The following is a 49,633-nucleotide window of genomic DNA, read 5'->3' as shown; positions in this document are numbered from 1 at the left end:
AACGTGAGGCACCAGGAAACAGTCAGCGAGGAGGGAGCCGCAGTTGCTAGAATACCCTCATGCCCCGTTCCCAATTCACTCTCGGCCGACTGATGATAGGCGTCACGGTACTGTGCGCGACGCTGGGATTGATGGCGAAGTTTCCCGAATCGGCGGCCGACGCGATGTGGGGTGTGGTGCTGCGTTTGCCGGCAATCGCTATCGCCCTTTGGGCGATGGTCGTTTCGCACAACCGAGGGCGGACACTCAAGATTCTGGCCGTCGGCTTTGCGGCGGGACTGGTGCTGATGCCGCTGGAGATCTTCTTCTTTGAAGGAGGGCCTCCCGGTTTCTGGCAATCCTTCAGCTTCAACATCTTTCACTATACCTTGCCCGCCACACTCGCCATGGGCGTGGCGGCGGCGGTGGATAGCTGGCTGGAATCGAAGAGGCGCAGGCCGCCGAATGAAGGTTGACCATCACTCGCGCACGCGCGTGGCGGTCCGGCTGTTAGAATAACCCTATGCCTGCTCCACGATTCACACTGCGACGACTGCTAATTGGAGTCACGCTGTTCTGCGTGGTGATGGGGTTGGCGGCTATATTCCCCTATCAAGCACTGATTGTGGGGTGGATACTGTTGCCGTTGCTGCCTGCATTGGCCATTGCCGGGTGGGCTCTGGCGGTGTCGAATAAACGCTGGAGGACCCTGGTGATTCTTACTCCCAGCGTGCTATTCAGTTTCTTGCTGGTATTTCCCGCACTCGGTCACGGGGGCGACTTAGCGCATCTGATTGGCGACTGCATGTTACCGACTGCATTTCTGATGTGGTTGGCTGCCCTGGTGGATAGCGCGTACCGCAACCCCAACCGCTGGCCACCGGGGTAAAATCGAGTGGACTTCGCGGACCGCGAGGCGGTCCGGTTGTGGGGAACGCTCGTTTGCGGAGCAAACGGACACCGTTACTCACCGCGGAGTTGGGTGCTGGAGACGTCGTTACGGAACGTCGATTCGGAGATCGACGAGCTGATGTCGACCAGGCTTTTGGGCAGGCGGAGCGTTTCGAGCGTGCAGTAGGCACCCTCCAGTTCGCGGCCGAAGACCAGGAAGCTGGAGCCCAATTCGGTGAGTTCGGCGATGGCGGCGTCGCGTGCTTTGATGCTGCCGCCGTAGTACTTGGCCTGGCCGATCCGCATGATGGTGTCGGCACCGCAGATGAAAGGCGTTTCGGGATAGAGGCGCGCCTTCTCGACGAACGTGGCGGCGCGGGTGAGCACCAGTGGCTTCTCTTCGAACTGCAGCGCGCGCGACTCGATCTCCACGTAGTCCAGTGGCGGCTTGTCGACGTTGGCGATCGACAGTTCGTACAGCACGTGGCAGTCGAGCACTTGCTCGGCGATGGCGGCCATCTCCACGTGGCCAGCGTGCAGCGGGTTGAACGCGCCGGGGAACAGGGCGATCGAATCGGTGGCGCCGCGGCAGTTCATCTCCACGACCGATTGCTCGCCGGTCAGCAGCGTTCGCCAAGAAGGCAGCGCCTCGATACGGCGACGAACCACTTTCTCGTCTTCTGCCAGTTGTAGTTCGAAGGTGGGTTCGATCCCTGCTGCTTCGGCCGCGGCGTACAGTACCAACTCGGCGGCCAATTGCTCCTCTTCTTCGCGGGTGCGTTTGCCCTTATTCAGTTCCAGCGTCAGCGCGCAGGTGGTGCTGATGGTCTGGAAAGCGACGTGCACCCGATGGGGACCTTTCTTGGGGCGATCGGAAGCCAACGATGCTGTGGCCGACACGCCGGCCAATGGACCTTCCGAGGTGCTGAGTTGCCGGGCCCACATGTAGGCCGCCATGGCCATGGCACGGGCCGTTCGCTCGCTGCAGGATTGCTCCGGTTGGGCGCCGATCCACTTGGCCAGCGCTTGCGGGCTGTACGGCACCTGGGCGTCGAGCACCGAGCGCGAGCCACCGGGCACGGACAGTAGGTCGCCAATGGCGGAGGCCCCGCCGCCGGTAACGGCCAGGACGAACTGTACTTCGGCGGCGTGGATCGCCTCGATGCGTGAGCGGATCTGGGGATTCATGCGGTCGTACGAAAGAAGCTGGTTGGGCGGCACCCTGCTGGGTGTCCGCGAGGTGTTTTTGCAGCACCCGACTTGCAGAATCTACACCTGCTGCAGGGGGCTGCGCCGGTTTTTGCTTGCGTTTTCGCCGGGAACTGGCAATTGTAACGATTGGGAGGGCCGCTGGCTGCGGAGGGGCATGGTTGGCACGCTGGTTGCGGTTTGCTCCTCCGCAAGGGTACCACGTTCTGTGTCCCGCACTTGTCACGATTCTCTTCCCAACAAGATTGGACGAACTTCCATGGCTGAAGTCGTCGAGGTAAATGACCTCCGCTCGCTAAGTCGCTACCGCCTGATGTGGGATTCGTTGCTGGCGGATACTCCCAACGCCACGTTTCTGCACACGTTCGATTGGCTGGAAAACTACTGGCGACACTTCGGTAGCGGAAAGCGGCTGAGAGTGCTGGTGGTGCGAGCGGCCGGGCAGGGCATTGGTATTCTGCCCCTCTGTGTGGTGCGACGTCGGCATCGGCTTGGCTCGCTGCGAGTGCTCACGTACCCACTCGACGACTGGGGCTCTTTCTACGGCCCAATCGGCCCCAGCCCTACTGCCACACTGCTTACCGCGCTTCGCCATGTTGCTTCCAGTCCGCGCGACTGGGATCAGTTGGAACTGCCATGGATTGCCCATGACAGTCGCGATCATGGGCGCACGTTCAATGCGCTCCGACAGGTTGGATTGCCGCCACGAGTGATGCCACAGGGCATGACCTCGTTGATCGACTGCGCGGCGTTGGGCAATTGGGAAAGCTACCAGGCCAATCTATCGCGGAAGCGGCGGCACGAGTTGCGGCGAGTGAGTCGGAGAGTTACCGATTGGGGCGAAGCCGAGTTCGTGCGTCACCGCCCCGAGCCGCGTCGCGATGGTGATGGTGACCCTGCTTGGGAACTGTACGACCAATGCGAGGAAGTAGCCCGCCAGAGTTGGCAAAATACGTCGGCGACCGGTAATACGCTCTCGCACCCTAAACTGGTGAGCTTCTTCCGCGACACCCACGCGGCCGCCAGTCGGTTGGGTATGGTCGACTTGGCGGTACTTCGACTTTCGGGTCGCCCCGTGGCGTTCTGGTACGGCTATCGCTGCGAAGGCCGCGTAATGGGCCTACGCATGGGCTACTGCGCCGACGCACCCGTGAGCGGCGTGGGCACAGCACTGATGTCGCGGCTGGTTGAAGATAGTTTCCGCCGTGGCGATCAGTCGTTCGACCTGGGACCCGGCAACGAATGCTACAAGAGCCGGCTGCGCACGTCGGTAGTCAATCGCCACCGGGTGACGCATACGCCCGCCACGGCGATAGGTCCGCAACTGATCCGCGCGAGCGGATGGCTTCGGCAGCGGACGGCCAGCACCGTAAGACTAGCGGTTGGCGGCTAAGCAGAGACTAGCGAGCCTGTGGAACGCTCTCGATCTCGGCCTTCGCTTCTTCCATCGCCTGAGCTTCTTTGGACAGCTTAAACTCGGGACCTGGGGCGAAGTACTGCACGTCGTCCTGCAGGTACCAGGGGCTAGGCAGCACCTGCCCCGAGTACACGCCCTGGCAACCGGTGAGAGCCATCGAGGCGAGGATCACCGCACCGCACGCGGCTTGCGAGAGTTTCTGGTTCATTCTTGAGACCGTTGGCTTGTTCATGGCAATTTCGGTTCGGCAATTGATAGTGAGCGAAGAACCGGCGGCAAATGGACGAGTGGGTCGCGCACTGGCGAACCGTTACTACCGTTATCGTCCGCGCAACCGTCAGGGTTTAGCTGAAGCGGGGAAAACTTTGCCCGGGAGCGGCCGGATCCGACTTTTCCGCCGGAATCTGGCCAAATGCCTGTTAAGCTGGGATAAATCGCCTGGATTGGAAGCGAATGGTAGAATACGTTTATTCGCGCCGATTCGCTCCCCCAACCCCGCTCCACCATGTTGAACCTCTTTTCCGAAGGTCCCGTTCGCCGCCATTGGGTGCTAGCAAGTGCCGTCACGACATTGCTGCTAGCCGGCGGCGGCTGGCCGGCCCAAGAAGCGTCGGCTCAGGACCGGACCGATCCGGGGCAGTCCTATTTCGCCACGATCGAGCAGCTTTATCGCGCCGATCATCGTGACGCGCTGCGGGGATTTCGGGGTGAGTTGCGAGGAGGCATTCGTGTAGGCCTGGCTCGCTGGGTCGATTCGATTTGCTATCGCGCCATGCTTGGCGAGACCTACTACCAGATGGGGTACCCGCGTGAAGCGCTGGCCGAGTTCGATGCGGCGTGCGAGTTATTCCTGACCTATCCCCGCTGGCTACTTTCGGTTCGCTTCCAGAATCCTCGGGTGGACAGCAACGTCCAACGTCGCATTGCTCCCTGGGGTACATCCACCCGGCGACCAACCTACGGCATATTCAGCGACACCATGCTCGTCACTCAGGGCGAGTTCCTTACCGAAAATCGGGTCCGCCAGGGAGGCGCTCTGCAGTCGCCGCAGTTCTGGCGGCTAAATGTGATTGAAGTGATGCGCGCCACCGCACTGTCGATCCGCCGACGCAACGAGATCCTGGGACCGCTGGGCAAGTACGACCGAACCAGCAAGGACCTGGTGGATGCTCTGGCGCGGGGCGGCAACACCGCTCGAAATCACTGGTCGAACGCCTGGACCGGGATCCTCCTGGGACTGGCACAGCAAGGGGTCGGCGAGTCGCAGCAGGCCCTGGCCAACCTCTCCCGAAGCACGCTGGTGGATGGTCGGTTCGATCACCCGCTAACAGGCGTTGCACTGTTGGCGCAAGCGCAGGTGGCTATGGAGTCGGGCAACGCCAAGGCGGCATTAGGACTGGCCACCGAAGCCAGCTACGCCGGCTACGCTTACGACGACTACGATGTGCTGGCGTCTTCATTCGAAATGATCCATCGGGCTTGGATGGCCGGTGGCAACACCGGAGCCATGCCCGCCCTCGCCACGGCGGCAAACTGGGCCGACCGAAAGAATCTCGACTACCTGGCGGCCATCTGCCTAACGGCCAGCGCCGAGGAATTGGTCTCTGCTGGCGATGCCAACGGGGCCACCAACATGCTGCGCGGCATCTCGGCCCGCCGACGCGACCTGCGAACCTGCCGCATTGCGTCGGAGCGTCGATACGTCGAGGCCTTTATCGCCTACCTCGAAGGCAACATCGCTCAGGGCGATAAGGCGACGGCCGAGGCCGTTGCACTGGAAGCCACCCACTCACTCCGCCACCACCAGATTGTCCTGACCAACGAGCGCATCGATAGCGGCCAAGTCTCATCGCGCGTCGCGGTCGACCTGTACGCCCTGCTGTTGCGAGACCCGGCGAGCAAGGATTGGGCCAGCGATCCGTTGGAAGTGCTCGTCAATTTGTCCACTTCCTATGAGGGTCCGCTCCGCCGTTGGCTGCTGTCTGCGCTGAGTCGCGATGAGATCTTGCCGGCCATCGATATTGCCGACATTACCAAGCGTCGTCGATTCTGGTCCGCCCAACCCGTCGGCGGTCGGCTGTTGGCAATTCGCAATCTACTGGAGGCTGATCCCGCCCAACTGCCCCCAGATGCTTCGGTTGAACATCGCAATTTGATGTTGCGAGTCCCCGAATACAAACAACTGCTGGACGAGGCCGCCGATCTCCACAAACAACTGGAAGCCGAACCGCTGGCCGATGGCGAAGGCCGGGTACCGCAGGAACGCTACGGCCAGCTAAAACGGCTGGCGAAGAATGCCGAACAGCGTGAAACCCTGGTTCGCCAATTGGTGCTACGTCGCGATCCCACCGCACTGCTGCTGCCACCCGCGGTGCTTGCCAAGGACCTGCAGCAGCAGCTCAAGCAGGGGCAGGCGGTGATCGTGTTTCACCAGTCGGCCAATTCCTTCTTCGCCTTCATTCTCACCCAACAGGCGTACCACCATTGGCAGTTGCCCGAAGCTGGTCCGCTGGCGGAGAAGACGGTCGAGATGCTGAGGACCATGGGGCACTTTACCCAGAATCGCGAGTTGGATGCCAGCAATCTGGCAATCGACGGTTGGGCCCCCATGGCGAAGCAGTTTGGCGACATGCTGTTCGCCGAGTCGCGGCTTGACCTGGCCAGTACCACCGAACTGATCATCGTACCCGATGGCATCTTGTGGCACGCCCCCATTGAACCGTTGATGCCGAGTACCGGCGGAAACAAGGACATGATCATCGACCGGACGCCCGTCCGTTATGTGCCGACACTCGGCTGGGCGGCGCCCGATCGCATCCGCCCTCGGCCCATTCGCACGACGTTGATTGCAGCGTCATCCGGCACGGGCGCTGGTGGCTATCTGCCGCAACAGGCGCTTGAGGAACTCGCCGCCACGGCAACCGGTTCGGCGGTTATCGACACTCCTGTGGCGGTCGGCTCGTCGCTGATAGCGGGGCTGGCCGAGCAGGCAATTGTGCTAGCAGACGCCACCCTCGATCCCACCGAGCCCTACAACTTCACACCGGTCCCGTTAGACCGATCCTCGAGCCAAAGCGCGTTGAGCCACTGGCTTACCTTGCCGCTGCCCGATTGCCAGCGACTGTTGCTCGGGGGCGTGCATACGGCTGCCGAGACGGGACTCAAATCGCGAGGGCGCGGGCGCAACGACGCGGTAAATGCCGGGCCTGAGATGTTCCAGGCACACTGCGCGCTGCTGGCAAGCGGGGCAAAGACTGTGTTGATGAGTCGCTGGCAGACCAGTGGCAAGACGCACCGCGACTTATTGCGGGAGATGACGCTCGAGCTGCCCCATACCGCGGCCGACCAGGCATGGCGACGCAGCGTGGCCCTCGCCCGCCGCACCGATTTGGACGCCGCCCAGGAGCCACGTTACCGCCGTGGAGACGAAGGCGCCGAGCCGCTTCCGGCCGAGCATCCGTTCTTTTGGAGCGGATACATACTGGTCGACACGGGGTTTGATCCAACGCCTCCAGACGAGGCCGACGCCAAAGCTCCCTAGACGATATAGATATCGTTTCAGCCAACGCCGAGTCACGGCGTATTTGGTTGTCGGAGTTTGCAAAAGAGCGTCCGTTTCTTTTCGCTTTCTGGCACGGTGTGCACACTCGCCGTGCGATACCGCGCGGCAATACTCCATGTGCATGTGCGGAATGGTCGTAAACCTGCTTGTTTTGGACGTTTAATATTCCACTGGGTTGTGGCACGCGTCTTGCTCCGATACGCTGCAAAAACTTTCCCGGACTGCGCTCCACCGCGCGTCCCCAGGCGGGTGGAAAGGCCCGGGAGGTTCTCGAGTTCTGAATGTCGGTTGAAGAGCCGTAGGGACCAGCAAACCTCAACTCAGCAGGAAACTGAATACCATGAGCTACAAAGAAGTAGGGGGCGGGGACGTCCAAAATGAAAAATTGCGTGAGTGGGTCATGGAGATCGCTGAGCTCACCACACCCGATTACATTCACTGGTGCGACGGTTCGCAGGAAGAGTACGATACGCTCTGCAAGCAGATGGTCGACAGTGGAATGGCCATCAAGCTGAACGAAGAGAAGCGACCCAATAGCTTCCTGTTCCGCAGCGATCCGGCCGACGTTGCTCGCGTCGAAGATCGCACGTTCATCTGTTCGCGCAGTCCGGACGATGCGGGTCCGACCAACAACTGGGAAGACCCCGACAAGATGCGGAAGAAGCTCTCCGGCCTGTTCCAAGGCTGCATGAAGGGTCGTCCGCTCTACGTCATCCCGTTCAGCATGGGCCCCATCGGTTCGCCAATCGCTCACATTGGTGTGGAACTGACGGACTCGCCCTACGTGGTGGTCAACATGCGGATCATGACCCGCATGGGCCAAGCCGTCGCGAACCTGCTGAACAAGAATGAAGAGATGGACTTCATTCCCTGCGTTCACTCCGTTGGCGCTCCGCTCGAACCGGGCCAAGAAGATTCCAAGTGGCCCTGCAACGCTGACAACAAGTATATCGTTCACTACCCAGAGTCTCGCGAAATCTGGTCCTACGGTAGTGGCTACGGTGGTAACGCCCTGTTGGGCAAGAAGTGCTTCGCACTGCGGATTGCCTCCTGCATGGCTCGCGACGAAGGCTGGATGGCCGAGCACATGCTGATCCTGGGCGTCGAATCGCCCGAAGGCGAAAAGACCTACGTAGCGGCCGCCTTCCCAAGTGCCTGCGGCAAGACCAACTTTGCCATGCTGATTCCTCCAAAGCCCTTGGAAGACGCTGGTTGGAAAGTCTGGACCGTGGGCGACGACATTGCCTGGATCAAACCGGGTGAAGATGGCCGTCTGCATGCCATCAACCCCGAGTATGGTTACTTCGGCGTCGCACCTGGCACCTCGTTCGATTCGAATCCGAACGCGATGATCTCTTGTGCGAAGAACAGCATCTTCACCAACTGCGCGTTGACCGAAGACGGCGACGTGTGGTGGGAAGATATGACCGATGAACCACCGGCCAAGTTGACCGACTGGAAGGGCAATCCCTGGACGCCGGACTCCGACACGCCGTCGTCGCACCCCAACGCCCGGTTCACGGCCCCCGCTGGGCAGTGCCCGACAATCGACCCCGCCTGGGAAGACCCTGCCGGTGTGCCGATCGGAGCCTTTGTGTTCGGTGGTCGCCGGATGTCGCTGGTGCCGCTGATCTTCCAAGGCATCAACTGGACGCATGGCGTGTACATCGGTGCCACGATGGGTTCGGAGAAAACTGCCGCCGCCGCTGGCGGGCTGGGTGAACTTCGCAACGATCCTTTCGCGATGCTGCCGTTCTGTGGTTATCACATGGGCGACTACTTCCGTCACTGGATCAAGATGGGTCGCAGCCTGACGGAAACTCCGAGAATCTTCCACGTCAACTGGTTCCGTAAGGACGAAAACGGCAAGTTCATGTGGCCGGGCTTCGGCGAGAACATGAGAATCCTTCGCTGGATTGTCGATCGCGTCCGCGGCCGTGCGGTTGGTAAGGAAACTCCGCTGGGTTGGGTGCCTCACTATGAGGACATCGACTGGACTGGTCTAGATTTCCCGAAGGAAAAGTGGGACTACCTGATGGAAGTCGACCGCGAAGGTTGGCGGCAAGCCACGTTGAACCACGAGAAGCTGTTCATCGATCTGCACGACCGCCTGCCAAAGGAAATGGTCTTCGAACGTCAGCTGCTCCTGTCTCGACTGTAAAATCTCCCTAGGAAGGATTCGCTAAGGTCTGCTGAATGGATTGAAATCAGAGAGTCCCCCCTCCTCTGACCATTGACCTTGCCTACAGGGCAGGGCGAGCTAGCTCGTCCTGCCCTTTCTGTTTTTCTGCGGTCGTCTTCTACTGGCTCAACCCGGCATCAGCGTCCATCGAAGCCGCATTGGCGAGCGGCTCTTGGCCATTTCGCCCGTGCTGTTGTACTGCTGAGCGGGCACCGTGTAACCGAGTGCATCAAGCTCCAGGCGGTCCGCGTCGAAGCACCATGGCTCCACTCTCACCCGCCAATCGCCTTGGTCTGGTGGCTCGCTATCCGGAGTCACTGTCACTGGAGTCGCTTTCAGATTGCCGGTGTCGAGCTTCATGGCGTCGCAGCGCTGATCACCCAGGCTGGCCGGACAATAGCAGCACAACCACAAGCTCAACCAGTCGAACAGCCTTAACCACTCCAGGCACTCCTCGGCTAGATCGGCAGTGTGCACCGGCCGATTGAGCGAACGCCACTCGGCCAGCCATTCGTCGCGCCAGACATCGACTTCGGCCAGCCATTGCTCGCTAAGTTCGCAGTGGGCCTCGTGCGATTCACGCAGAAGATGGGCAAAATGCCCCGCCACCACCCAGCCGGCCAACGGTCCCAGTCTATAGGCTCGAAGCACCGAGTCGCGCCACAATGGCAGTGCCTGCGAGCGATGAATCTCCATGAACGACCATGGCCGGCCATGCTCCGAATCCAGGGGTGGGCTTGCTTCCCAAGAGGCCCAGCCGTCGTCGTGATGCAGGATGGCCGACAACAGTTCTTGGCGGACCTCCTGCAGGTGTGGGTTCTGGTCGTTGGGCCCGCATACGACGCTGTCCAGCGAGCCCCCCCATGCTTCGGCCAGCTCAAAACTCACCCGCGCATGCTCCACCTGCGAAAGCAAAAGCCACTTGTCGGGAAGATCGATAAGGGGAATGTTTCGACGAATCAATGTGGCTCGCCCCGGGGTGCAGTCCGTGTTGGATGGTTATCGGCCGGTGTTGGATGTGTCGACTGCTCGCTCGCCTCCGTGACGAGTCCAGTCGCTCCAACTGCCGTGGTAGTTAGCCACCGGTTTGCCGCTTGCAAGCTCCATGGCAAACGCCATGACGGCTGCCCGGCCGCCCGAGTGGCAATAGGTGACTGTACGCGTGGCGGGGTCGAACTCGACGCGATCCAACAGCGTTTGCAGCTGCTTCTTCGGCCGTAGCTTGCCGGTTTCGGCGACGATCAACTCCTGCCAGTTGAGATGCGTGGCCGAGGGAATGTACCCCGCGGTGTTCTCTTCGTCGCTACGCGTGTCCACTACACAAGTCTCTCCGCCTGCACCAAGAATCTGCTGCATATCCTGGTAGGTGGCCAACCGATCGGGGTTGGGCCTGGCCGTGAACTCCGTGGGCGAATCGGGAACTGTGGTCGGGCTGCTGACCGTCTCACCACCGGCCGATTTCCAGGCCGCGAGGCCGCCGTTCAGCACCCGTACATCTTCGACGCCCCAGTACTTGAGAATCCACCAGATGCGTGCCGCTGAAGGGCTGAAGGCTTCGTCGTACACGACCACCGTGCTTCCATCTTCCAGAGTGACTAACGCTTTGGCGATTCGCTCCGACCACGCCTGGCCATCGGTTCCGTCGCCGAAAGCTGCTTTCCACTTCCCCGCATCGATGTGCCGAGCCCCGGGGAGGTGCTCCTTCTCGAAGCCCTCTTCCGAGCGAACATCGAGCAAGATCACATTCTCCTCACCGATCGCCTTCCGGCCCGCGAAATGCTCCACCAGCGTTGCCGGTTCCAGCAACATCTCTGGCTGGGACTCGGTCGCCTTGTCGGCGATTGCGAGATTCGAGGCGCAGAGAAGTACTGCAAAAAATGCCAGTCGCATGGATCACTCCGTTGTGCAGGGGGCTCAATTAAGCTCGGCGAAAAGCTCCGCGACCGGCAACACAGAGCCCAGTACGACGTCTTCGCCGGTGAGTTCAAGATCTTCGGTCAGTACGCGGATGTCATCGAGCAAACGATACACGGCAACCGTTCGACCCTTCGGGCCAACCACCCACACGGCTCAAGGCCAGCCAGCGCCGGGCTTCGGTGGTGCTCCTGCCCACATTCTACCACACGAGTGTCCAAAAACAAAAAAACAGCCGGCGCCCCCGTGGGGCACCGGCTGTCCTGTTTTGCACTTGGTTGTTCGACTAAACAGCAGCGTAGAAGCTGGTGAACTTGTCGATCGAAACCGGCTTGATCTTGTCGGCCCAACCAGCTTGACCGAAGGCGGTCATGCGGGCGATGCAGACTTGCTTCATCGCTTCGCGGGCCGGCTTCAGGTAGTCACGCGGATCGAACTTCTCAGGCGTCTCGGCGAACACCTTGCGGATGGCGCCGGTGATGGCCATACGGTTGTCGGTATCGACGTTCACCTTACGCACACCGTGCTTGATGCCCTTCTGAATCTCTTCGACAGGCACACCGTAGGTCTGCTTCATGGCACCACCGTACTTGTTGATGATGTCCTGCAGTTCTTGCGGAACGCTGCTCGAACCGTGCATCACCAGATGGCAATTGGGCAGACGCTTGTGGATCTCTTCGATGCGATCCATGGCCAGCACTTCGCCGGTGGGCTTCTTGGTGAACTTGTAAGCACCGTGGCTGGTGCCGATGGCCACGGCCAGGGCGTCGACGCCGGTCTCGGCGACAAACCGCTCGGCTTCGTCCGGATCGGTCAGCAGTTGATCGCGCGACAGAGCTTCGGTAGCTCCGTGGCCATCTTCCTGCTCACCACCACCGGTCTCGAGCGAACCCAGGCAGCCCAGTTCACCCTCGACGCTCACGCCTTGCTTGTGGGCGGCTTCGGTGACTTCCTTGGTGACTTTGACGTTGTAGTCGTAATCGGCGGGCGTGCTTCCATCTTCCTTCAAGCTGCCATCCATCATCACGCTGGTGAAGCCGTTGTCGATCGCGCTTTGGCACGTATCGGGGCTATTACCGTGATCTTGGTGCATCACGATAGGGATGTTCGGATACAGTTCGGCAGCGGCCAGCATCAGATGCTTCAGGTAAGCATCCTGCGAGTACTTGCGGGCACCGCGCGAAGCTTGCACGATTACCGGCGAGTTGGTCTCTTCGGCCGCTTCCATGATGGCCTGAATCTGTTCCATGTTGTTCACATTAAACGCGGCCAGGCCGTAGTCATTCTCGGCGGCATGGTCCAGCAACAAACGCATTGGTACAAGTGGCATGATAGGGCTCCTCATGTGAGGTAGGTTAGACATTAGCCTGCAGGAGTACGCATTGTAGCGCGCGGATCAGACACGGGGGAGGGTCCAAAGCCATGTCAGAGCGCGCGCACATGGGCCAAAACGCACATACTGGCCGGCTATTTCCAGGGCCAGGCGTCGTTCTCGTCAGCGGCCAGAACGGCCGTGTGAGGCAGTTGCGATAGACGCAGAAGCAGGTATTTCTGCTCGGGAGATTCGTCCGACAGCGTATGGTGTAGCAGCGATCCCAGCCGGTGCTTGCTGCCCGGCAGGCTGGTGACCACCAGCATCTCGCCGGGCGATAGATCCACGGTGGTTTTCAGTTCGGCAAAAACTTCCACCTCCCGACGCAGCTGCGCCACGACCATGCCCGGCCCGGGGTTTACGTACTTCATCTGCGGCTGGCCATGGTGCAGTTCGGGCAGCAGCTCCAGGCTCACCTGGCCGCCGGTCGGCTGGCCGATTTCTACGGCGTACATTCCCTGGGCATCGGAGAATGCCTTGCCAACCAGGCCCGACGCGCCTCCCCGCAACAGGGTGAAAGTCGGCACCACCTCGCCAGCCTGCAATTCGAGCCGTTTGCCGGGCCGCAGTTGTTTCAACCGCCGAGTGACTTGGGCCGGTTTGGCCGACAGCATGCCCGACTGTTCCTCGGCGGTGTCGAGATCCACACCGCTGGGATTCAGCAGCTCCACGAGCTCCGCGCACGGCGTACCACTCACCACGCCTGCCCGTAGCCCTTCATTGGCCAGCCGGCAACGCAGCTCCACCGGAATGCGATCCTCCTGCACCGACTTCCACAAACGCGAGCCGAACTCCATGTCGTCCAGCGTGGTTCGCGCCCAGTAGATGTCGAGCGTCACGGCGTCGGGCGAGGCTTCGGCCGCCTTGAGCAGCGAGTCGCTCGTCAGATTGCCGGTGTCGCCAATCGATTGACAACCTGCGCCGCTGGACAACAGCAACAGCAACACTGTGATCGAGGCTAAGTGCGAACTAGCCAACCGTACGATTCCCAATTCAGATAAGTGATTCGTCAAGCGAGTCTTTCTGCCATGGCGATATCGCAGCCAGTTTCGCGTTGTCGCGAAGCAGGGCGATTGCCGCGGCCAAAGGTTTGGCTTGACCTGTTGAAAAGACAATTCGCTACGCACATTAGGAAGCTCGCCGCCGCCGGTCAACACCAGACTTGCTAGCACGCTTCCTTCGTTGGCCCCCTGGCTGCCACCAGCTTCGGCACCGGGTAGCGTTCGCCGTACACCTGCCCGAAATGTTTCACCAAGTCGCGAAAGTTGTACCGCAGGAAGGCGTACAACTCGGTCGGCGGCTCGCTAGCCAACCACTCGCCGGCCAGCCTCGACGCCGTGCGGTCGAACTCCCGTTGCGACGGCCCGTGCACGTAGCATCGCCCCTCGTGTCGCCTCAGATCGCCGTCAAACTTCTCACTGATGTGCCACAGTTCGTGCACGATGGTCGTGAGCTTCTCGCCCAGCGAGTGATCCAAGAATCGCGGCAGATAGAAGTTCAGCAGGTACAAATACTCCCGGCCGCTAGGGTCGAAAATCGACTGGCATGTGTATCGCCGCCCCCGCACCAGGCTGTCCCGTGCTCCGTTCTCGAACCGCAGTGGTGTCAGCGATGCTTGCAGACCGTGCGGCACCCGCTTTCGGGCCTGACAAAACCCCACCGCCACACGACTCATATCGATGTGCGACAGCAACTCCACCCGGCGAGTCATATCCTCGCACACGGCACGAATTGCATGCGTGAAGTGAAGTCCAGCCGAAGGTTTGCCTGTTCGAGCCATCGATACCGAGCACCGCGTGGGAGAGAGTCATTTGGGGGGGTAACGTTATGGCCGAATTTGGATCGTAACACCAGAGCAAACGCATTCGATGAAAGGTCGGAAAAAAGGGAACATCCAGTGGGCCGGCTCGTCCTCGGATCCGCAGGACCATTGGTCGGTGCCGAGTTCAGTCTACTGCTGGCGTCGAATGCGGTTGACCGGAGATTCTTGAGGGTTTTGGGACACCAATACGACGTACGATTTTAGGCACCAAAACTCCAGCCGATTTGGCGCCTCCCAATTTCCTAACCTGCTGCAAGCAAACGAGTTACAAAATCCGCCATCACGAAAACCCCAAGGGTTTTGTCCCCCCACGCACGCCAAAACGACCAAAACCCCTTCAATAACGACGATGGGGGGAATTCGCTCTGCCATTCAGCGCTGGCGGCCAGCCAGGGCGATCTCCAGCACGAGGCTCTCACCAACAGCTTATCGATTCGAACCCCCGGCCACCGAGTTACCCAACAGCCGACGCGCATGGATTGCCACGCAACCCCATTAGACCACTCCAAACGGCCGTTTCAACAGCGAGTTTCATACACGCGAAAGTTCTCGCGTTGCCGCGAAAACGTAGAAGTCAGTAGACCATAGCGGCACTCCGCTGGTTACTGCGATCTCCATCCGAGTTGGATTTCGAGTGGCTTCCAGTGCTTCAACCACCGCGTCGATTTCGATGGAGTTGGTTTCCTCTTGCTGAAATACAACTTGCTCGTCTTTGAGGATGGTTCGTTGGATCGCTTGCTGGGCGCGCAGCTTCTCCTTGGTTCGATCGCCAGCCTTCCAGTAGTTTTGAAATCGGACCACGTCGTTTACGTCCGACGCCGGCGACTCAACATGCTTAGCTGCACGCCACAACCTGTACTCCAGTTCCATGGAGAGCACCGTGGCCGCCGCCCCACCCGCGTGTGGGGCGGCGGCAAAAGTCGCGAAGCATCGTCTAACAGCTCGCCAGCCCTATCACACCGTCTGCTGGGCGTGCTTGCCTTCGGCAAATTCTTCGATCGCCTTGCTGCAGAAGGCGGGGAGATCGTCAGGATTGCGACTGGTCACGAGCCCTTCGTCGCAGACGCATTCTTGGTCGACCCACTCGGCACCGGCGTTTCTCAGGTCGGTTTTCACGCTCGGCCAGCTGGTCACTTTGCGACCTTCGACTACGTTCGCTTCGACCAGCATCCAGGGGCCGTGGCAGATTGCGGCGACCGGTTTGTGCTGCTTGAAAAAGTCGCGGACAAAGTCAACGGCCGTTTCGTTCACGCGGAGCGCATCGGGATTGAACACACCACCGGGGAGCACCAGGCCATCGAACTGTTCAGCGCTGACATCATCAACAACGGCGTCGACGTCGAACTTGTCACCCTGTTTCTCGTGGTGGACGCCCTGGATCTGGCCCGATTCGAGCGATACCAACGTGACCTTGGCGCCGGCCGCTTTGATTTGCTCCCACGGCTGGGTGAGTTCAACTTGTTCGACGCCATCGGTGGCGAGAAAGGCGATGGACTTGCCTTGGAGGGATGGGGTGGCCATAGGGTTTTCTCCTTGTCGATGTGCTGAGGGTTTGCGAATCGCGCGCGGCGCGACTGGGTCCATAAGTAAGACAGCAGAACCGAGCAATCGACGTGCCGAGTCGAGAAAGCCTTCTGTCCAGGTCGCATCGTCGCTCGAACTGCGCGGTGGGCATACAGGTTGGCTGCCAACGAATCAGCGACGGGCGCTCCATCGGCCAATCTTTATGTATCCGTGAGGTTGCCCCTCGAGGAGTTGGATCACCAGGAATTCGCAGCGCAGGGCTTGGAACCGAGGTAGGTTCCGAGCTTCTCGAATCTGCCGAGATGAGCTGCGCCTCGGGGTCTTCCGCCGATGCTTGAAGTCGGGGCGTGGCTACACTTACGCGTGGCTGGCCAATCGGTGATTCAGAGCTTAACGAAACAACTCGTACTGTCGGTGGGAGCTGGTCAGTGCACGCCTGGTGTGTGCAAAACGACCAAGTCTGTGATAAGGGAAACAAGAAACCCTGCTTGTCCAAGCACCTACGAAAGGCTTAGCGATTCTTTGTCAGTAGATTCAAGGTTCGAGTCCTCAAGACTTGGGACGCTTGCGGAGCCGTGAGAGAGGCATCGAAAACATGCGTGCCCGGCGCTACCTCCTCAATCCAGCAATGCTGGCCTTCCGAGCGGAGTTCTATGGGCTTCCCGTTGTGCGTGACATGCACAGGTGGCTTGCCTGCCAGCAGTGGCAGGCCGACTCGGGCAGTCGAATTGCCTGGTACGGCTACTTTCAACTTGTAGCCATCGCCGGATGCAGAATAACTGACTTCGATGGCGCCGCGGATGCTGGGCACTTTCGCGGAAAACGATTCCAACGAACCGGGGCGCGGCTGCACGACGAACTTGCGGAAGCCAGGCTCAACCGGTCGCACACCTACCAAGTATCTTGGTATCAGATTGGCGGGCGCCGCTCCCCATGCGTGATTCCAATCGAGATTGGGTTTGTACTCTCGGTCCCATGCCTCGAGCGTGATGGTAGAACCGGCCCGAATCATGTTGTACCAACTGCGTTTCTTCTTGGAGCACAGTAAACTCAACGCCTGCTCGGACTGATCATTCGTGTAGAGCCCTTCCAAAAGGTACTGAGCGGGGTACACGCTGCAGCGCATGCCTTGCGCTTCGAGGAATGCGACGACGGAGTCGACCCGATCGACAGGCACCAGGTCGAATGCCAGAGGGAATAAGTTGGCATGAAGCGAGCAATGTTGGCTGCCTAATCCATCAACATAGAGACCTCGCTCCTCGTCCCAGAATTGCCGATTAAACTCAAGTTTAAGGGACTCCGCCTTCCGCTCGAAGAGCTCGCTATCCTCCGACTTGCCGAGCACTTCTGCAATGCTGGACATGCGAATCAAGGTCGCATAGTGAAAGGCGTTCACCACCGTATTAACGTCGCACATGTCGTAATGGTCTCGCTCACCAGCAGGCCAGTCGACGATATCGCGAAACCCTTCTTCCGAAGTATCCAACAAACCATCTGGCCGCTCAGCGAATAACAGCAATTTCTCACGGCGAAGCAGGTTGTAATGGTGCTGCATCGACTCGGAGTTCCCCGTGTACAAAAAGTCTTCCCAAGCCATGAGGATCGAATGCTGTTTCCATTCGGTTGGCCAAGTCGGGTGGTGCAGCAGGTATTCATGCGAGTGACGCGCCAATGCATACTCGCTATCGACATTGTAATGGCACAACTGATTGATGTAGGCGTCCGCCTCGTAGGGGATGCGTTCCCGATCCCCATCGATATAGACGCCACAGAATGTCGTCGCACGGATGGAGTACTTGCAGAGCTGCCAGATGGCATTCAACGTGTCGTCGGAGGAATCGAAGGAAGAAGCCGATTCGTCAAAAGGATAGTCGAAGCGGACGCGATCGAGGTGTGTCGACTCGAGCGGCGTCGGTAGTCCGGATACTTCGGCATAACGAAACGGGGCCACGACGCCGACGGATTCGGGAAGTCGGATCGCGCTGCCACTGGTGTTGCGATCGTCTAGCGGGGGACGGATGGTGAACTCGGTGGTCCCCTTGGGCACCTGCACCTTGACCAGGTAGGAACGAATCGATCCGCCCGGGTGGTGGTCGATGTGGCCATTCTTCAGCTTCTCGCCAAAACGCACGCTGAGGGTGTGGGACTCGCGAGTAGTTGTCGGAAATCGCAACTTCAGAAAACCAAAGGCCGACCGGCCAAAGTCGGCCAGGTACTCGCCCGCCTCCAACTCAACGACACGAGTGGGCGACTCCGCCGAAGCTTCAACTTCATAACGCGAAGTGGCAAGAGGACTGGGCTCATCAGCCATCTTAAACGCTTGCGGGTCTGACCAGGCGGATGGCTCGCCTTGAGAATTCCAGGACTGCACGCGCCACTCATAGCGACCACCGGCGGCAAGGGGGGACCCGCCGTATTTGATGTTGATTGATTGGTCGCTTGCGACACGGCCCGAATCCCAAAGTAACGTCTGAGGATCCTGTTCGGGCAAGTCAGTCCTCTGCAGCTTTATTCGATAGGCCGATTGAGCGTAGGCGTTGAAACCCGCTCCGCATCGCCAGGCAAACTCGGGTTCCGGATCGTAAATCACGGTGCGCTCCGGCGACCTCAAGAACTCGCAAGACAATCCTGAAGGAGCCGGCGGAGTCGAGGCATTGGCGGGCGATTCTTCGGCTAACCCCGGATTGGCGACTGAAAGTGCCAGTGCCAACGAGATCGGGGCGAAGTATGTCGAAAATCTCATGCTGAACCTATCACCTTCAGTGCACCGCCAAGATCAATTCCTTCATCGATACAATGCTGCAGTCTACTCGCCAGTAACCACAGAAATCGATCTCTGGTTCAAACTCGCCGATTGGCGGATGCCCAGCATACCGAAGAAAATGGCCAGCAACCCAGCGGAAGGCTCTGGAATGCCCGCGACTTGCCCCGGTTGTCCACCGAGTTGTTGCCCGAAATGCGATCTCCACAGCTGATAGTCGAGTGCATCGACGTGCAAGTCGCCGTTACCGTCGGCAACCAATCCGGCTCCGGATGCCCCCAAAGAGTTTCGCCATACAGTGTAGTCGGCGAGGTTGACCGTACCGTCTCCGTTGTAGTCGCCCGACAAGCCTACGACGACCTCTGCAATACCTTCGGTTAGGATGCGGGAGTTGTCCCAGATCAGACCAGGCTGCAATTCAGGAAGCGAAAGCGACTCGAAAACGCCAGTTAACACGTTGAAGTCGAACAGGTCGAACGTGTCGCCAGCCGAAAGCGGCGAGGCATCCTCCGTAAGTTGGATCTCGACAGCGCCTTCGGCGATAAAACTGCCGGCTACGGATACCCGTTCATAACTGCCAGGATTCGTGATATCCAATTGGAGGGTAGCGCCGGAGCTGAGATGAAGGTCGCCTTCCACTAATAGGGCTTCGGGGTCGGCCGGTGCATCGCCGCTGCGTAGCAGACGAAAAAAGTCGACGTCGCCTATGACGTCGCTTTGTGAGACAGCAAACCCTACAGCGCCAATGCTCTCGTTCAACAGGCTTACCGGACCTGCGACTGTGGTGTACTCCAGGTCCGTTGGCAGCTTGGCAAGAAACTCTGCTTGATAGTTACCCGCTCCACCGGTGGTGTCGAGCAGGATCCGCATCTGCATGTCGCCACCGTTGGTGTTGAGTGTCGGCCAGGAAGTGGCCGACACGGTTCCGCTGGAGTCATCGCCGAGCAGCGTTTGATTGGCACCCGAAAAATTGTCACCGCGAAACAACATCCACGCCTTGCCAGTGGTGGGGTCGCCGATGAAGCGATTTCCATTGTCGGCGCCGCCATCCATGAGTCCTTCGAGGAAGCCGACGGCGAACCAGTCGGAATCGCCGGTCACGTTCTGAAAATTTGCATCCAAGGTGTATTCATAGCCATCTTCTACCGTCAATGGCAGGGTGGCAGATGAGCCGCCCGAGATGCTGATGCCCTCGGCGTTGCTCATGATACTTGCATGTGCAGACCATACTTGGCCGCTCGAAACGGTGTCGGGCGGAGCTCCATTGAGTGGGGTTGATCCTGGCCCACCGAAGCGTTCCTCGTAGATCACTCCATTGTTGGTTGCCGAATAGGGAATGACTCGAAGCAGGGCTCCTCCATCGACACTGAGACTACCTTGGACGACAGCACCCGTTTCGAGCACGGCGCCCGACTGCACCCTGGTGTCTCCAGCACCGGTCACGGTATCGACTATCAGGGTGCCGGCTTCCACTACGGTGGGGCCGGAGTACGTGTTGGTGCCCGACAGACGCAGCGTACCTGTGCCTTGCTTGGTCAGACCTCCCGGACCCGAGACGGGACGATCAACCGTCGTCATGGCGCCTTCGGCAATGTTGACCGTCGTGGCATTGGTGCCCAAAGTCACGGTGTCTGCTAACGTGACGTTCAGGCCCGAGTCAATTTGCAACGCGCCGCTGCCACCGCCGTCCGCGGAGAGGTCGAACCTCTGCTGATAGACGCCGCTGCTGGTAAGCCGCAGTTGTCCTCCTTCGTCAACACGGACGCGGGCCGATGCCGACCCTACACCGTCGGTACTTTCAGACAGGGCTGTCGCTCCCGAAGCTATGGATATGATGCCATCGAAAGAGCCATTGTCTTGGAGACGCGTGGTACTGCTGGCTACTTCGATGCGTCCCTGGCCGCTCACACGCTGTAGATTGGCACTTTGATACACGCGAATCAAGCCATCGTTGATAATCGCCGTTGGACTGGTGGGAAAGACATTGCCGGATGAAGTGGGCGTGCCAACTTCCAACGTTCCAGTGGGCCAGACCTCGAAGCTGCTGGCCATGCTCGTGGCGTCGGTTGCATCCATGACTACTGTTCCCCCGTCAGCAGCGATGATGGTGCTGACCATATCATTGGCGTTTCCCGTGATCGTCAGCGTGGCGTTCGAAACGCGGGTCGGCCCGGCGTAGGAGTTACCCGAGGTTGCCAGGGTGAGCGAACCACCCCCCACGACCGAGAGACTGCCAGACTGCAGGCTACCGGAACCGAGAAACGAGAACGATTGCGTGGAGTCGATTACGACTTTCCCCGCGTCGATGCCACCCGAGAGCTGGACGTCCGTTGCCGCGGTGGAATCGTCGAATGTGACGTTGTCGAATTCCTCAAAAGTGCTAGCCGCCCCAAGATCGCTGAAGTTCACCGCCGAGGTGTCCCAGGTCGTACTCTCGGAGCCTGTCCATTTGAGAACTCGCCCCATGGCCGCGGCTGCATCCCACTCGAGAATAGACATGGGGCTGCCCCCGTTGCTGCTACTGCCGTCGATCGTTTGCAGGAGAATATGCAGTTGTCGATCCGTATTCCAACGGTCTCGATCGATCGTCGGTTCGTAGTACCCCAGATTGTCGGTTGTTAGTTGAATAAACTCCCAGTCGTCGCGCGACTCGGCCTGCGAATAGGCCAAGGTGACGCCTCCTCCATTGTCGTTGTCTTTGTAGACAACATACGCACGATTATAGTCGTCGAACACAATCTGCGGCCGGCCCATATGGTTGGCGCCGAGCTGCGATTCGGGAACGGGCGTATTGGGATCAGAACGGCGATGCGTCAGTTGCGAGGTGAACCAGTCGTCGCCATCGTTGCCGACGAACATGTACTGGCGGCGATGATCAGGCGTGTCGGCATAAGCCAGAGGGGCCCACCAGGTTGCTATCGCAGGGCGATCATTGGCATCGATAGCCTGTGTGCCAGTGTTAATTAGGCTGGAACCCTCGGGGATATCAACAACGATCTGGGAATTCAGCTCATCGATGACGGTCGGGTAGGGTACAGTGCCAGCGACATCTTTGTACCAAGTGACACCGTCATCGGGCGAGTAGGCATAGAAGAGATTGTGGTTGGTTTGGAATCCTGAATGGCCGGTTGGCGACGAACTGTTGTACCGGTAGGTCCAACTGGCGTGGAGCCCACCCTGCGAGTCATACGTCATGTTGTGGGGGTACGCGTTGTACGTCAGCCCCGACGAATCGGTGTTGGCGATCCAGTCCTCATTGGACCACGACCATGTTGTGCTGGAAGTGTCGTAATGCGTGATTCGATAGGTGCCATTGCCTGACCCGCCGGTTCGATAGTTGAAGAGCAAGTCGTCGGTGCCAGGGATGCGGAGGAAGTTTGGATAAGTGGTTGCGGCTTCGTTCGCACCGGTCATCGTGTTGATAGCCGAACCATTGCCCACGGTGTCGCCCACAAATTCCAAAGCCTGCCCGCCCGTCACGGGTGTAGTGGATCGCGAATAGAGCAGCGGATTATTGTGCGTGCCCCATGCCAGATGCAGGTACCCCTCGCCATCGATTCCCAGCACCGGAACATTGTGGGCGTCGTTGATGTTGTACGATGTGAATTCGGTGGTTCGAATGTCCCAGTCGTTGGTGGGCGCCGTCAGGTCGCGGCGGGCGACCAGGAGCTTGCCATCTTCGCGATAGAAAGTGGTGAACTGATAGTTGCCGGCGCTGACGACGGACTCGTTCTTGAACGGTGTCGAGTTGATGGATACTCGGTCGCGACCTAGTTCGTTCGTGCCGGGGTCGTTGTCGGTGATCGGGACCACCTGAAGGAAGCTCAAGGGATCGACTTGGCCGTACGATGGGAGGCTAGAGATCACCGCGACAACCGCCAGCATACACGCATACGCTGCGAATCGTGAAGGACGAACGTTCATGGATGCCTGCTGGTCATTAGATGCGAATTCAGGTGGTGCGAGTGGTGGAGGTCTAGTCAGAACTTATCCACAAAAGGCCCCGATTGCTTGCTGTCGGCCCACGTGAGTTCAATCTTCAGATCGTCGGTAGGCCCGTCGATGGTCACCCATAAATCGGAGCTGACTTTGTTGGCGTATTTCTTTGGGGCATGCCAGCGATTGGATCGCTCGTTAATCGATTCCACGGCCGAAACCGTGGCGAGGTGCGTTCCGATCGGAGCCCCATCGGAAAGTTCGAAGCACGACATGGTGAACGAGCCATCGGGCTGAATTCTCCCCATCGCAGCGCGGTGGTCCTTGGCGAGGATACGCACTTGGCCGATGGTGAGCGGTTGGCCATCGATGGTTACGGTACCCGATACCGGTACGATGCCTTCGTGCTTGTCGCCGCATCCCAGGCAAACGCTGAGAGCCATCAACCACAGGGCGACAAGAGCGTAAGAGTGTGAACGAAACATGATGCGATATTGGCGGTTGGTAACAAGCAGGCTAGCGCGGGCCAGGAGAAGTCGGCACGGTTTCGATATAGTCGTCGGCATTCGATTGCCGTGTAGACATTTGTCGATATACATCCTCTGAAACATCCTCCGTTAGATAACTGACGCTACCGTCGCCCATGCCGAAATTGGCCCCGCCCGGGTGGCGGCTGTTGAATCCACAGTGCGTGCGGGTGCCAGAGTTTTGAATCGATTCTCCGAGCTCCGGAATGGTGTTGAGCGGATTGACCGTGGTCCGCATGGACGAATTGCATCGGTTGCCGTTGGTCCAGATATTGCTTGCCAAGAGATCGCCGCTACCATCCTCGGCGAGCCGTCCATGTCCATCGATGGTCTCTCCAAAGAACATGGTGTTGGAGGTGCCATCGGTGATTTCTCGAAGCTTGATGTGGCGGACGTAGAAGAACACGCCGCTGTTGTTGTACTTCAGATCGTAAGCTCGGCCTTTCGTGTCCGTGCGATCGTCAAACAAAGGGTCTGGCCCATTGGGCGGTCCCACGTCGCCTGCCACGCCAGCGTAGCTGCCGGTTGCTGCCCGCACCTGGGTACCGGCTGCCTGGTGCGAGTAGTCGGCATACTCCTTCAATTCCCCATCGCTGGGGCACTTCAACTCCGGCAGGGACGTACCCACCGCCGCGATGATGTTAGGATCCGACAACCAACCGTTCCATTGGCCGGCATCCCAGATCGTCTTGTTCTCAATATCCAGTCGGTCAAACAAGGCCTGTTGTTCCATGTAGGGGAGCAACTGAACGAACACGCTGGCACCCTGCGTCTTCAGGTTGACTCCAGAGATATTGCCCGACTGAGGCAATTTGTCGCAGGGATCCAGGTAGCCGTCGCACCCAATCCTGGCAGCCGGCAGCTCGCCGTAGGAGCTTTCGTAGTTGAGCGCAGCCAATGAAAGTTGCTTCAAATGGTTGGTGCATTGCATACGGCGGGCGGCTTCGCGGGCGGCCTGCACCGCCGGGAGCAGTAGCGCCACCAGGATGCCTATGATAGCGATCACCACCAGGAGTTCGACAAGCGTAAACCCCGTAGGTCGCGAGCGTTTGTTAGCGAAGCTACACCACATGCCGATACTCCTTATCTTCCACTTTTTTGAAATTGCCGCTTGGGGAAGCAGAGGCGCTTAGCCCCAAGCGGTGATGATACTTTCATGACTTCGAAACGATGGTATTACCCCCAACGGCTCCGCAGCCTTCCGGCCAGCCCTAACATCCCCAACAGCCCGCATAAGGCGACAGAGCTTGGTTCTGGGATGAGGCTGATTGACAGATTGTCGATTCTGGATGGCCCATTGCGTTGCTCAAACTCCAGGTTGATGCCGCCCTCGGCCACTAGATCATTCCAGGCAAAGCCGCCCAGGTTGGAGACCACCTGCACGTCGTCTACCCAGGCGTTCACTGTCAGCGCGTCTCCGTCACTCACGCCGTCGTAGGCGACGTCGACGCGAACTCGACCCGTTCCAGTTCTTGTATATGGGATGCTCACTTCGTCGAGGGTCAGACTGCCGTTGTCGAAGACTTGTACGCCATCGGAGTTCTTTCGGAATAGAATGCCAACATCCGTGGCGCCGTTGTTAACCAGGATGCCAGGCTCACCCGAGGTGATGCCAATACTGCCAAAATTGAAAGCAGTCCAATCGGTGGTCTCATCCCAATTCACATTCCATTCAACACGAAGCAGTGAGCCGCCGGCCAAGTCGCCGGAAAAATCATATCGTCCTGCAGCGGTACCGGGGCCGGTTTGCTCATGGAATCGTATCCGCCCTTCACTTGTTTGCGGCCAACTTGCTTGATTGTCCGTGATACCGAAGAGGGCACGCGACGCCCTGAGTTCGATAGCACCAGCCAGGCTGCCGCTCTGGGACGAATCTTGGTCGATCGCATCATAGTTATCGGTGTCGGCGTGCGTAAACTCATCCATAAACAGTAACGAGGCTGAGGCGTGGCCGCCGATGGCTACCGCGCCAACGACTGCGATCAAGGTGCTCATTATCAAGTGATGCATTAGTCATACCTCCCAGGAACCAAAGTAAGTAAATCATGATCTATTGCGGGCTCGGCCAATCCGTGGAATGCTGCCCTATTCCACGGTGGCCGAGCCTCGAAGCTTTCTCCGCTAGCTGGTTTTCCGATACACCATCGCTCCGCCTGCCAATACTAGAGCTAGAAGCAGTATCGAACTGGGCTCGGGCACGGTTTGCTGAGCGTTGCTGCCTGCAGCGGCTGCGGCGCCACTGCCAAAATTGGACTTCCACACGGCATAGTCGCCGGCGTCGACCCCGTTGAGTCCATCGCCGTTGCCCATCAGAGCCGATTCGTCTGCTGCTCCGAGGTTGTTGCGCCAGACGGTGTAGTCAGCGATATCCACAATGCCGTCGCCGTTGAAGTCGCCCTGGAGTCCAAAGGACAGCACCAGGTCGGTCATGTCGACAATTGCAGCACGGAACCCTGCTGGTAAGACGTAATCCACGCCCGCATCTGTGATACCTTCGGCGGCTGATAGAAGTGTGTACTGCGTCCCCGCCGCAGGCGTGAAGCTGCCGAGTTGAGTAACGTCGATGGTACCATCCAGCGTTGCTGATCCGGTCACGTCGACAAAGTCCTGTCCAATTAAGGCAATGTCGAACTCCAACGACGAGTCGGACCCCATGGTCAGGTCGCCATCGACGGTGAGCGTCTGCCCAAGCAGTCTCACGTTCGCAGGCTCTGTGCCGGTAAGCGAGAACGACTCTACGGTGCCGGTGATGGCCTCCGTGCTGGCATTCACGACTCCCACGGAGGTAATTGCTTCGTCAAGCAGTACTTCCGTATCGCGGATCGTTTGGAAGCCGCTACCGGTGTCGGCTTCCATCGTTGCAGTCCAGTTGCCAGCACCTCCGGTCGTGTCGAGCGAGATGCGAATAGCAACGTCGCCACCACCGACATTTTCGCTGGTTAGCCATGCCGCTTGAGAGACGAGGCCGCTGTTTCCCGCAACGCTTGTGTCGCCAAGGAAGGTTTGGTTGCCGTCGGTGTTGCCCCGGTACAGTGCCCAGGCCAACCCTTCCACGTCGCCTGCGATGAAGCGGGCCGCATCGGAACTGGCATCGGACTGACCATTGGCGAAGCCCACGCCGAACCAGTTGCCGTTGCCCACGATGTTGGAGATGGAGGTCTCCAGGACATAGGTCGACCCACTCACGGGCTGAAAGGCCAGCGTGGCCGACGCGCCAGCATTGGGACCGGTGACACTGTCGCCGTCGTCCTCAAAAACTGGTGCTGCGACCCAGCGATTTCCGTCATACGACGTGTCGGGTGTGGAACCGTTGAGCGGTGCCCCAGCGCCGCTGAAGTCGTCGGAAAAGAACGTGCGGGCGCCACCCAAGGCCACGCCTGCGCCGCCGATCGATAGGGTGCCGTTGACCACCATATCACCGGTCGTGGCGTTATCGATCTCCAGGGTCGCACCGCTGGATACCGTGGTAGTGCCAGCGTAGGCATTACCGGAGTTCTGCAATTGGACGGTTCCTGATTCGATGGCCACGGGACCAAAGCCGGTCATCCCGCCGGAGCCGGTGACCGTGTAGGTTGATCCGGCGCCGCCGTTGAAGGTGACATTGCCAGGGGCGACGTTGCCGTTGACCGTGACGGTTTTGTTTGCCACATTGCCAAAGGTTACGTTGTCCAGTTGGCTAAATTGCGGGCCGCCTGTGCCCGACCAGTTATTGCTCGTCTGTACGTCCCAGGCTCCATTGGCAGGGCCATTCCAACTGAGATTGGCGGACGACCCGTTAACGTTGAGCACCACGCTGGTACCCGTGTTTGCTACGGCCACGGTTTGACGCATCGTGGAGGTGATGTCGTTGCCCTGGGCATCGAACACTCGCTCCACATACGTTCCGTTGCCCGCCGAGCCGGATACCGACAATGAGTTGGCCTGGATCAGCGGGTAGGCACCCGACGCCAGAGTGCCCTCAACGGGAGAGACACGCACGTCGATGACGTTACTCGCAGCGCTGGCGTTGATCGTGGCAGTGCCATTGACCAGCAATTGATCGCTGTCGCCAGGGGATGTGGTGCTGCCGAGTTCGTAGTTCCACGACCCTGCCGGAGTATCAGCAAAAGTGGAATAGGAAAAGTTGCCGTTCAGCGTCAGCGTACCGACACTGTCGCCCGGTGCCAGCGTCGAATCGTCGTAAGCTTGCAGCAGGCCTCCGACATTGATGGTGCCAGCCCCGGCAAGTGTCTGCCCAACTTCGTCGCCTGTCGACAGCGTGCCATCTGGATCTTCGATCGCCTGCAGACTGTAGGTCGTAAAGCTGCTGATATCGAGAACCGCATCCTGCTGCACCTCGATGGTGCGACTCCACAGTTCGCCATCGGTGCCGCCGGTCGATTGAACGGCCAGGGTGCCTTCGGCAATCACGGTCCTGCCTTGGTGGTAGCCATCGCGGGCGGTCGAGAGATCTTCGGGGTCCGTATTCTCTGGCGGAGGCGTCGTCGCTATGGTCCAGGTGCCGGAGCCTGTCTTCACCAAGCTGGTGCTTGCGTTCTCCGCGCCATCGCCTTCGGTCAGCGTCCGGTCGACAATCAGGCCCTCGATGCGTCCGTTGCCTGCGCCGGAAAGATTCAAGAACCGTTCGCTGGAGTCCGGCAACGAGATATTTCCAGACAGGGTTAGGGTTCCGGACTGGGACTCGATGCTGTACTGGTTGCCGCCCGTGTTGCCAACGACATCCCCCGACCATTCACTCGTACCGGCGCTGGTCAGATGGGGAGCCGTGACGGCCGGTTGCCGGCCGACGATCTCGAGGCGCTCCGTCGACACGGTGACGCCTGCCAGATGCAGTTTGCTTTCGGAGAATCCGCCATCAACAGCGGTGCCTGTGGCGGCGGTGTTGTCACCACTACCGAGGGCACCGTTATTGGTCACCTCAAGGGTTCCTCCGCCAACGCTTACTTGGCCATTGAAGCTGGCATTCGCCGAACTGATGGTGATTAACTCGGAAGTCAGGCCATCCGTATCGGGATCGTTAACATCGATGCCTTCGAGGCGGAGAGTTCCGTCCCCGGTGAGTGCCTCGCTCAGTGTGCCACTCGCGCCGTTACCCTGCCCATCGCCATTGAGTCGCAGTGTGGCTCCGGCGGCGACGCTCGTGGTGCCGGACGACTGGTTGATTGCACCGAGGTCGGTCAGGTCCAAGACGCCGCCAGAAATCGTGGTGTCGCCCGTGTAGCTGTTCGAGGCATTCGACAGGACAAGCGTACCGGTGCCGCTTTTGGTCAGTCCGCTGCTGCCAGCGATCTGGGCGTTCACGGTATGCGTGCCTTGCGTGACGTCGAGCGTGGCCATGCCTTGGAGCGTCAAGGTCGAAGGGCCGTCGACGACGTAGCTGTTTGCATTCTGGAAGCTGAGGTTGGTTAGCGAGACCGGCGAGTCGAGTGTTACCGTCCCGGGCGCATTGGGGGCGGTCAGGACGCTCCCCAACACCGCCGATCCGGTTGGTACGACATTGTCGACCCAGTTGCTAGCGACGTTAAAGCTGCCCCCTCCGTCGACATTCCACTGGTTTGGCGGGGCAGGACCCTCGAGCAGAAAGTTGGTAATGCTGGTGGTGCCGGCCACGTCCGTGGATGAGAAGCCCACATAGCCGATGCTCGGCAAATCGGCAGCCAGGACGGTCTCGGTACGATCGACGCCATCGCTATTGAAGTCCCAGGTAACCTCCCAATCGGGATTCGTGGTATCGACCGTGATAATCAGCGACGTCGCACTCGTCGTCGGGGCGTTGACGCCACCGAACGTGTGGTTGCCCCCGGCGTAGCCCAGGAAGGACTGGTCCATGCCAGAGCTACCGGCGGTGCGGGCCAGTGCCCATAACGCGGGTTGCGAATTGTTACTGCCATCCAGCCAGCGTTCCTCGAGACCACCGCCGGCAGGGGCGAGGGCTTCGGTGAAACCGATTGCGAGCCAGTTGTCGCTCGTGCCGGTGGCCGAAAACTCGGTGGAGAGCGTGTACAAGCCGGCCCCTGGCTGAGGAGTGAACGGCAACAGCGCCGTGAACCGTCCGGCGCCGTCCTGCGTTCCGTTGTTCAAGAGATGCGACCCGGAGGCCCATGTTTCAGAGCCCGGCGCAACGTCGGGAGCGGCTCCGTTAAGGCTGCTCAGACCGTCGCCGCCAAAATCGTCCTGATAAAGGGTCACTGCACTGGTAGTCGTGGCCGAAAACACAAGCACGAAAAGCGCGCCCAACAACGCAGTTGATTTGCGAGTCATCTGTTGTCCTCCAAAGCCTGGTGCCGCCAACACCCTGCAGCGACAACCCAGCAGATTTAGCCGAAAAGAATAATGAACAGTCCGTCCTGAATTCTGAGCTTCTTGAAAATGCGAGTCGGTAGAACCTCCAGGTTGCCGGTGGGGAATGACATGATCGCGAACTCACTGGGGAGCTATATCGATGGTGCTGCTATCTCACCATTTTGGGTTTACTTGCATTGTCCAATCGAGATTGGCGCCCGAAGGCGTACCACTCCACGCGTAGTGCCATGGGATTGGGGGGGATATTTGCCGGGGAAGTAACCGGCTGAAAGGTTCCATTCCAGACGTCGATCTCAACGACATTTTCGCCTAGTACGAGCCCGTCGGTGATGTTCACAAAGCGAAACTGGTCGGCGCCAAACTCCTGCCCCTGCTGGTTGTCGATCCAACTTTTCACTTCCACTTCGCGATCGTTCACGCGAACTTGCTGAATGCCGTTATCGGCCAGGAAACGCCCGAACAGTTGGATGGTGTTCAAGTCGTAGCCCGTCAGGTCAAACCGCGTCTGGAAGGTGTACAGGGAATTCGCCGTCGCGGTCCGCCAGTTCGGCAGCGATACCCATTGCGACAGTGCCGGATCGTTGGCCATGTAGCGTTCGTCGGGTACGCAAACCATGGCGTACTCGGGTTGCTGCAGGTCGCCATCCGGACCAGCGATGACCACCCAGTTCGAATCTTCGTCGCCCACAGCGAGTTCGTACCCTGTATTGTGGAGTACTACCGGGCGGTAGGGAGTGACCGCTGAGAACTTGCAGGAGTTGAGCAGGTGCTCGGGCAAGAGCAGTTGATTTTGCAGGTTGCCGTCCGGATCCACCAGCAGCGACTCGCCCTCGTTCACCAGCAGTCCCCGCCGTTGGTCAGCATGTGCGGAGCGTGGATGCACCCGCACCAGGCCCTCCAGGACACGCGTTTCGTCGTTGTTGCCATCGCCTGCCGAGACGGTGAAGGTGGTGCCAAGATCGACGACTTCCATCGAGTCGGTGACGACCGTAAAGCCGCGAGCCCACTCGGCGACGTGTACGGCGACTTCACCGGAATCGAGCCGTACTCGATCGTGGGCCAGGAACGTCAGTGCGACCGGCGCCTTGGCTGCGATCTCCGCGCCACAGCCGACGCTTATTTGTGCCTCGCCATGCTGAAGTTCAATGCTTTCGCCTTCCCGGAAGGTATGGCCCACGTCCCGTTGTTGACCAAGCCATTCCGCATCGGTCTGGGTGGCCAGCGTGGCTACCGGGGCAGGGGGCCGGGAGGTCGACACCACCGCCGTCAGCGGAGCTTCAGCCGGCCGCTCGGCGGGTGTGCCGGGGCCGAAGAAACCAACCGCAGCCAGGCACACCGCCGCGGCCAATCCGCCTAGTACCGCGGCGTAGGCAAGGCTGCGGCGAATCTGCGAGTGGGCGGTTGCCGGTGGGGCCGTGTTTGCCACGTGGCAGTACGCCGGCGGCACGCCTTGGGCCACAGTTGCTTCGGCCTGCAACTGCACTTCGAGCTGCATGTAGTCTCGCATGAAGCGAAGTCGCTCGGGATGCCCCAGCACCAATCGCTCCAGACGGCGCGCTTGTTCTGCGGAAAGCGAGTCGTCCACGGCCTTGGCCAGCAGTTGCTCGAGTTCCCATTGAATGTCATTTGGTAGGCTCACGGGGCCGCCTCCTCTTGAAGACGTGCCTCGACGCATCGCAGCAGGGCACCCCGCAGCCTGGCGACCATCTTTTCCACGGCACTGGCCGTCTTGCCGATTTGGTTGGCGATGTCGCGCATCTTCAAGCCATTGCGATAACGGAGCAGGAACAGGTCGCGATTCCTGGCAGAGATGCCTTCCAGGCACTTTGTCAGGGCCGCTTGTCTGGCTTGAAACCACTCGTCCGAGTTATCGGTCGCCATCACTTCCGCCAGCTCCGCCACCAGTTCGTCACTGAAGACCAGCTTGCAGCGCATCTGCTTCTTGCGATAGGCCAACACCTGATACCGGGCAATCTGGAAGGCCCAGGCGACGAAGTTGGTGCCAGACACGAACTCATCCGCCTTGTCCCAGATCACCAGGTTCGTCGATTGCAAGATGTCCTGGGTCGCTTCTCGATCGGCGGTAAGGGTAAATATGTAGCCCTGCAGCCGGTTTTGACTGGCTGTGAGTTGCGACACAAGTTCCGCCGTCGTGTTATCCATAGCGCCTGATGGATCGGAAGAGAAGCGTTCCGGTGGCGAGATGTTTGCAACGCGCACAACTCGCCTACAGGCAAATAGCCCTCACCCCGGTTTTCGGACATCCAAGTTGCCACGAATTTCGGGCGATGCTTCTAAGTCTCTTCCTCGCAGGACCTTATGCAACACAAAAAGCCGCAATCCGCAAAAACGCGGCTTGCCGCAGAGTATGAAACCGCTGCCCTGGTGAAGGTGTCCGCTGGATGAGCAACTCTGGGCGGATTTGCCCATTTTACCAGCTGCGTTCACTCCGTCCCGCAGGGCTCGACGCTCCGCGACGGTGCGACTTGGTCGTTGCCCTCCAGGCCCGATATGAACGATGATTGCTGTCATCAACGACCTATGCGCGGCTGTCCTATCGCGTATCTTCCGCGCTGCGGAAATATGCCAAATCGACCGAAAGCGTCACGCGTTCGCTCGGTATGGCGGAAGCGTCGTAGCGGAGGTACGTTTCGGCCAAGGGCGCCCGTCAAAGGCTGTCGGCGTCCGACTCTGGCCCAGGGCCGGCCTCGCCAGCGTCCGGCGAAGGTCTCGATTCAATGGATATCCCCATCTTCTTGGCTCGCTTCTCCCACTGCAAACGCGCAAATTCCCGCATGTCGGTCCGCGTATCGGCCTCATCCACGATCTCCAGGCCCAGCAGCGTCTCGACAATATCTTCGAGTGTTACGAGTCCTGCCAGGCCGCCATATTCATCGGCTACGACCGCGATGTGATGCCGATTCGCAACCATCTGATCGAACGCCAGCGTCAATCGAAGCGATTCGGACACAGAAGGAACAGGGCGAGAAAACTCCGATAGCTTGACGTCTCCCTGGCCTCTGGCTGCGGAGAGTAACAACTCATCCCGCAGAGCAAAACCCGTGACGTGATCCGGATTGCCGCGATACAGAAGAACCCTGGAGAACGGAGAAGCTTCGTGTTGCTTCATGTACTCTCCCACCGTGCTCTCTTCGGGAAGGGAGAAAACAACCACTCGCGGTGTCATCACGTCGCGGACCTCATTGTCCCGCATATGCAGCAGGTTCTTGAGAATTCGGGATTCGCCCTCCAGCAGCTTACCTTCCTTATGGCCGATATCCGCCATCACCTTGAGTTCTTCGCGACTGAACGCGGCCTCACTGTGACTCGATCCACCAAAGAGGCGAATGAACCAGACGACAGGCGTCATCAGCCAGGTGAGTTTTTCCAGCAGGATTCCGATCGTCGGTGCTAGCTTACGCCAGTACTTGGCTCCTAAAGTCTTGGGAATAATTTCGGAAAGAACAAGAATGGCAAACGTCATCAACGCCGCGGTTAGGCCCTCAATCCAGCCGCTGTAGCCTGACCCCCTGGCAAGGCCCGCCACTTCCTTTCCGACGCCAATCGATCCCACCGTATGCGCGATGGTATTGAGAGTCAGGATCGACGTCAGTGGCCCATCGATCTGAGTCTTCAGTATCTCCCACCGCTTCCCCACAGCCGGTTGCGTTGTCTTCATCGTCGCGATGAAAGGTTGGCTCACGCTCAGTAACACGGCTTCAAATATCGAGCAGGCGAAAGAGACGAGGATCGCGAGGCAGAAGAAGACGACCAGCATGGTCCAGCTTCCACTTGCCGCCGAATCTCCCGACGAGGTGACTACGGCAAGGATGCCGCCGAACTGCCAATGGCACATAGGAACACTCACGAGAACGAAATATGGATTAGGGAGAACAATTGCGGCTTGAAGTCTCATTCCCAATTCAAACAGCAACAGCTTGCAAGGACTCTCCGCGGCTGTGCTGTAGATCACGCAAGTGCCGACTCACAACCAAGGAAATCAGTGTCGGCACCCGCCCGAGGCGCGCATCACCTTCCTTGTCAGTGGGCCTGGATCGCGGCGCGTGGGGGCGTCGTTCAGTTCCCCAACAAAATCCTGCGCGTGACGCAGCAGGCCCTGCTGCGTATTATAGCGCCGCACCAACCACATTTCCCACCCGCGCGGCAGAACCACGATGCGCCGCGGATGACGGATTGGAGCGTTTTCAGAACTGATGCGCTGGTTTGGCGCCGTTGAGTTGGTTCGCTGCGGGGAGGCCGAAGCAGGCGCACCACTATCCGTCGATGCGGGCCGATATAGCAACGGGCCAATAGAGCAGCGGACCGACACCACAAGCTAAACCGGTACACCAAAGAGGAAAGCGCTCTAGCCGACGGGTTTTCGCTGCGTCGATCAGAACGACCTTCAGCAATTCTCAGTTGTTCCGCGTACTGGAAGCGAGACAAGGACCGACAAAGCGTTGGTCGTGCCCGAAAACATCACGCTCGTCCAACTCCCCGCCTGCAGCCCGAAACTCAATCCGATCGAAGGTCTCTGGAACTATCTGAAAAGCCACTTCTGTGGAGCAACGCCCGGACTACTCGAAAAGCGCTTCAAAAGAGCGGTAGTGTTCTCGCGTTGCTGACCCGTCTCTCTTTAGGCAGGGCATACACCTCGATGTACGCACGAAGTCTTGGTCCGGCAAGCTGGTTCCCATCGGACGACGGTGGTAGCAAGAAAACAAGACGCCCAGTGGAAACCACTGGGCGTCTGAATTTGGGAACGTACCATAGCGTCGACCCGGACTGCCCCACCGGATCTTCGCTAGGGATCCGCTCCCTTAATTAACGGCGACGTGAGAAGGTCAGAGCTGCCAACGCTCCCACACCGAGTAAGACGAACGAACTGGGTTCGGGAACGATCCGTCCTTCGATCAAAATGTCGCCTACTTGCATCAGCCTTTCCCCAGGCGAACCACGCAGCGAGGTGAAAACCAAACGGTAGGCACCATAGGCTTCGATGCCATCTACCGGCTGTGCTCCGACGGTCATGTTGCGGCCAGGGTCCTCTTCGAGCCCGGAAACGCCTGAATCGACGAGTGTCCAGTTTTCATCCAGACCGCGGCTATTGTCGAGGCTGGTGATGGGATCATTGGTCCCATAAAGATCCCAACTCAATGGATCACGACCTGGGGCATCACCGCCCGTAGTGAACGTAAGTGACTCAATCACGGTTGGCTTATTGTCGGCCCGACTGAGAATAAGGCCCGAATCCTCACCGCCACGGTTCAAGTACTTGTTGTTGACGTCGCCATCGAGGGCGAGGGTAGGGTTCTCCCCGTCGGGATAACTGCTCAGGGACTTCACGGCGTCGTGCGTGACTGCCAAGGTAGGATCGCCACTCGCCAGAACGGTCGAGCCAGCACCAGCAAGATCGGTGAACAATTGCACGTCAGCGATTTGCATGGAGTTCGCATTGGAATCAGCGGTGTCCCGAAGCGTGGGGAATATCATCTTGTAAGACGCGTAGCTCGCCGCATTCACAATGTCCTCGATCGCCCCCAGCGCGTGTCGGCCCGGATCTGTATCAAGCCCCGTCGCGCCCGAGCTGATCAGCGACCACGATTCCTGATCGCCGAGGCTGTTATTACCGCTCGAGATGGCATCGTTCGTTCCATAGAGCTCATAGGTGAGCGGATCGCGAGCAGGCGCGTCGTTCGCCGCCCGTAGCTGCAAGCTCTGAACTGTTGATGCCCCAAACGCAGGCGTGACAATAAATCCCGTCTGCTCTTTGCCAAAGTTCAGGTACTTCGTCGAGCCCGTGGGGCCTGGCGAGATCGTCTGGTCGACGACATTGCCCGAACTTTCGGCCAAGGGCGAGAAGCTCGCCGCGCCTGAGTCGATGGCCAGCACATTGTCGTTCTGGTCAAAAAGCTTGACCGCCCGTGCGGTTGGCATCGCAACCACTAGGGTTGTTGCCGCTACAGCGACAATCAATAGGTGTCGAATCATTGGTACTTTCTCCCGGTTGATAAGTTGGTGTTCGTCCGTAGTTGCAAGACAACAACACGTCCCAGTACCTCGTCTCTTGAATCCAGGTGCTAATAGCTCATTGGGCGAACCCCAACGATGCTCAGTCAATCGTGTGCTTCTTGTTTCCTCTTCGCAGCGTGTTCAGCATCAAGCCGGCGACTGTCAACATCGAGATCCACGCGGTTGGCTCGGGAACGCTGGAAGCGACACCTGCCAAGGCGCCCGGCAGCGTTTCACCAAAATTGTCCTTCCACACCTGATAATCGGCGGCAGTCACTCCACTTGGCGTTAGATCGCCATTCAAATTTGCCGTGGTGGATCCCAAGTTGTTGCGCCAGGTCGTGTAATCAGCGATGTCCACGGTACCGTCGCCGTTGTAGTCGCCCGGTTGTTGCGTAATGTCGCCGACATATTCAACGCGCCCATCGAACACGTCGCCAAAAGAATTGGTCCACGTAAAGGAGATGTCTTCAGCGGGGACGCCCGTCGCCAAGGCGGTTCCCAGAGAGACGTTGGAAATACCTGTTGGCAGATCGTCTGCGGCAAAGAAGTTTGCCTCGATCAGGCGAGCAGGCGAATTGCCGGTCGTTTCCCAACCGTCGCTCAATCCGTTTCCCTGGGTGAAACCAGTAACATCGCCAGCCAGTCCATTAAATGAACCTGGAATGAATGCCTCGGCTTCGCTTTCGATCTGATACGCCTGCATTTCGATGGCTTGTGCATTCGAGCCGTTGTTGCTCAGGGTCAATTCGCCGGTGTTGCGATTGACAGTCAACACCACATCGGAGGGGCCATCGAGAAAGCGGAATTCGTGACCGCCGATGTTATTGACGGGTTGATTCGCCGACAGGTCCGAAACCGTCAGCCGCATGGCGACATACCGACCACTCAGACTATCGCTTCCGAGCGGATAGGGACGCAGGATGCTGTCGCGAAGCCGTTCGTCATCCGGATCGATGTTTAACACGGCATCCGGATCGCCGCCGGGTAGCACGCCGCCGAAATCGCTGTTGCTGAACCAGAACTCGAAGCTCCCCACCCGGTCGGCTGTCGGATCGGCACCCGAACGTTGGGCGTAGGAGAACCAGTTGGGATTGATCGATGCACCATAGTCCATGAACACGACCTTCGGTGCTGCCCCCAGGCCCGCGTACTGCGCGGAGACGACGCCCTCTCCGTTGTAGTCCGCCACGAACAAGTCGTTGTCGAGCGGGTCGTCCAGCACGACGTCGTCAAAGAAGTTCTCCGGGCCCGAATCTACGTTTTCATTCTCCTGGCCGTCAGGAATAGTGACGGTCGGAACGATCGTGTTGTCCAGCGTGAACGTTTGGGCGTTTACTTGCGTTGCTGCCCCCACGAACGTGAAAGCCAACAGCAGCATCGCGATGCCACGCCAATTCGCGCGACGCAATCCGACCACTGCCACCAAGGCGCCCAGTGCGATCGCCACCGACGAAGGTTCGGGAACTGCGTTGAAATTGAGCGCGGAATTACCGGCGGCGAAGTACAGGTCGATAAAGCGATTGAAGTCGTCGATGTCGCTATCGAAGTCGCCATCCAAGTCACCGCCAAGATAGGCAGCACCAGCAGTCTGGCCTTCATAGTTGCGACCGAGTACATCTCGGAACAAGGGCCAATCCTCTGGTCCTACCGACCCGTTGCCATCGTAGTCGCCCTCGACAATCTCGGTGCCGACGAACTGGATGTCGACGCCGAGTGCCAAACCGCCGTCATTGGTTAGCACTGCTCGGATATCTTCGTACTCTGTCGGCACAGCGCGCCAAATGTTGCCCAGGTTCATGGAACTGCCGGTGGTTAACGAAAAACCATCATCAGCACCGCCGGCAGCGTCCATTTCCGCCAGTGACTCACTGGTCGAACTCGAGGTGGACCAGGTATCGTTGGGATCGGAATTGGGCGAACCGTCGGTCAAAGAGTTCCACTCCGATGCATCCAAGGCATTGGTCAACACCGAGAGGATCTCAAGTGAATCGAAGGTGATGTTCTCGGTGGCCGCGAGGATTACTGAACCTGTTTGCCGATCCACCGTCAACGTGGCCTGGGTGGGTGTGAAGAGTTCGAACTCGGCAATCTGCATGATGGTGTTGTTGTCCTTGAGTTCAGGGAACACCACCTTGTAGGAGCTGTAGGCCGAGCTATTTCCATTGATCGCCACGACGCCGCCGGCCGTGAGCCGTTCGGTGGGCAAGGTTACGGTGCCGCTCTGAATCAATGTCCAGTCTTCGTCACGACCATAGCTGTTGTCGGTTGACTCAATCGGATCGTTCGTACCGTAGATTTCGTACGCAGCAGGGTCGCGAATCTCCTCGTCGTTGGCCGTGGTGATTTGAAAACCATTCACGACGGTCTGACCGACCAAAGGGGTGACGATGAAACCCGAATTAACTCCACCACCGTTCAAGTACTTCGTGTTGACGTTATTGTCGTAGATCAGCCGTGGATTTTCGCCGGCGGGGTAATTGCTCTGGGGAGTAAAGTCGACGTCCTGAATCGGGATGATGAAGTCGCCAGGCATCGAGATATCGGTGCCAGAGCCATCCATGGATGTCAGAAACTCGATCTCGGAGAACTGCATGATAGTATTTGCAGTTTTCGTGGTCGGAAAGATCATCTTGTAGGAGGTGTAGTCGGTACCGTTTACGAATCCGACGGGATCGCCTGCGACATTTCGCTGGTCGTCGCCAATTGCAGGATCTCCTGGCAACGTGATGTCACCCATGGAGATCAAGGTCCAGTCTTCCTCCCGGCCATTCAAATTTGCTTCCGACGTGATGATGTCGTTTGTGCCGTAAAACTCATAACTTGAGGGGTCACGCCCGGGAGCATCGTTTCCCGTGGTCATGATGAAGCTCTGAACAGCACCCGAGCCGCTAGGGGTGATAATGAACCCGCTGCGAGTGGTCGCGAAATTCAAGTACTTGGTGGCCGTATCGTTGTCGATTGCCAAGGGAGCCTGTTCTCCCGCCGGCGAGGCACTGTTGGTCGCCACATCGGCATCGATGGCAATTATGGTGTCTCCAATACCGAGGATATCCGCAGCCTGAGCCTTGCCGCCAAAAAGGGCCAGCACAACTGCCAGTGATGCCAAACCTATAGTGTTACGCGCGAGCATTTTTGCCGAACTCCATGTTGAATCAATATAGAAGAGTAGAGATTTAGATCATCGCCCATCACACGCTCTAGCGGCGCGGTCCGCCGCCACCACCACTTCTGTCCACCTGCTTGGTATCCCCCTCGTCGTTTCGCACGCCCATTCGGCGAAAGATCTCAGGGTCGATATCGAACGCGACCTGACTCACCGAACCATCGCACAACGCGAAGAGCGTTCCGCCTGTGTGAGGGCTACCGAACAGCTCACGGGCAGTTTCCCCGATCGTTCCTTGATCGGTACTGTCGGAAACAGGTGTGTGCGTTGCCTCGGTGGGTGTGTTGCCGTTGTAGCCCAGATAAAAGGTGCTCTTTACCGTGTCGTCCTGGAACCCGGTATACATACCCCAGTCATCCGCAATCCAGGGATCGTTCACCTGATAAGTGCCCGATGGCACGTACTTTTCACCCAATGCAATCGTGTTGCTGAGACCATCGGTGATCTGGCGAAACTTGACGGACGATCCGCAATAGCTAATCCCGCTGTACTCGGTGGAACGAGGTGGCCGAATCTTGGCGCCATACGAATATCCGCGTCCCTGGCAGTCGTTGTCGTAGCCTAACTCGTCGCCCACGCTGATCGCATAATCGGATCGTGCCACCACCGGATGAGAGTAGGTGAAACTACCACCCTGCCCGTTTCCACTGGCAGGCTGGCCCCCGAGTGTAAACGGATAAGGGCCACCCTTGCGGCGGCTGGGGCAGTTGGCAATGGCGATGACAGTTGCATCGCGTGCCGCAAGAGCATCTTTGCGTGCTTGGCCGGTCAAGCCGCTGCCCATATCGTGGAGTGCCTGTTGCTCCATATAAGGCAGGATCGTGAACAGCCAGCCACCAGGTTGTTCCGGCTTGGAACCGAGATCGGGATCCCCCGTCCAATTCCCTGCCCACCCTGAAGACGGGAGTAGGCCCAGACTGGACTCATGATTGATCATCGCCAGGGCCAAGTTCTTTAGATGGTCGGTGCATTGGGCACGACGCGCGGCCTCGCGGGCAGACTGAACTGCGGGTAATAGCAGGGCCACCAGGATGCCGATGATGGCAATTACGACAAGAAGCTCCACTAGTGTGAAGCCGGACAAACGGCTCGCATGAGCCCGACGTGTTCGTGCGGAAATCATGGGGTCCTTTCTGAATTCCAGGGAAAAGCTTGGTCGAATAAAAAGACTCAACGGGCACCTATGACTAAAGCCGCGCGTACCAAAGACCATGCGCACGCACTGGATGCGTGCGGAGGTCAGCCCGCTTAGACGCAAATGGTGGTTTCAGCGGGTTCGATGAGTTCTTTGAAAAGTGTGGAAAGGGCAGTTCGAAAAACTATATACTGGCAGTTGTAACACGAAGGTGATACGTTGTTCGTCTTCTTCCCCGTAAGAAAGAGATACCAAAAGGTTCCCAAAAAGTTACATCTGGGCGTCCAGATTTTGCATTTTTTTGAAGCCAATCCCCGCAACGCCGGTCTAGTTCTTCAAACCGCGAGCACCGCGGAGCGAGAAAGATGTAACCAATGCGGATCTTCTGGTATTTAGAGATGGGGAAATAGCGAGGTCTGGGGTCGAACTGTATAGATCCCTCGCCCTGTAAAACCGGCTTTTCGAGATTTAGCAGCAAAGTTCAAACCACGAGCCAACTTTCGGGACGTTGCTTGCGGCGTTGTTTCTGCCGTTAATGGCGGTAAAGCGCAACTATTCCTTCAGCGAGCAATGTGATTGATTTGCATTTGCGTTGGGTGACCTCTTCAATTTACTGAGCCTCGTCACCCGGACTGTTAACAGCTACAGATCCAAGGCTTTGCGATGTCAGAAGCGAGATTCAACTCGAGTGATTCAGACTGCGCAAAGGAAACCTTTGTTCAATTGCTCGTAAGTGAGCAATTGCGGCTACTGAACTATATCAATATGCTGCTTGCCGATCCGCATGCCGCTAATAACGTGCTTCAGGAAACCAATTTGGTGCTCTGGCGCAAGGCGGATGAGTTCGAGCCCGGCACAAGTTTCTCTGCCTGGGCCCAGAAGGTGGCCTGCTGGCAGGTGCGAGCTTATGTTCGCGACAAATCGCGAGACAGGCATGTTTTTAGCAAGGAGTTAATAGACCAATTGGCCAATCGGCCGGATTACGAACAAGACGAAACGGCCGTTCACGTGACCTTGCGACATTGTCTCAAGAATACCAGCAAGCAGAACTTGGAGTTGCTGCGGCGTCGTTACGAAGAAGGTCTTTCGCTTGCTGCCCTCGCGAAGCGGTCGGGCAAATCGCTTTCTGCAGTGAAGGTTCGTCTGATGCGAATACGGCAGGCGTTGCTTCGCTGTATTCAGCAGCATATGTCCGAAGCTGAGCACGGGTGAATCAAGCTACCAGGTGCATGCTGCGACAAGTTGTCGGCACCTATTCTCCTGGTGGAATCATCAAATACACGGTTGAACGACATGATGGAACGAGAACGAGAACAAATAGATCAAATTGTCAGCGAGATTGCCGATATTGGGGTCTCGGCGGATCGGATTCAGAGACTCGAGAGCCTGCTGCTCGACAGGCCCGAGCTGCAAGCGCACTACGCCAGCATGATCCGTTTGGGAACTCTGCTGCGGTGTGAGATTGGGGACGGTTCGTTGCAGCCATTTGGCGATTCATCTGACCTTGAGGACGCGCCGAGTTCTCTTGCACAGCACTCCTGCGCAACCCTGATCGATCGCGTGGGCAGAGACGTGGCTGAGCCCTTCGAGCGTCCCAAACTCTCCATGGTTCTAGCCAGCTTGGCCGCCATGGTCGTCATTGGCCTCGGATGGTACTTCCTGCACCTAACAAACGACCAAATGCAGGGTACCGTTCCCCAAATGGCATCAACGGAGACCCTGCGCTACGATTGGAGCCAGGATGCTTCTGGCGACTTGCCGCTCAATTCGTTACGGGTACGTGATGCTCGTGCCCTTGAAGTCCTGAGTCGTCTCACGCGAACCGATGCAATCAACTGCCTGTGGCTGCCGCGATGCGAGAGCAAAGGCACTTCTGGAGAACAGGACTCGAGGTGGGAACTCAGTGGGGGGACTGCCTGGATTGATAGTACCTTCGACGGGCGCGAACGAGGTTATGTGATCAGCATACCGCCCGGAGTGCGCATGGACCTGAGCGTCGATACCGATGCCACGTGCCAAAATGCGTTGGGCATGGTTGAATTGAATGAACAGGGAAAAATCTCCGGGGCCTCGATGTCCTTCAACAACTTATCCGCCGGCAACTCGCCGGTAGGCGACAGACTCACTGGTTGCATTGGGCAATACTCCGTTACCAACGACAAGGCGACCCGCAAGAACTTCCTGATTGCCGGCTCCTACTGTGTGGAACGGCCGGACGGCAGCGGAGATTGGAAGCAAAGCGACTACGCATTGCTATACGAATCCGCGGATTTCCTGGTGATCGGTTTCGATGACAGCGGCTATCCCGATGTGGAAATTGGCGAAGAAGTCGATCGCGACCGCGACTTCAACGACATGTGTGCCCTTATCCATTTCTCTGGCCCCGGAGCACCAGCCTCGCCGGTAAGCAGCGGTGTTTCCTACGTCCCCGAACCGATCGGCGATCCTGCCAACCGGGTGGAGAAACGCAGCGGTTACGTACTCGATGTCCGACCAGGAGAAAAAGTGCTGCTGGCCGTCAGCAGTTCGGCCAACCTTCAAAACTCGGTACGCTTCATCGATACAGCCAATAGACAAGTAGTCTGGCAGCACGATGGTACGGAACCGGGAACGCTCACATCTAGCTTCCAGCAGGGGCAACGCGGTATCTACATCATCTACAACAATTCCGATACCGTACGCAGCTACGAGATCCAAGGCAGATCCATCACAGACGCCGATCGTGGAGAAGGCGGCTGGATCGATTCCCCCCACAGCGTTACCGACGAGGGTGACAACTGGGTGTCGATTGGATTCGAGGATAGCCCGGAAATTCCCAAGCGGGTCGATTGGAACGACATCCGCGTCCATGCCTGGTGGTATGCGGACTGATCCAATCATCTAGCGCCCTTGATTTCTGACTGCGCAGCTACAACTGACATCTATGGATGCGTCCGTAGAATTGCATGATGCGATGTAGCTGTCGTGGTCCTTCGTTGCCTTTGCTCATCCGCGAAAGCGTAAGCAGTTCTATCAGCATTGCCCCAACATCCTTGTGTAGACATGCTCCCAAAACGACACGGCAGTACGAAGACGTTGCACATCGAGGCACTTGAACCTCGACAGCTGCTGGCAGGTGACACCTATTTGGTGAATTTCCAGAACGACGAGGCGTCCGTACCGACAGGCTACGTGCGAGATATAGGCCTTGTGTTCGGGCCTCGCGAGAATGGGCTGGCTTATGGTTGGTCGAGCGACCATACCGATCAATCGCGCGAACGCAGCCTGGTTGCCGACCAGCGGCTGGACACGTTGATCCACGTCGAAGTAGATGCGACCTGGGAGTTCGTCCTGGAGAACGGCACCTACGAAGTGACCGTCGCTGTGGGTGATCCCGCCAACAACGACGGCTTGCACACCGTGAACATCGAGGGCGTCAACTACTGGACGAACCAGGTTGATACCAATGTCGCGATGCAGATGACCAAGCAGGTTACGGTGTCGGATGGAAGGCTCACCTTGGACGTGGGAGCCGCGGCGAACAAAGATACACGCGTCGATTTCATTCAAATCGTTGGGGTCAATCCTGGCAACCCAGGCGCGCCAGCGGCTCCCCTGGTCACCGAACCAAGCTTCGACGGACAAGAGGTCAATCCCGCCGATGTGCACATGGAAGCGATCCTGTTCTCGGATCCCAATGGCGACGGGCATCTATCGTCGGATTGGGAGATCTGGACAACCGGCGATTCGCCGGAGCCGGTGTGGCAAACCTTGGGCATTCAAGGTGTTGAGCGCCTGCACACGCACTTAGGTGACGGGTTCTTCCAGAACGACCGAGCCGGAGAGATTACTCTCGACGAAAACACCGACTACGAACTTCGCGTCCGTTTTCGTGACGACACCGGTTCCGTAAGTGACTATTCCAGCCGTTTGTTTCACACCGCGGCCGCCAGTGTCATTTTCCCACTGCAACTGGAAGACGTCGCCGATTCACCCACCCCGAACTGGACGAATGCCCTGGGCGTGCCGGTGGACCTGCCCACAGCAGCAGGCATTCTGTCTTCCACCGATCCGATCATTGCCTTCGACTCCGACGTCGGAACGGCCAGCGATTCGCCTGGCGGCGAGCAAGCTTTCAATGTGCTGGATGGTAATTCCGGGACCAAGTACCTCAACTTTGCCGAGTTCAACACAGGCTTCATTGTCACACCTGACGTGGCCAGCGTGGCCCGCAGCTTTCGAATCACCACTGCAAATGATGCGGTGGAACGCGACCCTGATTCCTACATCATCTATGGCACCAACGATCCCATCACGAGTTTTGCGCACGGCAATGGCCGCGACGAAGACTGGACGCTGATCACCAGCGGCAATTTATCGCTTCCCAATGCGCGGGAAGCGGATGGCGGGGTGGTGAGTTTTGCTAATGCAGCGAGCTACACGTCGTACAAGGTTGTGTTTCCATCGGTCAAGGATCCTGACAATGCCAATAGCATGCAGTTGGCCGACTTCGAGCTGTACACCAACACCAATGGCATCGGTAGTGGATTGCTGGCGCCCGGTATGTTCATCATTCCCATTCAGGACGTTGACGGAGGCCCCTCCAGCGGATCGCCAGGGGCCGAAGGTCCCCTGAATGCCATTGATGGGAATGCAAACACCAAGTATCTCAACTTTGGCGCGGCGCGTTCGGGGTTGATTGTAACTCCCTCGGACCCCAACTCCGTAGTCTCCAGCTTCAGGATTACCACCGCCAACGACGCAGAAGGTCGAGACCCCGCGGCGTGGGAAATCTATGGCACGAACAGCGCCATCAACTCCACCAACCATGGCTTTGGCGATGGCGAGCCATGGACGCTGATCGATTCGGGAACGGTTGATTTGCCGTTGGCGAGGAATGCCGATGGGCCCGTGGTCGCTGTGGACAACGACACGCCCTACAGTTCGTACAAGATTGTCTTCACGGAGTTGCGAGATCCGAACGCCGGTGATATGCAAATTGCAGAGATACAGTTCTTCGGCGAAGGCGAAGCGACGGGAACCCCTCCTTCACTTCGGCTGGAGGATGGCGCTACTGGCGATCCGCTCCTGGATATCACCGGTACGGGGTCAGCGGGCAATGTCGTGACCGACTACCCCGGGCTGACCGAGCATGTCAATGTTCGCGTTGTCATTGCTGCAGGATCGCAATCGCTGAATCTCATGCAATCCGATCTGGAGTTCGTCGAGGCCAATGGGCAGCAGCACACCATTTTCTTGCCTGCCGTTACCTTGGCACCGATGCAGGAGTTGGAGCTATGGGTGGCTTCGTCGGGAGCCACTTACTTCGCGGACCCCGGCGATCTGGTGCCCAACTTCAGTCAACTTGCCAGGGAAGCCAATCTCGACATCCCCTATGTTACGACGAAGCCTGGGTTTGTGATTGAAGAGGTCAGCAACGACTATCGCCTGCCGGTGAACATCACCTTCGTACCCGATCCTGGCCCCAATCCCGACGATCCCCTGTACTACGTCACTGAGCTCTACGGGTCGATACAAGTAGTGACACGTGACGGCACCAAGCACGAGTTCGCCACTGCCCTGCTGGACTACAATCCCACGGGGCCGATCTCGGGGTCGGGCGAGCAGGGACTGACTGGCTTGGCTGTCATCCGCGACGAGGTGGATTCAGACATCTATCATCTGTACGTCGGCATGCTGGCCGACAATGGCAATCCACCCGGTGGGCCGGTCCACTATCCAAAGGTAGAACATCTGACGAGCACTGCTGGCGGCCTCAGCATGGACTCCCGCGAAGTGTTGCTGAATATGCAACCGGAGACTCAAGGTCAATCGCATCAGATTTCCAACATCACCATCGGTCCCGATGGCATGCTTTACGTTCATAATGGCGACGGATTTGATGCCAGTACGGCTCAGGATCTAGATCAGTTTCGCGGCAAGGTGCTTCGCATGACGCGCGATGGCGACGCCCCGGCAGACAACCCCTTCTATATTGCCGGCGACGGTATCACCGCGCGCGACTACGTCTGGGCCTACGGGTTCCGCAATCCGTTCGGTGGCGCCTGGCGTGCTTCGGACGGCAAACATTACGAGGTCGAGAACGGCCCCAGCGTCGACCGCTTCGCGCAGGTCAACCCCGGAGTCAACTATCTGTGGGATGGCAGCAATGCCTCGATGCAGAACTTCGCCATCTACAACTGGAATCCGTCCACCGCACCGGTCAACATCACCTTCGTTCAGCCCGAGACCTTTGGCGGCAGTGCGCTGCCAGCCTCGATGCAGGACCACGCCTTCATAAGCGAATCGGGGCCCACGTACGCCCAGGGGCCACAAGCCAATGGCAAACGACTGACTGAGTTTGTGCTGGACGAAAATGGTGATCTGGTCGAAGGGCCCACCCCGCTGGTCGAATACGTTGGCAACGGACACGCCAGCGTGGTTGCACTCGCCGCCGGGCCGGATGGGCTGTACTTTTCCGAGTTGTATGAGGACTCGGGCGACAATGGTCCCACTGCAACTGGTGCACGCATTTACCGAGTGCGGTACGTGAACCCTCAACCTGGCGACTACGACATCGATGGCGACGTGGACTTGGATGACTACAGCGTCTGGAAGAACGCGTTTGATTCCAACCTGCTCCTCGCAGCGGATGGCAATGGCAACGGAGTCGTAGACCTGGTGGACTACACGATCTGGCGAAACAATCTCGGGTCCGGAGTTGCCCCCGCTATGACGTCAGATTCCCAACCAGAAGTGGCGACGATTCAGACTCGCAAGTCCGGCACCGATGTGCCTACCGATTCAGATACAGTTTCCGACGCTCCGGCGACCGAATTTACAAAGTCGGTAATGCCCTTCGGCAGGTCCAGCCGATCCGTTGGTGCTGCCCATCGCGAAGCATTCGTCAACGGATCGTCGAGCGCTGAGTCCACCCCGGACCCGACGACCTTGCTGCTTGCTGTCGCGCAGCAAGCCCCTTCGCAAGGGACTACTCCGCGTGACCTTGCCTTGGCCGACATGGACGACTTCGTCTCCACGAGTTCAGCCGACTTCGACTTCGGCGACACCCTCGACACAGAACTTTGAGGTGCGTTTGTGCGTGTGGCGGTACCGCGGCCATGCGAACCAACTCACGGGCGCCAAACCACCGCACGTATTCTGAAAACGCTCTAGCCGGTTTTCTCGGCGCGTGACTGGGGGTTCGTGTTCAGTCGCGGAACCAGCGAGCAAAGATGCGCAGGTCGTCCCAATCTTCGACCGGGCGGACAGCCTTCGAGTCGTTGAAACCGATGACCATCGACTTGCCATCGCTTGTAAGCACCTGGTGATCGTTGGCAATCCACTCGTCGGTATCGGGGCCGGAGCCTCGGCGGTGGCGTCCCTCGATAAGGTACTGCTCTACCGAACTGCCGTTATTGGAGATCAGAAAAACTCCACGGTTTCGTGTCTGCCGGATACCTTCACGCGGCGGTTCTCCATCATGGCTCCAGAGAATGCGCTTTGTGGACAATTCGATGATGCGAACGGAGTTCTGCCAGACCGCGTCGCTGTAGGCCGCCAGGACCAGTTTCTCGCCAGGTCCGACCTCGATGATGTGCCCATCGGGAGCCTCGGCAACGTGATCAGCGGGCTCTTCCGGCGCTGGGTGGTAGACAAGTGGCTCGGTAGGCTCATCGAATTGGTCATCGCTTCTCTCCAAGCGAATCATCGCGCGAATATCGTTGAAGTCCGAATCGGCTGGCGAGTCGTGTTTGCCACTACGGATGTAGCCCGAGTAGCCACTATCGTCCCACCCAAGAACCAGCAGGTCCTCCTTGTCGAGTTGCACGCGAAAGTCGCTCTGCCGCCACACTTCCCCCGCCGCGCCGTCATATAGCATGTGCGAACCGGTAAACAGAAAGTACTTCGCGACCGGTGTATTGTTGTGTTCCGAAAATTCACCGACCGAGCCCGCTCGAGAGAGCTGTGCCTTGCTGATACCGCTGGGCAGGTTGTTGAACTGCATTGCGTTGCCGATCACGAGCCCCGAGTTGCTCAGTTCGACAATGGCTACCGTGTTTCGGCCCATGGCGTCGGTGTCGAAGTAGACGTCCATGTGCTCGCCAGGTCCCAACTCCAGCAAATAACCTCGCTCCGTCTTTCTAGCGGGGCGTTCGTACCAGGCGTTTCCGCTGCACAAAGTGAGCTCGTTGGGAGCAGCGCAGCTGCAGCGGGGAAGCAGCAGACTCGTAAGTCCCGCGTCGCGAGTAAGGTTACCCACAATCTGCAGCGACTCGGTATTGTCGACCAGCAGCTCGTGCCCCTTCTGTCGCACCCGCGGCCCCTTTGCGATCAGCTGCGATGGCGGGTTCACGGTGTGATGTTCGCCTTGCTGAGAGACGCGCCCCAACCAGAACGCAACTGTCAGACAGGCCGCCAGCGTGGCCACCGTGGCCCATCGATACCGGGAAGGGTGAAACGACGTGACATTTCGATCGATGTGTTGCGAAAGGCTCGCGCCAGGCCGTGTCGAGTCGGTTTGTCGTGCGGCGGATTCCCCCACCATCGGAAGCACTTGCTCGTCGTCGGCCGATACCTTGAGCTGCGAGTGAAGCAGCATATGCAGGCCAACCAGCGAAGCATAATGGTCCTGTAACTGGGGGTCGTCTAACAACAGTTGCTGCAGTGCGGCCACACGTTCTTCGCTTGCACCGCCGTCGGCGATGGCAGCTACCAGGTCTTCCAGTTCGTCAATGTGGGAATCGTACATAGGATTTGAATCCTGCCGGACACAAATGAGTAGTCGCCTGACAATATTCCATCGACGCCTACTCGGAGGTGGCCAGTTTAGACTGGATACAAGCTAACAAAGCACGCCGAATCCGCTTGAGTGCGGACCGGATGGCGGCTTCCGATCTTCCTTCGCGTACCGAAATGGTTCGTATGGGTAGTTCGTCCGTGTATCGCAAGGAGAGCAAGTTCGACTGGTTCTTCCGCAGTCCTTCAACGCAGTTTTTCAGCGCTCCACGCGTCTCCGGTTGCGTGATCTTGCTGATGTCGCGGCTGCTAAGCTGATCGACCAGTTCATCATTGAAGATAAGACGGTCTCGAGAGCGATCTCGCAGGTGGGCCTGCACTTGCCAGCGTGCAACGCTGCGAGACCAGGCTTGAAAGCTTGTCCCCACCTCAAACTCGCGTGCTTTCCGCCAGAGCACCAGATTGGTCTCCTGCAGCACGTTCTCCGCCGCTTGCACGTCGCCTGCTAACAGCATGGTAATAAAGTGCAGCAACTTGTTCTGCTCTTTCGTGAGAAGCTGAACGAATTCTTCGGCAGCTGCCTGGTCGGGAAGGTCGCTGAAGGGGGAAGTGAAGTTCATCGGATGATACGTCGAAGGCTGCAGGGGGATGTTCAACCTCTTTTTACGTTACCGAGCCTGTGCCGTCTGCCCAGCTCGGCCACCTACAAATACCGGGACAGTACGGTTTTGTGACGCGCGAACCCCCAACATTTTCTCAGATTGTTCGGGCTGTTGAGAACCGCTGCGGATGTCCCCGACCGGATGCAGTTTGCCGACAGGGTGGTTTTGAGGTTCCCCGAAGCGCCCGAGTGGGTCATCCGACATGAAAACCGCCCGAGCGTTAAGGTTCCGTAAAGTCTTGATCCGGACCGTCACATATCCAAGTCGCACGGTATTAGTCGGTCGTTGGCGGGGAGTGCACTTTACAGGCCACTGCGAATCACCGCACCCAATCAAGCTGTAGGCTGAAGGATCTTGCTATGCGACGTCGCTGTTACCGGGACTCGGTTGTCACCGGCTTTACTCTTGTTGAACTGCTGGTGGTCATCGCGATCATCGGAGTCCTGGTAGCACTGCTCCTGCCCGCGGTGCAGGCAGCCCGCGAAGCGGCTCGCCGTGCCCAGTGCATTTCGCAATTGAAAAACTGGACGCTCGGCATGAC

At 58.6% G+C, this 49,633-nt stretch carries 33 protein-coding genes (1 of these 33 only partly in view); 10 read left to right on the top strand and 23 right to left on the bottom strand.

Going from position 1 to position 49,633, the window contains the following annotated elements; genetic code table 11:
- The first annotated feature begins 59 nt into the window (after window positions 1–59).
- On the top strand, window positions 60–455 hold the full coding sequence (locus NG895_RS05185; RefSeq protein WP_252851400.1) for a hypothetical protein: 396 nt from the start codon (window positions 60–62) through the stop codon (window positions 453–455).
- A gap of 47 nt (window positions 456–502) precedes the next feature.
- Entirely contained in the window at window positions 503–868 is a 366-nt protein-coding gene (locus tag NG895_RS05180; RefSeq protein ID WP_252851399.1) for a hypothetical protein, read from the top strand.
- Between the two features lie 74 nt (window positions 869–942).
- Here the strand turns inward: NG895_RS05180 and NG895_RS05175 are convergent, their stop codons facing one another.
- A complete protein-coding gene (locus NG895_RS05175; protein ID WP_252851398.1) occupies window positions 943–2,058 on the bottom strand; it encodes a nucleotidyl transferase family protein in 1,116 nt (371 codons plus the stop codon).
- A gap of 280 nt (window positions 2,059–2,338) precedes the next feature.
- Between NG895_RS05175 and NG895_RS05170 the strand changes: the two genes are divergently transcribed.
- A complete protein-coding gene (locus NG895_RS05170; protein WP_252851397.1) occupies window positions 2,339–3,472 on the top strand; it encodes a GNAT family N-acetyltransferase in 1,134 nt (377 codons plus the stop codon).
- 7 nt (window positions 3,473–3,479) lie between these two features.
- Here the strand turns inward: NG895_RS05170 and NG895_RS05165 are convergent, their stop codons facing one another.
- Complete coding sequence (locus NG895_RS05165) at window positions 3,480–3,728, bottom strand: hypothetical protein (RefSeq protein WP_252851396.1); 249 nt, start codon at window positions 3,726–3,728, stop codon at window positions 3,480–3,482.
- A gap of 273 nt (window positions 3,729–4,001) precedes the next feature.
- Here NG895_RS05165 and NG895_RS05160 point away from each other — a divergent pair, with 273 nt between their 5' ends.
- Window positions 4,002–7,037 carry a CHAT domain-containing protein gene (locus NG895_RS05160; RefSeq protein WP_252851395.1) on the top strand — a complete coding sequence of 1,012 codons (3,036 nt, stop codon included), beginning with the start codon at window positions 4,002–4,004 and terminating at the stop codon, window positions 7,035–7,037.
- Between the two features lie 361 nt (window positions 7,038–7,398).
- Window positions 7,399–9,219, top strand: a complete 1,821-nt coding sequence (locus NG895_RS05155; protein ID WP_252851394.1) for a phosphoenolpyruvate carboxykinase (GTP) — start codon at window positions 7,399–7,401, stop codon at window positions 9,217–9,219.
- A 147-nt stretch (window positions 9,220–9,366) separates the two neighbouring features.
- On the opposite strand, the gene NG895_RS05150 is transcribed toward NG895_RS05155, so the two are convergent.
- From NG895_RS05150 to NG895_RS05075, 16 genes are all read right to left on the bottom strand, one after another.
- Window positions 9,367–10,203: a DUF3891 family protein gene (locus tag NG895_RS05150; RefSeq protein ID WP_252851390.1), complete on the bottom strand. Its 837-nt coding sequence runs from the start codon at window positions 10,201–10,203 to the stop codon at window positions 9,367–9,369.
- A gap of 36 nt (window positions 10,204–10,239) precedes the next feature.
- A complete protein-coding gene (locus NG895_RS05145; RefSeq protein ID WP_252851389.1) occupies window positions 10,240–11,130 on the bottom strand; it encodes a sulfurtransferase in 891 nt (296 codons plus the stop codon).
- Between the two features lie 310 nt (window positions 11,131–11,440).
- Window positions 11,441–12,484, bottom strand: coding sequence for a class II fructose-bisphosphate aldolase (fba, locus tag NG895_RS05140; RefSeq protein WP_252851388.1), 1,044 nt, complete (start codon window positions 12,482–12,484; stop codon window positions 11,441–11,443).
- Window positions 12,485–12,621: 137 nt separating this feature from the next.
- On the bottom strand, window positions 12,622–13,503 hold the full coding sequence (locus NG895_RS05135; RefSeq protein WP_252851387.1) for a hypothetical protein: 882 nt from the start codon (window positions 13,501–13,503) through the stop codon (window positions 12,622–12,624).
- Between the two features lie 188 nt (window positions 13,504–13,691).
- Entirely contained in the window at window positions 13,692–14,306 is a 615-nt protein-coding gene (locus NG895_RS05130; protein WP_252851386.1) for a hypothetical protein, read from the bottom strand.
- A 573-nt stretch (window positions 14,307–14,879) separates the two neighbouring features.
- Window positions 14,880–15,218, bottom strand: coding sequence for a hypothetical protein (locus NG895_RS05125; RefSeq protein WP_252851385.1), 339 nt, complete (start codon window positions 15,216–15,218; stop codon window positions 14,880–14,882).
- Between the two features lie 84 nt (window positions 15,219–15,302).
- Window positions 15,303–15,869 carry a type 1 glutamine amidotransferase domain-containing protein gene (locus tag NG895_RS05120; RefSeq protein ID WP_252851384.1) on the bottom strand — a complete coding sequence of 189 codons (567 nt, stop codon included), beginning with the start codon at window positions 15,867–15,869 and terminating at the stop codon, window positions 15,303–15,305.
- 514 nt (window positions 15,870–16,383) lie between these two features.
- Window positions 16,384–18,615 (bottom strand): alpha-L-rhamnosidase-related protein, encoded by a 2,232-nt coding sequence (locus NG895_RS05115; protein ID WP_252851383.1) that lies wholly within the window; start codon window positions 18,613–18,615, stop codon window positions 16,384–16,386.
- Between the two features lie 63 nt (window positions 18,616–18,678).
- Entirely contained in the window at window positions 18,679–22,557 is a 3,879-nt protein-coding gene (locus tag NG895_RS05110) for a BNR-4 repeat-containing protein (protein ID WP_252851382.1), read from the bottom strand.
- A 56-nt stretch (window positions 22,558–22,613) separates the two neighbouring features.
- Entirely contained in the window at window positions 22,614–23,054 is a 441-nt protein-coding gene (locus NG895_RS05105) for a hypothetical protein (RefSeq protein WP_252851381.1), read from the bottom strand.
- Window positions 23,055–23,085: 31 nt separating this feature from the next.
- On the bottom strand, window positions 23,086–24,168 hold the full coding sequence (locus NG895_RS05100; RefSeq protein WP_252851380.1) for a DUF1559 domain-containing protein: 1,083 nt from the start codon (window positions 24,166–24,168) through the stop codon (window positions 23,086–23,088).
- A 104-nt stretch (window positions 24,169–24,272) separates the two neighbouring features.
- Complete coding sequence (locus tag NG895_RS05095) at window positions 24,273–25,106, bottom strand: hypothetical protein (RefSeq protein WP_252851379.1); 834 nt, start codon at window positions 25,104–25,106, stop codon at window positions 24,273–24,275.
- A 111-nt stretch (window positions 25,107–25,217) separates the two neighbouring features.
- Window positions 25,218–29,357 carry a beta strand repeat-containing protein gene (locus NG895_RS05090; protein WP_252851378.1) on the bottom strand — a complete coding sequence of 1,380 codons (4,140 nt, stop codon included), beginning with the start codon at window positions 29,355–29,357 and terminating at the stop codon, window positions 25,218–25,220.
- 190 nt (window positions 29,358–29,547) lie between these two features.
- On the bottom strand, window positions 29,548–31,038 hold the full coding sequence (locus NG895_RS05085; protein ID WP_252851376.1) for a FecR domain-containing protein: 1,491 nt from the start codon (window positions 31,036–31,038) through the stop codon (window positions 29,548–29,550).
- On the bottom strand, window positions 31,035–31,562 hold the full coding sequence (locus NG895_RS05080) for a sigma-70 family RNA polymerase sigma factor (RefSeq protein WP_252851375.1): 528 nt from the start codon (window positions 31,560–31,562) through the stop codon (window positions 31,035–31,037). The genes NG895_RS05085 and NG895_RS05080 overlap by 4 nt, the downstream gene beginning before the upstream one ends.
- Before the next feature lie 505 nt (window positions 31,563–32,067).
- The gene (locus NG895_RS05075) at window positions 32,068–33,315 is read right to left on the bottom strand and encodes a CNNM domain-containing protein (protein WP_252851374.1); all 1,248 of its coding nucleotides are present in this window, start codon (window positions 33,313–33,315) and stop codon (window positions 32,068–32,070) included.
- Between the two features lie 550 nt (window positions 33,316–33,865).
- On the opposite strand from NG895_RS05075, the gene NG895_RS30815 reads away from it, so the two are divergent.
- The gene (locus NG895_RS30815) at window positions 33,866–34,024 is read left to right on the top strand and encodes a transposase (protein WP_425267205.1); all 159 of its coding nucleotides are present in this window, start codon (window positions 33,866–33,868) and stop codon (window positions 34,022–34,024) included.
- A 199-nt stretch (window positions 34,025–34,223) separates the two neighbouring features.
- Here the strand turns inward: NG895_RS30815 and NG895_RS05070 are convergent, their stop codons facing one another.
- The 3 genes from NG895_RS05070 to NG895_RS05060 all read right to left on the bottom strand — a co-directional run bounded on the left by NG895_RS05070 (window position 34,224) and on the right by NG895_RS05060 (window position 39,700).
- Window positions 34,224–35,390, bottom strand: a complete 1,167-nt coding sequence (locus NG895_RS05070) for a PEP-CTERM sorting domain-containing protein (protein WP_252851373.1) — start codon at window positions 35,388–35,390, stop codon at window positions 34,224–34,226.
- A gap of 121 nt (window positions 35,391–35,511) precedes the next feature.
- Window positions 35,512–38,544, bottom strand: coding sequence for a hypothetical protein (locus NG895_RS05065; protein ID WP_252851372.1), 3,033 nt, complete (start codon window positions 38,542–38,544; stop codon window positions 35,512–35,514).
- Between the two features lie 67 nt (window positions 38,545–38,611).
- Window positions 38,612–39,700, bottom strand: a complete 1,089-nt coding sequence (locus tag NG895_RS05060) for a DUF1559 family PulG-like putative transporter (protein WP_252851371.1) — start codon at window positions 39,698–39,700, stop codon at window positions 38,612–38,614.
- 675 nt (window positions 39,701–40,375) lie between these two features.
- Here NG895_RS05060 and NG895_RS05055 point away from each other — a divergent pair.
- The 3 genes from NG895_RS05055 to NG895_RS05045 all read left to right on the top strand — a co-directional run bounded on the left by NG895_RS05055 (window position 40,376) and on the right by NG895_RS05045 (window position 46,780).
- Window positions 40,376–40,924, top strand: coding sequence for a sigma-70 family RNA polymerase sigma factor (locus tag NG895_RS05055; protein ID WP_252851370.1), 549 nt, complete (start codon window positions 40,376–40,378; stop codon window positions 40,922–40,924).
- 81 nt (window positions 40,925–41,005) lie between these two features.
- Window positions 41,006–42,583 carry a hypothetical protein gene (locus NG895_RS05050; protein WP_252851369.1) on the top strand — a complete coding sequence of 526 codons (1,578 nt, stop codon included), beginning with the start codon at window positions 41,006–41,008 and terminating at the stop codon, window positions 42,581–42,583.
- A 171-nt stretch (window positions 42,584–42,754) separates the two neighbouring features.
- Complete coding sequence (locus tag NG895_RS05045) at window positions 42,755–46,780, top strand: PQQ-dependent sugar dehydrogenase (RefSeq protein ID WP_252851368.1); 4,026 nt, start codon at window positions 42,755–42,757, stop codon at window positions 46,778–46,780.
- Between the two features lie 121 nt (window positions 46,781–46,901).
- On the opposite strand, the gene NG895_RS05040 is transcribed toward NG895_RS05045, so the two are convergent.
- Together NG895_RS05040 and NG895_RS05035 are read right to left on the bottom strand one after the other, a co-directional pair.
- Window positions 46,902–48,443: a hypothetical protein gene (locus NG895_RS05040; protein WP_252851367.1), complete on the bottom strand. Its 1,542-nt coding sequence runs from the start codon at window positions 48,441–48,443 to the stop codon at window positions 46,902–46,904.
- A 58-nt stretch (window positions 48,444–48,501) separates the two neighbouring features.
- Entirely contained in the window at window positions 48,502–49,050 is a 549-nt protein-coding gene (locus NG895_RS05035) for a sigma-70 family RNA polymerase sigma factor (protein ID WP_252851366.1), read from the bottom strand.
- A 401-nt stretch (window positions 49,051–49,451) separates the two neighbouring features.
- Between NG895_RS05035 and NG895_RS05030 the strand changes: the two genes are divergently transcribed.
- A protein-coding gene (locus tag NG895_RS05030) for a DUF1559 family PulG-like putative transporter (protein WP_252851365.1) crosses the window boundary here: on the top strand, window positions 49,452–49,633 show its start. The gene runs 871 nt beyond the window's last position; the window shows 182 of its 1,053 coding nt (coding positions 1–182); the start codon lies at window positions 49,452–49,454; the stop codon falls past the right edge of the window.

Source organism: Aeoliella straminimaris, from assembly GCF_024054565.1.
Lineage (GTDB): Bacteria > Planctomycetota > Planctomycetia > Pirellulales > Lacipirellulaceae > Aeoliella > Aeoliella straminimaris.
This window is presented reverse-complemented; position numbering and strand designations above follow the sequence as displayed.

What these genes read in the sequence shown, in the direction of transcription:
- NG895_RS05185 (WP_252851400.1), top strand. Translation starts at nt 60, where the DNA reads ATGCCCCGTTCCCAATTCACTCTCGGCCGACTGATGATAGGCGTCACG.
- NG895_RS05180 (WP_252851399.1), top strand. Translation starts at nt 503, where the DNA reads ATGCCTGCTCCACGATTCACACTGCGACGACTGCTAATTGGAGTCACG.
- NG895_RS05175 (WP_252851398.1), bottom strand. Translation starts at nt 2,058, where the DNA reads ATGAATCCCCAGATCCGCTCACGCATCGAGGCGATCCACGCCGCCGAA.
- NG895_RS05170 (WP_252851397.1), top strand. Translation starts at nt 2,339, where the DNA reads ATGGCTGAAGTCGTCGAGGTAAATGACCTCCGCTCGCTAAGTCGCTAC.
- NG895_RS05165 (WP_252851396.1), bottom strand. Translation starts at nt 3,728, where the DNA reads ATGAACAAGCCAACGGTCTCAAGAATGAACCAGAAACTCTCGCAAGCC.
- NG895_RS05160 (WP_252851395.1), top strand. Translation starts at nt 4,002, where the DNA reads ATGTTGAACCTCTTTTCCGAAGGTCCCGTTCGCCGCCATTGGGTGCTA.
- NG895_RS05155 (WP_252851394.1), top strand. Translation starts at nt 7,399, where the DNA reads ATGAGCTACAAAGAAGTAGGGGGCGGGGACGTCCAAAATGAAAAATTG.
- NG895_RS05145 (WP_252851389.1), bottom strand. Translation starts at nt 11,130, where the DNA reads ATGCGACTGGCATTTTTTGCAGTACTTCTCTGCGCCTCGAATCTCGCA.
- fba (WP_252851388.1), bottom strand. Translation starts at nt 12,484, where the DNA reads ATGCCACTTGTACCAATGCGTTTGTTGCTGGACCATGCCGCCGAGAAT.
- NG895_RS05130 (WP_252851386.1), bottom strand. Translation starts at nt 14,306, where the DNA reads ATGGCTCGAACAGGCAAACCTTCGGCTGGACTTCACTTCACGCATGCA.
- NG895_RS05125 (WP_252851385.1), bottom strand. Translation starts at nt 15,218, where the DNA reads ATGGAACTGGAGTACAGGTTGTGGCGTGCAGCTAAGCATGTTGAGTCG.
- NG895_RS05120 (WP_252851384.1), bottom strand. Translation starts at nt 15,869, where the DNA reads ATGGCCACCCCATCCCTCCAAGGCAAGTCCATCGCCTTTCTCGCCACC.
- NG895_RS05115 (WP_252851383.1), bottom strand. Translation starts at nt 18,615, where the DNA reads ATGAGATTTTCGACATACTTCGCCCCGATCTCGTTGGCACTGGCACTT.
- NG895_RS05110 (WP_252851382.1), bottom strand. Translation starts at nt 22,557, where the DNA reads ATGAACGTTCGTCCTTCACGATTCGCAGCGTATGCGTGTATGCTGGCG.
- NG895_RS05105 (WP_252851381.1), bottom strand. Translation starts at nt 23,054, where the DNA reads ATGTTTCGTTCACACTCTTACGCTCTTGTCGCCCTGTGGTTGATGGCT.
- NG895_RS05100 (WP_252851380.1), bottom strand. Translation starts at nt 24,168, where the DNA reads ATGTGGTGTAGCTTCGCTAACAAACGCTCGCGACCTACGGGGTTTACG.
- NG895_RS05095 (WP_252851379.1), bottom strand. Translation starts at nt 25,106, where the DNA reads ATGCATCACTTGATAATGAGCACCTTGATCGCAGTCGTTGGCGCGGTA.
- NG895_RS05090 (WP_252851378.1), bottom strand. Translation starts at nt 29,357, where the DNA reads ATGACTCGCAAATCAACTGCGTTGTTGGGCGCGCTTTTCGTGCTTGTG.
- NG895_RS05080 (WP_252851375.1), bottom strand. Translation starts at nt 31,562, where the DNA reads ATGGATAACACGACGGCGGAACTTGTGTCGCAACTCACAGCCAGTCAA.
- NG895_RS05075 (WP_252851374.1), bottom strand. Translation starts at nt 33,315, where the DNA reads ATGAGACTTCAAGCCGCAATTGTTCTCCCTAATCCATATTTCGTTCTC.
- NG895_RS05070 (WP_252851373.1), bottom strand. Translation starts at nt 35,390, where the DNA reads ATGATTCGACACCTATTGATTGTCGCTGTAGCGGCAACAACCCTAGTG.
- NG895_RS05065 (WP_252851372.1), bottom strand. Translation starts at nt 38,544, where the DNA reads ATGCTCGCGCGTAACACTATAGGTTTGGCATCACTGGCAGTTGTGCTG.
- NG895_RS05060 (WP_252851371.1), bottom strand. Translation starts at nt 39,700, where the DNA reads ATGATTTCCGCACGAACACGTCGGGCTCATGCGAGCCGTTTGTCCGGC.
- NG895_RS05055 (WP_252851370.1), top strand. Translation starts at nt 40,376, where the DNA reads ATGTCAGAAGCGAGATTCAACTCGAGTGATTCAGACTGCGCAAAGGAA.
- NG895_RS05050 (WP_252851369.1), top strand. Translation starts at nt 41,006, where the DNA reads ATGATGGAACGAGAACGAGAACAAATAGATCAAATTGTCAGCGAGATT.
- NG895_RS05045 (WP_252851368.1), top strand. Translation starts at nt 42,755, where the DNA reads ATGCTCCCAAAACGACACGGCAGTACGAAGACGTTGCACATCGAGGCA.
- NG895_RS05040 (WP_252851367.1), bottom strand. Translation starts at nt 48,443, where the DNA reads ATGTACGATTCCCACATTGACGAACTGGAAGACCTGGTAGCTGCCATC.
- NG895_RS05035 (WP_252851366.1), bottom strand. Translation starts at nt 49,050, where the DNA reads ATGAACTTCACTTCCCCCTTCAGCGACCTTCCCGACCAGGCAGCTGCC.